We start from the raw sequence: 56788 nt of genomic DNA on the forward strand, positions 1-56788 counted from the left end.
GCTCAGTTCAATACGTTGGCGCGTCGCTATCCATTTGCAGCGCCCGGATTCGAGGCGGTCTGCGCGCATGCCCGGCAGGGCGATGCGCCGGGCCGGCCCGACGCTGCGCTCGAGCGGTGGGTGCGCGATGTCGGTATGCCGGGCCCCGATGAACGGCTGCGGATTCTACGCGGCGCGCAGGGCGTGGCCTGCGCGTTCCGCGAAGTCTTCGATGTGCTGCATCGGCTCGACGAGGACGATTGATGTGGCCGTTGTGGGGGCTGCCGCTCAGAAGAACGTCTGGACGATATCGATGACGTTGAACTTGTCGTCGAGCACGGGGATGTGACGCCATTTGTCGAACGTCAGGCACGGGTGCGAGATGTCGAACGCAATCATGTCGCCGACGGCAATGTCGTCGCCCGCCTCAATGCGCAGATAGGCGTGCTGATCCATCATGCCGGTGACTTCCCAGTGCGGCGGCGTCGGCGCGGGCGCGTTGCTCACGCCGGGACGGAATTGCCGTGCGGGTGCCGGCATGCCGGCGTCGAAGGCGGCGTCGCGCTTGCCCAGCGCGATGATCGCGCGTTCGGGTTCCGGAATTGATTGGACGTAGGCCCACAGTTGCAGTGCCGGCAGCAGTTGCGAGCGCATTTGCTTCGCGATCGGGTTGCGGGTCTGAATCTGCGCCTGCGCGGCCTTGTAGATGCCGACGTCGTGCGTCAGATAGCAGCCGGGGCGCAGCACCACGTCGACCGGCGCGCCCATGTCCTTGTGCGAGAATTCTTCAGCGACCACGTCATACCATGCGGAGCCCGCGCCTGACAGGATGGCCGGTTGACGTGCGATACGGCCGCCGGCGACGAGCGCGCGCGTGGTGGCCACGGCACGTTGCAGGAAGGCGCGGATGTCGGCTTCCGTGCCGAGCACGCCTTCATACACTTCGATGCCGGCCAGGCTGACCGCATCGCGCCACGCGTCGAGCGCCGCGAGCACTTCGTCTTCCTGACCCGCATCGCGCACGCCGGTGCGGCCACCCGTCACACCCAGTTCGATCAGCACCTGAACGGTCTGTCGGCGCGCGCGGAAGAAGCGCCCCAGATGCGCCACCGCGGCCGCCGAATCCACCAGGCAGAAGAATTCGAAATCGGAATCCTTCAGCAGATCCGCAACAATCGTCATGTTCCGTTTGCCGACGAGCTGATTCGCCATCAGCACGCGTCGCACCCCGTGGGCGTAAGCGGCTTGCGTTTGCTGCGCCGTGGCGAGGGTGATGCCCCACGCGCCCCCGTCGAGTTGACGGCGGAACAACTTTGGCGCCATCGTGGTCTTGCCGTGCGGCGCCAGCTTCGCGCCGTACTCGCGCACGAACTGCTGCATCCACGCGAGATTGTGCGCGATACGGTCTTCATAGAGGACTGCTGCCGGCAGGCTCAGGTCTTCCGCCAGCAGATTCCAGCCGAGGCCTGCGGTTTCCGTAGGCGCGAGCGGCGCGTCCATCGCCCCAAGGCCCTTGTTCAGGATATCGATCATGCCGCTCTGATAGTTTGTATCACTCATTGGAAAGTCTCCTTCGGGGTACGCGCTGGAATGCATATCAGGTCACTATGATAGCGTTGAATTTGCGGGCTTTCACGAATTTGTTATAAAGTAACAGAGTTGAGGTGAAATCTCTGGAAGGAGGCCGGTGTCGGCCGGAATATGTCGGATCTCTTTGATATCGTGACGCGCATGGCTGAGCGTAGTGACGGTTTGCGTCAAGCCGAACAGAAGGTCGCCGACGCAATTCTCGGCGACGTGGCGGGCGCGGCGGGCGCGTCGATCGGTGCGTTGGCTGAACGGGCGGGCGTCAGCGAGGCCAGCGTGACCCGCTTTGCCAAGGCGATGGGGTGCCGCGATGTGCGCGATCTGAAACTCAGGCTCGCGCAAGCTGCCGCGGTTGGGCAGCGCTTTCTTGGCGTGCCTGTCACGCAGGCGTCCGGGGCCGGCGCGTCGGGCGAGGCGGGATCGTCCACGGCTGACCGGATCGTCGACGATATCCAGTCCGTCCTGCAATTGAACCGCGCGCTGCTGAAGCCGGAGGCGGTGCGCCGCGCGGCGGGCCGGCTGCTGCAAGCGCGCATGATCCATGCCTTCGGCATGGGCGGCGGCTCATCGTTGATGGCGGACGAAGCGCGCTACCGGCTGGTTCGCCTGGGGCGCCCCGTCGCGACGTACCAGGACGCCGTCATGCAACGCATGGTGGCGGCCACGTTGAGCCGCGAGGATGTCGTGCTTGCGTTTTCCGTGACGGGACATACCCCTGAGTTGCTGAGCGCCTGCACGATCGCACGGGAATACGGCGCGTCCGTGGTGGCCGTGACCGCACCGGGTTCGCCATTGGCGGCGCTGGCGGACGACCTGTTGCCCGTGCGTGCGCTCGAAACGGATTTCATCTTCAAGCCCTCGTCGTCGCGCTATGCGATGTTGCTGGCCATGGATGTGTTGGCGACCGAACTCGCCATGCTGCAGCAACCGCACAGCCAGGCGCTGCTGCGGCGAATCAAATATGTGCTGGACACCCATCGGGGCGGCGGCGATCGCCAGCCCCTCGGAGACTGACATGACCCCTTGTGACACGCTTATTGCCAACGTCCGTCTGATCGACGGCTCCGGCAATCCGGCCCCGGAAGGGCGCTTCGACCTCGTCGTCGACGGCGGCCGCATCCGGGCCATCGGCGCGGCGGGCACGCTGACCGAATGGCAGCCGGCCGAACGTATCGATGGCGCAGGCCAGGTGCTGAGCCCCGGCTTCATCGACGTTCACACGCACGACGACACCAATGTCGTGCGCATGCCCGAGATGATTCCCAAACTGTCGCAGGGCGTGACGACCGTGATCGTCGGCAACTGTGGCATCAGCGCCGCACCGGTGACGCTCGCAGGCGACCCGCCCGATCCGATGAATCTGCTGGGCGAAGCCGACGCATTCCGTTATCCGACGTTCGCGTCGTATGTCGAGGCCCTGGAACGGGCACAGCCGGCCGTCAACGTGGCGGCGCTGATCGGCCACACGGCCCTGCGCAGCAATCACATGGACCGGCTCGACCGGGGGGCGACCCACGCCGAGATCGAAGCCATGCGCGCGCAACTGCGCGAGGCGCTCGACGGTGGCGCGCTCGGCTTGTCGACGGGGCTCGCGTACGCCAACGCCAATGCAGCGCCGACCAGCGAGGTGGTTGCGCTGGCCGAGCCGCTGGCCGAAGCGGGCGGCCTTTACGCCACGCATCTGCGCACGGAGTTCGCGGAAATCCTGGAGGCGCTCGACGAGGCCTTCCGCATCGGCCGCAATACGCGCGTGCCGGTGGTCGTCTCGCATCTGAAATGCGCCGGCGTCGACAACTGGGGCCGCAGCGGCGAAGTCCTCGACGCGATCGAGAAGGCCAGCCGCTTCCAGCCGATCGGCTGCGACTGCTACCCGTATGCGGCCAGTTCGTCGACCCTCGATCTGAAGCAGGTCACGGACGACTTCGACATTCTGGTCACCTGGTCGCAACCGCATCCGGAACAGGGCGGCAAACTGTTGGCGGAGATCGCGGCGGGCTGGGGTGTCGATCTGATGGAAGCGGCGAAACGCCTGCAGCCGGCCGGCGCGGTGTACCACGGCATGAACGAGGACGACGTGCGCCGCATCCTGCGCCATCCCGCCACGGTGGTGGGCTCCGACGGCCTGCCCAACGATCCGTTGCCGCACCCGCGTCTGTGGGGCGCGTTTCCGCGCGTGCTTGGCCGCTACAGCCGCGAGCAACAACTGTTTCCGTTGGCCGAAGCCGTTCACAAGATGACAGGGCTGTCGGCGGCGCGATTCGGGCTGACCGATCGTGGCCTTGTCAAGGAGGGCTATTGGGCGGATCTGGTGCTGTTTGATCCGGACACTGTCGCCGATGCCGCCACCTTCACCGATCCGATGCAGCCCGCGCATGGCATTCGCGCGGTCTGGGTCAACGGCGTGCTGTCGTACCGCGACAAAACGCCGATGCCGGCCCGCGCTGGCCGTTTCCTCAAGCGTGGGCGTATTGCCGCGCCGGCAACGGTCGCCTGAAGTGATCCCTGCGGTCCGCGCACGACATTCGCTGTGACGGCGCGCGCGGATCGCGATTTACGTACCCCGACTTTCTCAGGAGCAATGATGGACATCAAACGTTTTGGCGTGGAAGGTGGTCAAGGCACCGGCGGTCAGCGCATGCCGTTCGCGCGCGCGACGCAAGCGAACGGTTTCCTGTTCGTGTCCGGCCAGACCCCTATGGAGAACGGCGAAGTGATCGACGGCGGCATCGTCGCGCAATCGCACAAGGCCATCCAGAACATGATGGCGATCCTGAAGGAAGCCGGTTACGGCCCCGAGCACGTCATGCGTTGTGGCGTGTGGCTGGACGATCCGCGCGACTTTGCGTCGTTCAACAAGGTATTCAAGGAGTACTTTGGCGAGCACCCCCCGGCACGCGCCTGCGTGGTGTCGAGCATGGTCATCGACTGCAAGGTCGAGGTCGATTGCGTGGCCTACAAGAAGCCCGAATAACGCCAGCGTGAACAGGCCCTGGCGCGCAGGCGCCGCCAGTGTTACTGGCGCGCCGTGCGTGCGTTATCGGGCAACGGCAGATTGAAGTTTGTGCGAAACGGGTTGATGTCGAGGCCGCCGCGGCGCGTATAGCGCGCATAGACAGCGAGTTTCGACGGCGCGCACTGACGCATGATGTCCATGAAGATGCGCTCGACGCATTGCTCGTGGAAGCCCGTATGGCGGCGGAACGACACGATGTACTTCAGCAACCCTTCCTGGTCGATCGGCGCGCCGACATAGCGGATCTGCACGCTGCCCCAGTCGGGTTGGCCGGTGACCGGACAGTTCGACTTGAGCAGGTTCGACACCAGCGTCTCGTCGACCGGCGGCTCGCCGCTCGCTGCGCGCAGCAGTGAAGCGTCGGGCACGTAGATGTCGGTCTCGATGTCGAGGCGGTCGAGCAGCAGGCCGTCGAGTTCGTCGAGCTGGAGTTTGCCGAAGTTAGACGGTTCCGTGAGGCGCACCTGGACGGAAGCGCCGCACGCTTCGGACAGATCCTGCTGGAGCAGGGCGCGCACTGCATCGCTGCCGCCGAGCCGGGTTTGGGCGAACGAACCGAGATACAGCTTGAACGACTTCGATTCGACGATATTGGGCGAGTCGGCCGGCACGATCGCCGTGACGAGTGCGATCTGCGGCTTGCCTTTCTGGTTGAGCCAGGACAATTCGTAGCCGTTCCAGAGATCGGCGCCGAAGAAGGGCAGGGTCTCAGGCACGCCAATCTCATGGCGCGCCGCGATGCGCGCGATCGGAAACAGCAGGGACGGATCGTATTGCTCGGTGTAGGCGACTTCCTTGCCGAGCGGGGACTTTTCAGGCGTCATGATTTGCGATGCCGCTGATCACATGGCCGGTCGGCGAGACACGAGCGGCCGATTCACAGTGGCGTGTTTGGTCGTCAAAGAAAAAATCGGGCTCGAACTCGCGCAGGAATGCGCCCTTGTCGAGACCGCCGAGAAACATCGCTTCGTCGATGTCGATTTGCCAGTCCATCAGTGTACGGATGGCGCGTTCGTGCGCGGGGGCCGAGCGCGCCGTGACAAGCGCCGTGCGCAGCCGCACCGGCACCTCATTGCCTGCTAGCGACTGCAGGCGATGCAGGGCCTGCAGAAGCGGTTTGAAAGGACCTGGCGGCAGCGGATGCGCTGCGCGTTCGCGCTCGTGCAACTGAAACGCGTCGAGACCGTTGCGCTGGAAAACTTGTTCCGCCTCATCCGAAAACAGGACCGCGTCGCCGTCGAAAGCGATGCGGATTTCGTTCGGATGCAGTTCCGCGACCTTCGACGATTCCGGATACACGCGCGCGGCCGGGAATCCGGCGTTCAGCGCGGCGCGCACGTCATCGGAATTGACCGACAGAAACAGATGGGCGCGCAGCGCGTGCAGATAGCGGAACGGTTCCCGCCCGCGCGTGAACACGCCGCGCTCGATCGGAAGATTGACGCTTTGCGCAGAACGGAACACACGCAGTCCGCTGACCGGATCATTGCGCGAGAGCATGACCACTTCGACGCGGTGTTCGCCTTCCCGGTTGAACGCGAGCAGTTTCTTCACCAGGGGAAACGCCACGCCAGCTTTTGCGGGCGTGTCGATGCGATCGAGTTGCATGCGCATATAGTCGCGATCGTCGCTCGTCTCGAAAACGCGATTCTCTTCTTCGAAGTCGAAGAGGGCGCGCGAGGAGATCGCCACTACCAGTTTGTCGTCGAGCGTAAACGCCATGTCTGCGTTATCCAGCGTGAGTGTTCCGTATTCCCTGTTCAGGCCATGAAGAGCTTGTACGCGGGGTTTTCGCTTTCGTCCTGATAAGGATAGCCCAGCGAGGCCAGGAAATCGCGGAACGCCGGCATTTCATCGGGCGGCACTTGCATGCCGACGAGGATATTGCTGTAGTCGGCGCCTTGATTCCGGTAATGGAACAGGCTGATGTTCCAGTTCGGGCTCATCGAGGACAGGAACTTCATGAGCGCACCCGGGCGTTCGGGGAACGTGAAGCGGTAAAGCACTTCTTCCTTCGCCAACGGCGAACGGCCGCCGACCATGTACCGGATGTGCTGCTTTGACAATTCGTCGTTCGACAGATCCAGCGTGGCGAAACCGTGGCGCTCGAAGTTCGCGGCGATGCGCGCGGCTTCATCGCGGTTGTGGATCTGCACGCCCACGAAAATATGCGCGCTCGTCGCTTCGCTGATCCGGTAATTGAACTCGGTGACGTTGCGGCTGCCGACCAGTTCGCAGAAGCGCTTGAAGCTGCCGCGTTCCTCGGGGATCGTGACGGCGAAGACGCCTTCGCGCGCTTCACCGACTTCGGCGCGTTCGGCGACAAAGCGCAGGCGATCGAAGTTCATGTTTGCGCCCGAGGTAATGGCGACGAGCGTTTCGCCCTTGAGCTTGTTGCGCTCGGCATAGATCTTGGCGCCGGCGACCGACAGCGCGCCGGAAGGCTCCAGCACGCTGCGCGTGTCCTGGAACACATCCTTGATGGCCGCGCAGAGTTGATCCGTATCGACGAGCACGACGTCGTCGAGATACGCCTGGCACAGGCGGAACGTTTCCGCGCCAACGTATTTCACTGCGGTGCCGTCGGCAAACAGCCCGACATCGGCCAGTTGTACGCGCTCACCTTCGCGCACGGACTGGGCCATGGCGTTGGAATCGACTGACTGTACGCCGATCACCCGGATTTCCGGGCGGACAGCTTTGACGTAGGCGGCGACGCCGGCGGCGAGCCCGCCGCCGCCGATCGGTACAAAGATTGCGTGCAGCGCGCCCGGATGTTGGCGCAGGATTTCCATGGCGATCGTGCCCTGGCCGGCGATGACATCGGGATCGTCGAACGGGGGCACGAAGGTCAGCCCGCGTTCTTCCTGGATCTTCATCGCGTGCGCGTATGCGTCGCTATACGAGTCGCCCGCGAGCACGACCTCGACGGCGCGCCCGCCGTGGGTCTTGACGGCGTCGATCTTGACCTGTGGCGTGGTGACCGGCATGACGATGACCGCCTTGCAGCCGAGTTTCGAGGCAGAGTAGGCAACACCTTGGGCATGATTGCCGGCGGAGGCCGTCAGCACGCCGCGTTCGAGCGCTTCGGCCGAGAGATTCGCCATCTTGTTGTACGCGCCGCGAATCTTGAAGGAGAACACCGTCTGATTATCTTCGCGCTTCAGGAAAATTCGGTTGTGCAGGCGCATCGAAAGCGTGCGCGCCAGCTCCAACTCGCTTTCCTTGGCGACGTCGTAGACCTTGGCGGTGAGGATCTTCTTCAGATAATCCGGGGCTGCGTCTGACATGATGAGTTCTTCTGTCGGTGAGTGAATCGAAAATGAAAAGGACAATGATAGAGCATCGCGGCCGCTGGGGCGGTCGCGCTGGTCTTTGAGAAAAACGAGGGTGCGCGCGCCCTAACGGAGGTCGTCTGGGGTGTCGATGTCGCGCAGAATACCGGAGTCGTCGACATCGACGAACGTAATGTGCCCGTCGCGAATGAGCTCGCGCGCGCCGATATCGTCGTCGAGGGCGGCCAGGGCCGCCGTGTGTTCCGGCCCGAAACCCACGGGGTGGCCGCGCTGGCCTTCGAAGCGCGGGGCCACGATGGCGTCCGGCGAACCCATGGCGTCAATGACCGCGCGAATGGTTGACGTCTTGAGGTAGGGCATGTCGGCGAGCGCCACGAGCCAACCTTCGAGGTGTTCGAGCCCTGCAGGGGCCGCTTCGAGGCCCGCTTGCACGCCGACGGACAGGCTTGCGCCCATGCCGCGCTTGGTGGCGTGGCTCATGACGACTTCACAGCCGGCTTGCAGCAGGAGGTTTTCCAGTTCGGACGAATCGGGGCGCACCACGGCGATCACGCGCGGCAACGCGGCCAGCAGCGCATGGGCGCTGGCCAGGGCCACGGGGCGGTGATCCGGATCGCCGGGCAACGGCGCCAGCAACTTGTTGCGGCGACCGGCCGCATCGAAGCGGGTACCGAGCCCGCCAGCCAGTAGAATTGCCACGGGCGGCGTCGGATGTCGGGTCATAAGACGGCCATTATGCGCCTGTTCGCTCGGTTGCCGCAAATTTGCGGGGCCGGGGGTGAACACCGTCGCCTGGGTGGCGGTGGCGTTCTCTCGAGCCGCCGGGGCCGCCAACACGGATAATTTTCCTCCGGAAAATCACCCGTATTACCGGCGGCATGCCCCCAGGGGGATACGGGGATTCGCGGGAACCTCCGGCCGTTTTCACGGCCGGATCAGGTTTGCCGGATGCGTCGTACTTGTTCCGCGTGGTTGGGGCGGGTGCATGGGCGGGGCTTTTTTCGTTTCTCCTTCAAGGATTGCATGGAGCCGTTTATTCCGTGGCTGTTCGGGCTGCTCGCCCTGCCGACCGTTGGCCTGCCTGCCATTTTTCTCATCGCCCTGATTTCCGCCACGCTACTGCCGCTTGGCTCGGAACCGGCGGTTTTCGGATACATCGCCGTCAACCCCGGGATGTTCTGGGCCACGATTTTCGTCGCCACCGCCGGCAACACGATTGGCGGCATGATCGACTGGTGGATGGGCTTTGGCGCCAAGCTCGCAGTTGTTCGCGTGCGCAAGCGGCGTTGGGCGCACGGGCACGCGCGCAATGCCTCGGCCGAACGCCGGGTGAGCCATGGCAAGCCGGCGCTCGGCAAGCGCTACGTTGCCTGGATGCGCCGGCACGGTGCGCCCGTCCTGCTGCTTTCCTGGCTGCCCGGGATCGGTGATCCGCTATGCACGCTGGCCGGCTGGCTGCGCCTGCCTTGGCGTACCTGCTTGTTATACATGACGATCGGCAAGTTTTTGCGTTACGTCATCGTCACGACCCTCTTGCTGAACGTGCCGGCAAGCTTCTGGGAAGGGGTTTTTGCGCCGCTCAAGCATTTGTTGGCCTGAGCGGCGCGGACCGGCGTCAGGCTTTGCCCGGCTCACGACCGCTTTGCCTCCCGGGTCCTGAGCCGATAAAGTGGCTGACGCGAACGCCAAACCCCGATCCGGCCCCAAAAATAGCACCGATAACATGGCCACTCCACGTGTTGCGGTGCAATGCAGTACAATTCCGGGTACATCTCCTAATCAGCCGGAACAAAGATCTGGGCATGCGCTTTTTCTGCTTTACCCCCCTGTGCCGCGCGGTGCGTCCGATGGCCCAAGCGCCCGGCGTGCGCCGCGCTCTGCTGGCCGACGGACACAACCCGTCGCCGGTGTCTTCGCACGGCAGTTGGCGATCTCGTTGATCGCTGCCGGTGCACGCGCCATTCCCGCGTGGGGCCGGCATTCCAAGCGCACACCCAAAACCTGTAATATTCCGGCGCGTCTCGCGAGACGAACGCCGACGGCGGATGCACCGCCGCACTGACGAGCCCGACAAGATGAACGCACCCTTGCCCGCATTCGAGCCGCACGACGCCAAGCACGCCGTGGCCGCCCAGCCGCCCCGCCTGCGCGAGATTCCCTACAACTACACCTCGTTCTCGGATCGCGAAATCGTCATCCGGTTGCTGGGCGAAGACGCCTGGGGCATTCTCGACGAACTCCGCAGCGAGCGCCGTACCGGCCGCTCGGCCCGCATGCTGTATGAAGTGCTCGGCGACATCTGGGTCGTGCGCCGCAATCCGTACCTCCAGGACGACCTGCTTGACAACCCGAAGCGCCGCAAGCTGCTGATCGACGCCCTCCATCACCGCCTGACAGAAATCGAGAAACGCCGCCGCGCCGACGTCGCAGAACATGCCGACGAAACCGGCCGCGAACGCGCCGAGCGGGTCGAACAATTGACCATCGCCGCGCGCCGCGCCGTCGAAGCGTTTGCCGGCGAGTTCGACAAAATGGCTGAACTGCGCCGCCGTACCCAGCGTGTGCTCGGCAAGACCACGGCTCGCGACAACATCAAGTTCGACGGCCTGTCGCGCGTCTCGCACGTCACCGATGCCACCGACTGGCGCGTTGAATACCCATTTGTCGTCCTCACCCCCGACAGCGAAGAAGAAATGGCGGCGCTCATCAAGGGCTGCTTCGAACTCGGCCTGACCGTCATCCCGCGCGGAGGCGGTACCGGCTACACCGGCGGCGCCATCCCGCTCACGCCCTTTTCGGCCGTCATCAACACCGAAAAACTTGAATTTCTCGGCGACGTCGAATTCATCGAACTGCCGGGCGTGGCCAAACCCGTCGCCACCATTTTCTCGGGGGCAGGCGTTGTCACGCGTCGCGTGGCCGATGCCGCCGATCGCGCCGGCCTCGTCTTCGCCGTCGATCCGACCTCGATCGACGCCTCGTGCATCGGCGGCAACGTCGCCATGAACGCCGGCGGCAAGAAGGCCGTGCTGTGGGGCACCGCCCTCGACAACCTCGCCTGGTGGCGCATGGTCGACCCGCAGGGCGATTGGCTTGAAGTCACCCGCCTCGACCATAACCTCGGCAAGATCCACGACATTCCGGTCGCGCGCTTCGAACTCAAATGGTTCGACGGCAACCAGCCGCCCGGCGCCAAGCTGCTGCGCTCGGAACTGCTCGAAATCGAAGGCAAGCGCTTCCGCAAGGAAGGCCTCGGCAAGGACGTCACCGACAAGTTCCTCGCCGGACTGCCCGGCATCCAGAAGGAAGGCTGCGACGGGCTGATCACGAGCGCCCGCTGGATCCTGCACAAGATGCCCGCGCACACGCGTACCGTCTGCCTCGAATTCTTCGGCCAGGCGCGTGAAGCCATTCCCAGCATCGTCGAGATCAAGGATTACATGTTCGCGCAGACCGCGGCCGGCGGCGCGATCCTGGCCGGTCTCGAACATCTCGACGAACGCTACCTGCGCGCCGTGGGCTACGCTACCAAATCGAAGCGCAACGCCTTTCCGAAGATGGTCCTGATCGGCGATATCGTCGGCGACGACGATAATGCCGTTGCACAGGCGACCTCGGAAGTCATCCGACTGGCCAACGCCAAGAGCGGAGAAGGCTTCGTGGCCGTGTCGGCCGAAGCCCGCAAGAAGTTCTGGCTCGACCGCTCGCGCACCGCCGCCATCGCCAAGCATACCAACGCCTTCAAGATCAACGAAGACGTCGTGATCCCCCTGCCGCGCATGGGGGAGTACACCGACCACATCGAACGCATCAACATCGAGCTGTCGCTGAAGAACAAGCTGCAACTCGTCGATGCGCTCGAAACCTTCTTCGAAGCCGGCAACCTGCCGCTGGGCAAGACCGACGACGCCAACGAGATTCCGTCGGCAGAACTGCTTGAAGACCGCGTGCAGAGCGCCCTGACGCTCCTGCGCGACGTGCGCGCGCGCTGGGCGTTCCTGCGTGACAATTTCGAAATGCCGCTCGCCGAGGCGATTCCGCTGCTCAACCGCAACGGCATCCGCGAGATCAATGTCGCGCTGAACGACCGCCTCAACAAGCACCCGGAAACACGCCTGATCGACCTGCTGCAGGATCGCACGATCCGCATCTCGTGGAAGACCGAACTGCGCGGCGAACTGCGCCAGATCTTCAACGGCGGTGAATTCAAGCCGATCCTCGACGAAGCGCAAGCCATCCACAAGCGCGTGCTGCATGGCCGCGTGTTCGTCGCGCTGCACATGCACGCCGGCGACGGCAACGTTCACACGAACATCCCGGTCAACTCGGACAATTACGAGATGCTCCAGGACGCCCACAAGGCGGTCGCGCGCATCATGAACATCGCGCGCTCGCTCGACGGTGTCATCTCGGGCGAACACGGCATCGGCATCACCAAGCTCGAATTCCTGACGGAGGACGAGATCGGCGAGTTTCGCGCGTACAAGCAGCGGGTCGATCCGGAAGGGCGCTTCAACAAGGGCAAGCTTCTCGACATGCCCGAACTGCCGGCCGATCTGCGCAATGCCTATACGCCGAGCTTCGGCTTGATGGGCTACGAATCGCTCATCATGCAGCAGTCGGATATCGGCGCAATCGCCGACAGCGTCAAGGACTGCCTGCGCTGCGGCAAGTGCAAGCCGGTTTGCGCCACCCATGTGCCGCGCGCCAACCTCCTGTACAGCCCGCGCAACAAGATTCTCGCCACGTCGCTGCTGATCGAGGCGTTCCTGTACGAGGAACAGACCCGCCGTGGCGTGTCGATCAAGCACTGGGATGAATTCAACGATGTGGCCGACCACTGCACGGTCTGTCACAAGTGCGTCACCCCGTGCCCGGTCAAGATCGACTTCGGCGACGTGACGATGAACATGCGCAATCTGCTGCGCAAGATGGGCAAGAAGAAGTTCAATCCGGGCTCGGCGGCCGGCATGTTCTTCCTCAACGCGACCAATCCCGAGACCATCAATCTCACCCGCAAGGTGATGATCGACTGGGGCTACCGCGCCCAGCGTTTCGGCAACGATCTGTTCAAGAAATTCGCGAAGAAGCAGACGGCGCGCCCGCCCGCCACGGTCGGCAAGCCGCCGGTGCGCGAGCAGGTCGTGCACTTCGTCAACAAGAAGATGCCGGGCAATCTGCCCAAGAAGACCGCCCGCGCGCTGCTCGATATCGAGGATAACAAGATCGTCCCGATCATCCGCAATCCGAAGACGACGACTGTCGACTCGGAAGCGGTGTTCTACTTCCCGGGCTGCGGCTCGGAACGCCTGTTCTCGCAAGTCGGCCTTGCGACCCAGGCGATGCTGTGGAATGTCGGCGTGCAAACCGTGCTGCCGCCGGGGTATCTCTGCTGCGGCTATCCGCAACGCGGCTCGGGGCAGGGTGACAAGGCCGAGAAGATCGTGACGGACAACCGCGTGCTGTTCCATCGCGTGGCCAACACGCTCAACTACCTCGACATCAAGACAGTCGTGGTGTCGTGCGGGACTTGCTACGACCAGCTCGCCGGCTATGAATTCGAGAAAATCTTCCCCGGATGCCGCATCATCGACATCCACGAGTTCCTGCTCGAGAAGGGCGTGCATCTCGATGGCGTGAGTGGTACGCGCTACATGTATCACGACCCGTGCCATACGCCGATCAAGACGATGGATCCGGTCAAGCTCGTGAACCAGTTGATGGGCAGCGAGCACGACGGCTACAAGATCGAAAAAAACGACCGGTGCTGCGGTGAGTCGGGTACGCTGGCGGTCACGCGGCCGGACATCTCGACGCAGATCCGTTTCCGCAAGGAAGAGGAAATGCGCAAGGGTGCGGACAAGCTGCGCGCCGACGGCGGCACCGAGCAGGTCAAGATCCTGACCAGCTGCCCGTCGTGCCTGCAAGGCCTGTCGCGATACAACGAAGACGCCAACGTCGAGGCCGACTACATCGTGGTCGAAATCGCCAGGCACGTCCTCGGCAACGATTGGCTGGTGGACTACGTCAAGGACGCCAACAACGGCGGTATCGAGCGCGTACTGGTGTAAGACGCCTCGGACTCGTCCGCCGGTTGCACAATGAGGAGATCGCATGGATTGTCCGTTTTGCGCCGGCGACGGCGGCGAGGTGGTGTGGCGCGACGCCGTGCTGCGCGTGGTGTTGGCCGATGAACCCGGCTATCCGGGCTTCTGCCGGGTGGTGTGGGGGGCGCACGTGGCCGAGATGAGCGATCTGCCGGGCGCGGCGCGCGAACACGTGATGCGCACGGTGTTTGCCGTCGAGAAGGCACTGCGCGCCGTGCTCGCGCCGCACAAGGTCAATGTCGCGAGTCTCGGCAACATGGTGCCGCACGTCCACTGGCATGTCATTCCGCGCTTTCGCGACGACGCGCATTTTCCCGGTTCGGTCTGGAGCGCGCCGCAACGCCAGGCGGAGGGTGCAGCGATCGAGGCGCGCCGGGCGCAATTGCCCGCCCTTCGTGCGGCGATCGTGGCAGAATTGAAGCAACTGCCGGCCGCCTGAGGCCGGTCACCGCGGCACCCGGGTTCGTCCGGCCCCGGCCTGCCGCCCGGCGGCCGCGACTATGCCGGCCGCAGATTCGCCGTTTGCGCCACGCACCGCAGCGGCTATACTGCCGGGCCGGCGCGCTTTCCCGACGCGCCGTCTTCGAGCTTTCTGGAGCGCCCATGGCTGGCCTGGATAAAGACACGCCCATTCCCGTATCGCTGACGCTGCACCGCGCCTCGCGTGTGCTGGAGCTCGGCTACGATGACGGCCGCACGTTCCGCCTGCCGTTCGAGTTCCTGCGCGTGCTCTCGCCGTCGGCGGAAGTGCGCGGTCACGGGCCGGGTCAGGAAACGTTGCAAACCGGCAAGCGGGAGGTCGAACTGACGGGCCTGGAGCCGGTCGGCAACTACGCGGTGCGGCCGGTTTTCTCGGACGGCCACGACACCGGCATCTACTCGTGGGATTACCTCTATGACCTGTGCGTCCGGCAGGACGCACTGTGGATGGAATACCTGGGCAAGCTCGCCGAGGCGGGCCTCGACCGCGACGCGCCGATGGGTGCGCCGGCGGGCGCCGGCGGCCATGGCCACGGCGGCGGGTGCGGTCACCACCATTGAGGCCCTGGCGGCGCCGTGCGCCGCGTCACTAATTGGAGAATGCAATGGGCCAGACCCATTTCGGATATCAAACCGTCGACGAGCAGGAGAAGGCCGGCAAAGTCGCCGAAGTCTTCCATTCGGTCGCCGGCAAGTACGACCTCATGAACGACTTGATGTCGGGTGGCCTGCACCGCATCTGGAAAGCGTTTACGATCGGCCGCGCTGCCGTGCGCCCCGGCTTCAAGGTGCTCGATATCGCGGGCGGCACGGGCGACCTGTCGCGCGTGTTTGCCCGGCAGGCGGGCCCGACCGGCGAAGTCTGGCTCACGGATATCAACGAGTCGATGCTGCGCGTGGGGCGCGACCGCCTGCTCGACGGCGGCCAGATCACGCCGGCGCTGCTGTGCGACGCCGAGAAGCTGCCGTTCCCGTCGAACTATTTCGACGTCGTCACGGTTGCCTTCGGACTGCGCAACATGACGCACAAGGAGGCCGCGCTGGCCGAGATGCGGCGCGTCATCAAGCCGGGCGGAAAAGTCATGGTCCTCGAGTTCTCGAAAGTCTGGCAACCGCTCGAAAAGGTGTACGACACCTATTCGTTCAAGGTCCTGCCATGGCTGGGTTCGCGTTTTGCAGGCGATGCCGAAAGCTACCGTTATCTGGCCGAATCCATTCGTATGCACCCCGATCAGGAAACACTGAAAAGCATGATGGAGGGCGTGGGGCTGGAGCGTGTGGAGTATCACAACCTGACGGCCGGCGTGGTTGCGCTGCACATCGGCAGAAAATTCTGAACGGGCGTCTGCAACACGGCCTTTCGGCGCGGTGAACCAAACGCCGCGCGGAGTGTCTATCGACGACACCTGATAATTACGGAGAACCAGAGCGATGTTCCAGTTTTTGAAAAACAAGCTGTTGTTAGGCGTGGTGGCCGGCGTGATTGCGGTCGGCATGACGATCGCCGACGCAGATGCCAAGCGCGTGGGCGGCGGCCGGAGCATCGGCAAGCAGTCCAACACGGTTACGCAACGTCAAACGGCGCCGCAACAGCCGGCGCAAGCCGCCCCGCAGAGTTCGCCGCAGCAGGCTGCACCGGCCGCGGCCGGCGCAGGTGCGGCCGGCGCCGCAGCCGCCAAGCCGGCCGGCAACCGCTGGCTGGGGCCCCTGGCCGGCATCGCCGCCGGCCTCGGTATTGCAGCGCTGCTGTCGCACTTCGGCCTGGGTGGCGCCTTCGCGAGCATGATGGCTAACGTCATCGTGATTGCGCTGATTGCTTTCGCCGTGCTCTGGCTGATCCGGCGCTTGCGCGGCAACAAGGCGCAGCAACCGGCCTACGCGGGCGCGGGGGCCGGCGACGCGGGTCAGCAGACGCTGCGTCAGGGTTGGGACAATTCGCCTTCGCAGCCGGCGCAATCGATGCAATCGGCTGCAGGTTCGGCCGCCGCGCCGGTGGCCGCCGCCGGGGCTGCCGCTGTCGCTGCCGCGCAGCCGTGGGGGGTGCCGAGCGATTTCGACACGGAAGGCTTCCTGCGCCACGCGAAAGTCAACTTCGTGCGCCTGCAGGCGGCCTGGGATGCCGGCAATCTGCCTGACATCCGCGAGTTCACCACGCCGGAAATGTTTGCCGAGATCAAGCTCGATTTCAACGATCGCGGTGCGGGCACGAACCGCACCGACGTCGTGAAGCTCGACGCCGAATTGCTCGGCATCGAACCGCAGGGCGGGGATTATCTGGCGAGCGTGCGGTTCTCGGGCCTGCTGCGCGAAACGGAAAACGGCGCCGCCGAACCGTTCGCCGAGGTCTGGAACCTGATCAAGCCGCAGCAAGGCAACGCCGGCTGGCTGCTGGCCGGTATCCAGCAGGTCAACTAAGTCCGGCAACGTGCCGTACAATAAGAGCCCGCGCTAACGCGCGGGCTTTTTTGTTTGCGGTGCCGGATTGGCGCCGCCGATGCCGCCCCAAGCTTCACAGGCCGCCGCCGCGGCGCCCGCTTCGGATCGCCGATCGGTGCGCGCGCGTCGCCGCCTGTCCACCCTTGCCCATGACTGTAGCCGCCAAAGCCTTTGCCGCCGCCGTGAACCATCTGCTTGCCCGTGAACCTTGGGCGCTCGAGCGCCTGCGCCGCCATGCCGGCGCGAGCGCGAAGCTGGTCATGGCGCCGTTCGACGTACGCATGCGTGTCGAAGACACTGGCTATCTCGCCGCCGCCGCCGACGATCTCACCTGCGACGTCGGCATTGCCGTGCCGCCGTCGGCGCTGGCCGATTACGCGAGCGGCGGACAGGCGGCCGTGATGCGCCACGTCAAGATCGAGGGCGACGCCGAATTCGCCAACACATTGTCGTACCTGGCGCAACACCTGCGCTGGGAGGCGGCGGAAGACCTGAGCAGATGGGTTGGCGACGCCGCGGCGCACCGCATTACCGAGTCGGGCCGTGCGGCCGTGGCCGGCGTTCGCCGAACTGGCGGTGCGGCGGCGCGCACGCTGGCCGATTACCTGGTTGAAGAACATCCCTTGCTGGTTGCGCGTCCGCGCCTGACGGCATTTACTGGGGAAGTCGCCCGTTTGCGCGACGATCTGGCCCGACTCGAAAAGCGCCTGGAACGCCTCGAGCGCGGGCGGCCTGCTGCCGCTGCCGCAGGGATATCGCGCGCGGGCGCCGCCAGCCCCGATCGCACTGAACGCTGAGCCGTATGCGAATCTTTCGTCTTGCCAAGATTTTCCTGACCATCTACCGGTATGGTCTCGACGAGCTCGTGCTCTCGGGCATCCCTCACCCGAGCGCGCGCTTCGTGCTGCGCTTTTTGCCGATCGGCCGCAACCTCTCGGCACCGCGCGGCGAACGTCTGCGCCTGGCGTTGGAAAGCCTGGGCCCGATCTTCGTCAAGTTCGGCCAGGTCCTGTCCACCCGCCGTGACCTGATGCCCGCGGACATCGCGACCGAACTGGCGCGTCTGCAGGATCAGGTGCCGCCGTTCGATCCCGATGTGGCGCGCGCGCAGATTGAGCGCTCGCTGGGGCGTCCGCTCGACGAGGTGTTCACGGAATTCGAGCGCGACCCGGTCGCCAGCGCGTCCATCGCGCAGGTGCACTTCGCGCGCGTGCGGGCGGGCGCCCATGCGGGCAAGGATGTGGCCGTGAAGGTGTTGCGGCCGAACATGTTGAACGTGATTGACAGCGATCTGGCGCTGATGCGCGATCTGGCCGGCTGGGTCGAACGTCTTTGGCCCGATGGCAAGCGCCTGAAGCCGCGCGAGGTCGTGGCCGAGTTCGATAAATATCTGCACGACGAACTCGACCTGATGCGCGAAGCGGCCAATGCGGCGCAACTGCGCCGTAATTTCCTCGACTCGGGCCTGCTGATCGTGCCGGAGATGTATTGGGAATACAGCTCCAGCAACGTTCTGGTCATGGAGCGCATGCACGGGGTGCCGATCAGCCAGATCGACGTCCTGCGCGAAGCGGGCGTCGACCTGAAGAAGCTTGCGCGAGAGGGGGTGGAGATTTTCTTCACGCAGTTCCTGCGCCACGGTTTTTTCCACGCCGACATGCACCCGGGCAACATCCTTGTCAGCCTCGATCCCGCCACGTTCGGGCGCTACATCGCGCTCGACTGCGGGATCGTCGGCGCGCTGTCTGAATTCGACAAGAACTATCTGGCGCAGAACTTCCTTGCGTTCTTCCGCCGTGACTACCACCGGGTGGCGTCGCTGCACCTCGAGTCGGGCTGGGTGCCAACGGACACGCGCGTCGAGGAACTGGAAGGGGCCATCCGCGCCTGCTGCGAACCGTATTTCGACCGTCCGCTGAAGGAAATTTCGCTTGGCCTCGTGCTGATGCGGCTATTTCAGACGTCGCGCCGCTTCAACGTTGAAATCCAGCCGCAACTGGTGCTGCTGCAGAAGACACTGCTCAATATCGAAGGCCTCGGCCGTCAGCTCGATCCGGATCTGGATCTGTGGAAGACCGCCAAGCCGTTCCTCGAACGCTGGATGTCCGAGCAGATCGGCCCGCGCGGCTGGTTCGAGCGGCTCAAGGCCGAAGTGCCGCAGTGGAGCAAGACGCTCCCGCAACTGCCCCGCCTGGTGCATCAGGCCCTCGCGACGCAAGCCCGGCCGGCCGACGACGCGCTGTTGCTCGCCCTGCTGCAGGAACAGCGCCGCACCAACCGCCTCCTGACCGGTGCTTTCTGCCTCCTGGGCGGCGTGATCGTCGGCGTGATGGCGACATTCCTCTGGCTGTACTCGTAAGTGAGCGCGCACGTGAAGAAGCCGATGCCCCCCGATTTCAAGCACCGCGATCCGGCGAGCGCCGCGTTCTGGGATGAACGCTTCGACCGCGACTTCACCCCGTGGGATGCCCGTGGCGTGCCGGCAGCGCTGAAAACGTTCGTGAGCGCCGAAGGTACGCTGCGCGCCACGCTCATTCCCGGCTGCGGCGCGGCCCACGAGGCCGGCTGGCTTGACGCCCGAGGCTGGCCTGTCTGTGCGATCGACTTCTCGCCATCGGCCGTGGCGCAGGCGCGCGAGTTGCTCGGCACGCGGGCCGAAGTGGTCATGCAAGCCGATTTCTTCGCCTTTACACCCCCGTTCGTGCCGGAGATCGTCTACGAACGCGCGTTCCTGTGCGCGCTGCCGCGCACGCTGTGGCCCGCCTATGCGGCCCGCATGGCCGAATTGCTGCCGCCGGGGGGGCGGCTGGCCGGATTCTTCTTCGTGCGCGAAACGCCGGGGGGGCCGCCGTTCGGCATTTCGCCCGACGCCCTGCAGGCGCTGCTTGGCCCGGCGTTTGTGTGTGAAGCCGACGAGGCCGTCACCCCTTCGGTGCCCGTTTTCGAGGGCGGCGAACGCTGGATGGTCTGGCGCCGCCGTTAGGGCCTGTTCGGGTGTCCCTGGTCGCGTGAACATCGATAGGACAATCCCGAAAGATCGGCAATTTCGGCCATCGATTTGTGATTTTTTCCCCGCGCGAGATTGGCGCCGCTATAATCGCCCAAAAATTTCGCCAGGTGGCAAAAACGGGCGGCCCCGTACGCTGGATCGCATCCGCCCCGTCATGCACGACCTGATTTTCCTGTTGCCCTGAAGGCGTCGGCCGCGGGGCGCGGATCGTTCATAGCGCGGGCGGCCTCCTGCAGCCGTTTTGCCCGCACAGCGACCGGCCGTGTCCGTCAGCACCCGCGCCCCCCGGGCTTGGCTTGGGCCGCGTTATGTTGATCTGGTTTGTCATCCTCTATTGGGTTATTTCGGTGGCTATCGGCCTGTTGGCCGCGGTGAAGGTCCGCAATACCAAGGACTTTACGGTGGCTGGCCGCAGCTTGCCGTTCTCGATGGTAATCGCCGTCGTGTTCGCCACGTGGTTCGGCTCCGAAGCGGTGCTGGGCATCCCTGCGACGTTTATCGGCGACGGCCTGCGCGGGGTGGTGGCCGATCCGTTCGGATCGTCGATGTGCCTGGTGCTCGTCGGCCTGTTCTTCGCCCGTCCGCTGTATCGCATGAACCTCATGACGATCGGCGACTTCTACAAGCTCAAGTACAACCGCACGGTCGAGGTCGTCACGAGTATTGCTATCGTGATCTCTTACCTGGGCTGGGTCGGCGCGCAGATCAAGGCGCTCGGCCTCGTGTTCCACGCCGTCTCGAATGGCGCCGTGACGGAACCCCAGGGCATGATGATCGGCGGGATCTCCGTGCTGGCTTACACGCTGCTCGGCGGCATGATCTCGGTGGCGGTCACCGATTTCATCCAGATGATCATCATCGTGATCGGCCTGGTCTATATCGCCTTCGAAGTGAGCGGCATGGTGCCTGGCGGCGCGTCTGCCGTGGTGGCGCACGCGGCCGAGGCCGGCAAGTTCGTGTTCTGGCCGAATGCCAATCCGGCGGAAATCCTCGCATTCATTGCGGCCGGCATCACGATGATGTTCGGCTCGATCCCGCAGCAGGATGTCTTCCAGCGCGTCATGTCCTCGAAGTCGGAGAAGATCGCCATGAGCGGCTCGGTGCTCGGCGGCTGCCTGTATTTTGTGTTCACGTTTATCCCGATCTTCCTGGCGTACTCTGCGTTGTTGATCGCGCCGGGCATGGTGCAGAAGTACATCGGTACCGATCCGCAGCAGATCCTGCCGCAACTGGTGCTGACCAGCGTGCCGATCATCGCCCAGGTCATGTTCTTCGGCGCGCTGCTGTCGGCCATCAAGAGTTGCGCGTCCGCGACGTTGCTCGCGCCGTCGGTGACGTTTGCCGAAAACATCATCCGCCCGATGCTCAAGGGGCCGGTCGATGACAAGCACCTGCTGCGCCTGATGCGGATTGTCGTGCTGTGCTTCACTGCGCTGGTCATGGTCTATGCGCTCAATTCGACCGCGTCGATCTTCCACATGGTGGAAAGCGCGTACAAGGTCACGTTGGTGTGCTGTTTCGTGCCGCTGGGCGCGGGCCTTTACTGGAAGCGAGCCAACGCGTTGGGCGGCACGCTGGCCGTATTCGCCGGCCTGATCGTCTGGATCGGCATGGAACTGCTGATGCCCGATGCCATGGTCCCGCCGCAACTGGGCGGCCTGCTGGCCTCGATTGGCGGCATGGTCGTCGGTTCGCTGATGCCCGTCGGTTCGGCGCGCCGGTCGCCACCCGGCAATCCCCCCGTCAGCACGATCTGAGGATTCACGCCGGCCCGAATGCCGGCGTGAGCGCTGGCGGAAGGCCCGCCCCGGCGAGGAAATTCCGAAAAGCCATTGAAGCGGTTATAATTCAAGGCTTTGCGCGCTTTTCCCCGTCGGAAAGAATCATGCCTATCTATGCCTACCGTTGTGAAACCTGTGGTTTCGCGAAAGATGTGCTGCAAAAAATGAGCGATGCGCCGCTCTCCAAGTGCCCCGAGTGCGGCCAGGAGACGTTTCGCAAGCAAGTGACCGCGGCGGGATTCCAGCTCAAGGGATCGGGCTGGTACGTCACCGACTTCCGTGGTGGCTCGAACACGGGCGGCACGCCGGCGGCCGGCAGCACGAGCGCGCCGGCCGCGGCGGGCGCCTCGGCCACGGCGGCATCCGGCGGCGAATCGTCGTCGGGCGCATCGTCCTCGCCCGAATCGTCGAGCGCTTCCACGGCGTCGCCCGCCGGCGGCAGTTGCGGCGGCGGATGCGCGTGCCACTGAGCGAGTCCCGTTTTGAGGTCATGTCCCCGGCACAAGCTGGCGGGGCTGTGGCCCGAAAAGAACGTTTGACCTTTCCCCGCCGACATTCGCGAGTGTAGCCATGGCCGTTAAGAAACCCGCGTTGAAGACGATTTTCCTGACCGGCCTGCTGGTGCTGGTGCCGTTGGCCATCACCTTGTGGGTGCTGGGCCTGATCATCGGCACCATGGACCAGACGCTGTTGCTGCTGCCGGACGAATGGCAGCCGTCGCACCTGATCGGCATGCGCGTGCCCGGTTTCGGGGTGGTCGTCACGCTGGCGTTCGTGTTCATCGTCGGCCTGTTGGCGCATAATTTCATCGGTCAGAAGCTGGTGCACTGGTGGGAAGCGATTTTGACGCGCATCCCGGTGGTCGGCCCGTTGTACGGCAGTGTCAAGCAGGTTTCCGACACATTGCTGTCTTCGAGCGGCAATGCGTTCCGCAAGGCGCTGCTGGTGCGTTACCCGCACGGCGAGTCGTGGACCATTGCGTTCCTGACCGGCGTGCCTGGCGGCGATGTCGTGAACCATCTGCAGGGTGACTACGTCAGCGTGTATGTGCCGACGACGCCGAACCCGACGTCGGGCTTCTTTCTGATGATGAAGACCAACGACGTCATCGAGCTTGACATGAGCGTTGATGCGGCGCTTAAGTACATCGTATCGATGGGCGTGGTTGCGCCCGCCCATAACCCGCGTCAGCAGCGTCCCGGCCCGCCCCTGTGAGGCGAGCGGCCGCCGTTGTCGTTTAAATTTGTATATCGGAACAGCAAAATGTCCATGCGTACCTCCTACTGCGGTCTGGTGACCGAGCAGCAACTGAGCCAGACGGTCAAGCTCTGTGGCTGGGTGCAACGCCGCCGCGACCACGGCGGTGTGATCTTCATCGACTTGCGCGACCGCGAGGGCCTGGTGCAGGTGGTGTGCGATCCGGACCGCCCGGATATGTTCAAGGCGGCCGAGAACGTCCGCAATGAATTCTGCGTGCAGATCACCGGCCTCGTGCGCGCACGCCCGGCCGGCACCGAAAACACCAACCTGACCAGCGGCAAGATCGAAGTGCTGTGCCACGAATTGGTGGTGCTCAATGCCTCGGTCACGCCCCCGTTCCAGCTCGACGACGAGAACCTGTCGGAGACGACGCGCCTGACGCATCGCGTCCTGGATCTGCGCCGTCCGCAAATGCAGTACAACCTGCGCCTGCGTTACAAGGTTGCGATGGAAGTGCGCAAGTATCTCGACAGCGCGGGCTTCATCGACATCGAAACCCCGATGCTGACCAAGAGCACGCCGGAAGGCGCGCGCGACTACCTCGTGCCGTCGCGCGTCAACGCCGGCATGTTCTTCGCGCTGCCGCAGTCGCCGCAGTTGTTCAAGCAACTGCTGATGGTCTCCGGCTTCGACCGTTACTACCAGATCACGAAGTGCTTCCGCGACGAAGACTTGCGCGCGGATCGTCAGCCCGAATTCACGCAGATCGACTGTGAGACGTCGTTCCTGTCCGAACAGGAAATTCGCGACCTGTTCGAGAACATGATCCGTCACGTCTTCAAGGAAGCGATCGACGTGTCGCTTGAAGCGCAGTTCCCGGTCATGCAGCACATCGACGCGATGCGCCTGTACGGCTCGGACAAGCCTGACCTGCGCGTGAAGCTCGAGTTCACGGAGCTGACGGACGTCATGCGTGACGTCGACTTCAAGGTGTTCTCGACGCCGGCCACGACCGAAGGCGGCCGCGTGGCAGCCCTGCGCGTGCCGGGCGGCGGCGAACTGTCGCGTGGCGACATCGACGGCTATACCGAGTTTGTGAAGATCTACGGCGCGAAGGGGCTGGCGTGGATCAAGGTCAACGAAGTGGCGAAGGGCCGTGACGGCCTGCAAAGCCCGATCGTGAAGAACCTGCACGATGCGTCGATTGCTGCCGTGCTTGAGCGCACGGGCGCGAAAGACGGCGACATCATTTTCTTCGCGGCGGACAAGGCCAAGGTTGTCAATGATGCCCTGGGTGCGCTGCGCCTGAAGATCGGCCATTCGACGTTCGGCAAGAGCCACGGCCTGTTCGAAGCCGGCTGGCGTCCGCTGTGGGTCGTCGATTTCCCGATGTTCGAATACGACGAAGACGACGCACGCTGGGTCGCCTGCCACCATCCGTTCACGAGTCCGAAGGACGAGCACATCGACTACCTCGAGACCGATCCGGGCAAGTGCATGGCGAAGGCCTACGACATGGTGCTCAACGGCTGGGAAATCGGCGGCGGTTCGGTACGTATTTTCCAGGAAGCCGTGCAGAGCAAGGTGTTCCGCGCCTTGAACCTGGGCGAGGAAGAGGCGCGTGCGAAGTTCGGCTTCCTGCTCGACGCCCTGCAATACGGCGCACCGCCGCATGGCGGTATCGCGTTCGGTCTGGACCGCATCATCACGATGATGGCCGGCGCCGACTCGATCCGCGACGTAATCGCTTTCCCGAAGACGCAACGTGCGCAGGATCTGCTCACGCAGGCGCCGTCGCCGGTTGACGAACGTCAACTGCGCGAACTGCACATCCGTCTGCGCCAGCCGGAAGTGCCGAAGGCGTAATGCCGGAACGGCCGCGCACCTCGCGGTGCCCGGCCGGCAGACGAATCGAAACGCCCTCCCCCCCGCGAAAGTGGGGGAGGGCGTTTTCGTTTTGTTGTCCAAGTTTAAATCGGAAATATCACACACCCAAAATAGTGATGACTATGTGATGATTGTCTCCAAATTCGGGAGGGGGTATGCAGGTAAGTGCGAAAGCGATCATCAAGCGAGGTGGTTTGGTACTGTTCTTGAAGAATGCGGGCTTGGCGTTCGTGTAAATGCATACGCCGGAAGCCAGTCATTTGAAGTCATCCCGGATCGTCATGTCCAACTGGCATTCTTCCATTGCGATTGTGACGACCATCCGCTTACGTTAAGTCACGAACACGATGACTATGCGTGGCTGGATGTCGACGGCGAACGCCCGGTGAATCTCCCCGAATGCTACTGGTGCGCCTGTCGGCGACCGAGTGCTTGAGGTCTACTAGCGCGAATTGTTTGCGGCGCGGGAAGGCGGCTCCAACCCGTTGGAGCACCGAGATGCGGCATCGGACAATTGCCCGTTACAATGGCACATCGCCCTTACGGGCCCTACGGCCGTCGTCGTCTGCATGAAGCCATTCAAGATTCCGGAATCCGTGCTTGTCGTGATCTACACGCCGGCGCTCGATGTCCTGCTCATAGAACGCGCCGACTGTCCGGGATTCTGGCAATCGGTCACGGGCAGCAAGGACCGCCTCGATGAACCGCTGCTGGAAACCGCCGTGCGTGAGGTCGCCGAAGAGACGGGCATCGCCGTCGGCAGTGCCGCCGTGCCGTCGCATTCGCTCACCGACTGGCAGCACGCCATCCAGTACAGCATCTATCCGCAGTGGCGGCACCGCTATGCGCCGGACGTCATGCGTAATACCGAGCACTGGTTCGGACTGCGCGTGCCTACCGGCACGCCGGTCACTCTGTCGCCGCATGAGCACACCTCGCTTGTCTGGCTGCCGTGGGCGGAAGCGGCGGACCGCTGCTTCTCGCCTTCGAACGGCGACGCCATCCGTCAGTTGCCCGAACGGGTGCGTTAGTTGACGGCCAGCTGCCGCACGCGCCACCGCATTCGCGTTTCCCGGCGCGCCGCCCCGCGCGTCAATCCATGTCTCGCGGCACCGCCATGCCCGCGGCCCCCGCTGCCGGCGCGACGATGAAGAAATTTCTGCTGTTCACGCGCGACAACGACATCCGTCTGCTCTTTCTCGGACAGGAATACTTTCGCGCGCTGGTCGCAGCGTTCGATGCCGCCCGCAACGAGATCCTGCTCGAGACGTACATCTTCGCCGACGACGAGACCGGACAGAATATCTCCGCCGCACTGATTCGCGCGAAAGCACGCGGCGTCGCCGTGCGCGTGATCACCGACGGGGTGGGTACGGGCAAGTTGCCGTACTTCGACCATTGGCGCGAGAACGGTCTCACGCACCGCGTCTACAACCCGCATCTGTTCGGCAAGTTCGGTTTCTCCCGGACCCATCGCAAGCTCGTCGTCGTCGACCGTGAACGGGCGTTCGTCGGCGGCATCAATATCATCGACGATCTCAACGGCGGACCCGGCGTCAAGTTGCCCGAGCCGCGTTGGGACTTCGCCGTGCAGTGTCGCGGCCCCATCGTCGAGGAAGTGACCGCCGCGTTCGAGCATCAATGGATGCGCCTGACCCCCGGCTATCTGGGGCATCCGTTCCGCCTCTTGCGGCAAGGTTGGCGCGGCCGTCTGGGGGCGCACGTCGGGCAGGCCGCGTTCGTGGCACGCGATAACCTGACCAACCGCCGTGCTATCGAAAAGACCTACCTGCGTGCCCTCGGCCGCGCCCGCGAGGCTGTCTGGCTGGCGAACCCGTATTTCATCCCGGGCCGCAAGCTACGCAGTGCGTTGACGCAGGCCGCGCAGCGCGGGGTCGCCGTCCATCTGTTGATCGGCCGCAAGGAATTCCACCTGCTCGATACCGCCGTGCCCTGGCTTTACGCCAAATTGCTCGACGCAGGCGTGCGGATCGCGGAATACGACCAGCGCCAGTTGCACGGCAAGGTCGCGGTTGTCGATGACGTCTGGGCGACGGTCGGCTCCTCCAATCTCGATGCGCTGTCGTTATTCCTCAATCACGAAGCCAATGTCGTGATTCTCGACGATCCCCTCGTCACCGAGTTGCGCACGCATATCCGCGACGCCTTCGAAGGGGCGCGCCGCATCGATCCCGACCGTTTTGGAAAACGCTCTGCGGTCCGTCGTCTGCGCCAATGGCTCGCCTACCGCGCGTACCGGGTCGTCATGAAACTGCTGACGTTCGGCCGATACGACTGACCGTCCCCCAAAGCGCGTCGCCGCGGTCCCAATTAGAAACGACGATCTAATAAATTACTTGTTCGGCCTACGCCTGCCCACAATAATAGGACGGCCGTTCGATTTTTATGTCAGCATCCCGGAACGGATAACAAAAGTGATGCGGAATCTCATGCGTAAGGGTGAACAGACACGGGCCGCGATTCTCAACGCCGCCCTCGAATTGGCCGGACGAGATGGCCTGGAGGGGCTCACGATCGGACTGCTGGCCGAGCGAATGCAAATGAGCAAGAGTGGGGTTTTCGCCCATTTCGGCTCACGCGAAGACTTGCAAGTCGAGGTCCTGCGCGAGTACCACCGGCGATTCGAGGAAGAAGTGTTCGTGCCGAGCATGGGCGAGCCGCGCGGCCTGCCGCGTTTGCGTGCGATGGTGGGCCGCTGGATGGACAAGCGGATTCGCGAAGTCACGACCGGCTGCATTTACATCAGCGGCGCGGTCGAATACGACGACCGTGCCGAGAGTCCGGTCCGGGAAGAGTTGGTGAGGACGGTACAGGTCTGGCGAAAGGCGCTGTTGCGCGCGATTACGCAGGCCAGGGAAGAGGGACATCTGCGCGAGGACACCGATCCGGCGCTGATGCTGTTCGAGATGTACAGCCTGACGCTCGGCTTACATCACGACGCGCGGTTCCTGCGGGAGCCGGGGGCGGTCGAGATGACCCGGGTGGCACTGGAAAAACTGATTTCGTCTTATCAGAGCGGCTAGGGCAGGGCGCCCGCCGCGCTTAGCATCCAAGGAGTGGGACATGGGACAGTACACCGCGCCGCTGCGCGACATGCAATTCGTGCTGCACGAATTGCTGGACGTCGAAAACGAATTGAAGGCATTGCCGCGGCATGCGGACATCGATGCCGACACGATCAACCAGGTGCTCAAGGAAGCCGGCAAGTTCTGCAGCGAAGTCGTCTTCCCGCTCAACCAGGTCGGTGACCAGGAAGGGTGTCGGTATCACGACGGCGTGGTCAAGGCGCCCACGGGATTCAAGGAGGCGTACCAGCAGTACGTTGACGCCGGCTGGCCCGCCTTGGCGTGCGATCCCGACCACGGCGGCCAGGGTCTGCCGGTGCTCGTGAACAACGCGCTGTACGAAATGCTCAACTCCGCGAATCAGGCCTGGACGATGTATCCCGGCCTGTCGCACGGCGCCTACGAGTGCCTGCATGCGCACGGCACGCCAGCGCAGAAGGCGGTCTACCTGCCGAAGATCGTCTCGGGCGAATGGACCGGCACGATGTGCCTGACCGAACCGCACTGCGGCACTGATCTCGGCATTCTGCGCAGCAAAGCCGAACCGAATGACGACGGCTCCTACGCCATCACGGGCACCAAGATTTTCATCTCGGCCGGCGAACACGACCTCGCTGCCAACATCATCCACCTCGTGCTGGCCCGCTTGCCGGACGCGCCCCCGGGCACGAAGGGTATCTCGCTGTTCATCGTGCCGAAATTCATTCCCGATGAACACGGCGCGCCGGGCCAACGCAACGGCATCCGTTGCGGCTCGATCGAACACAAGATGGGCATTCACGGCAACGCGACCTGCGTGATGAATCTCGATGGCGCGCGCGGCTGGCTCGTCGGCGAACCGAACAAGGGCCTTAACGCCATGTTCGTGATGATGAACGCTGCCCGCCTGGGCGTCGGCATGCAGGGGCTGGGCCTGACGGAAGTGGCGTACCAGAACTCGCTTGCCTACGCCAAGGACCGCCTGCAAATGCGTTCGCTGACCGGCCCGAAGGCGCCGGACAAGCCGGCGGACCCGATCATCGTGCATCCGGATGTGCGCCGCATGCTGCTCACGCAGAAGGCCTACCTCGAGGCGGGCCGCGCGTTCTCGTACTGGACCGCGCTGCAGATCGACCGCGAACTCTCGCATACGGACGAATCGGTGCGCAAGGAAGCGGCCGACCTCGTCGCCTTGCTCACGCCGGTCATCAAGGCTTTCCTGACGGACAACGCCTTCACCAGCACCAATCTCGCGATGCAGGTGTATGGCGGTCATGGCTACATCGCCGAGTGGGGCATGGAGCAGTATGTGCGCGATGCGCGCATCAACATGATCTACGAAGGCACGAACACCATCCAGTCGCTCGACCTGCTGGGCCGCAAGGTCCTCGGCGACATGGGGGCGAAACTCAAGAAGTTCGGCAAGATGGTGCAGGACTTCGTCGAGCAGGAAGGTGTGAAGGAAGAGATGCAGGAGTTCGTCAATCCGCTGGCGGACATCGGCGACAAGGTGCAGAAGCTGACGATGGAAATCGGCATGAAGGCCATGGGCAACCAGGATGAAGCCGGCGCTGCCGCCGTCGATTACCTGCGTGTCGTGGGCCATCTCGTATTCGCCTACTTCTGGGCCCGCATGGCGCGCATTGCGCTCGACAAGCAAGGCTCGGGCGATCCGTTCTACACGTCCAAGCTGGCCACGGCGCGTTTCTACTTTGCCAAGCTGTTGCCGGAGACCGCGTATCACATCCGCGCCGCGCGTGCGGGGTCGAAGACCCTGATGGATCTCGAAGCGGACCTGTTCTAAGCGTCAACCTTAACCAGGTGTGGCGGTCCAGGAGACGGACCGCCCCCGCTGGCCACCACCGTCCAGTTATTGGAGGCAACCCGTGAGTCAACAACATCATCTGATCGTGCGCAAAGTCGCCGTGCTTGGCGCCGGCGTCATGGGTGCGCAGATCGCCGCGCATCTGGTCAACGCGAAGGTTCCTGTCGTGCTGTTCGACCTGCCCGCGAAGGAGGGTCCCAAGAACGGAATCGTTACGCGCGCCATCGAGTCCCTCAAGAAGCTGAGCCCGGCACCGTTCGCAAACAAGGCCGACGCGCAGTTCATTGAAGCGGCCAACTATGAAGACGATCTTGCCCGCCTGGCCGAGTGCGATCTCGTCATCGAAGCCATCGCCGAGCGCATGGACTGGAAGCATGATTTGTACAAGAAGGTCGCGCCGCATCTGGCCAAGCATGCGATTTTCGCGTCGAACACGTCTGGCCTGTCGATTTCCGAACTGGCGGAAGGTTTCGATGCCGAGTTGAAGGCGCGCTTTTGCGGCGTGCATTTCTTCAATCCGCCGCGCTACATGCATCTGGTCGAACTGATCCCGACGGCCGCCACGCAACCGGAAATCCTTGACCAGCTCGAAGGTTTCCTGACGACCACGCTCGGCAAGGGCGTTGTGCGCGCCAAGGACACGCCGAACTTCATCGCGAACCGCGTCGGCATCTTCTCGATCCTCGCCGTGTTTGCCGAAGCGCAGAAATACGGCATCCCGTTCGATGTCGTCGACGACCTGACCGGCAGCAAGCTCGGCCGCGCCAAATCGGCCACGTTCCGTACCGCCGACGTGGTGGGCCTGGATACGATGGCGCACGTCATCAAGACGATGCAGGACAACCTGAAGGACGATCCGTTCTACCCGACGTACGCCACGCCGCCGGTGTTGCAGGCGCTCGTGTCGAAGGGCGCGCTCGGGCAGAAGACCGGTGCGGGCTTTTACAAGAAGGAAGGCAAGGTCATCAAGGTGCTCGACCCGCAGCGCGGCGAGTACGTGGAATCGGGCAAGAAGGCCGACGAACTTGTCCTGCGCATCCTGAAGAAGGCGCCGGCCGAGCGCTTCAAGCTGCTGCGCGAATCGAGCCATCCGCAGGCACAGTTCCTGTGGGCCGTGTTCCGTGACGTGTTCCACTACATCGGCGTGTATCTTGCGCAGATTGCCGACAATGCGCGCGACGTCGATTTCGCGATCCGCTGGGGCTTCGGCTGGAACACGGGTCCGTTCGAAGATTGGCAAGCCGCCGGCTGGAAGCAGATCGCCGAGTGGGTCAAGGAAGACGTGGATGCAGGCAAGGCCCTGTCGAACGCTGCGCTGCCGTCGTGGGTGTTCGACGGCCCTGTGGCGGACGCGGGCGGCGTGCATACGCCGGCAGGTTCGTTCGCGCCGGCCAAAAACGCCTTTGTGCCGCGCAGCACGCTGCCGGTCTATCGCCGCCAGGTATTCCCGGCGTCGTTGGCCGGCGAGAACGCCGCCGATCCGCGCAGTGCGGGCAACACGATCGAAGAGAGCGACGCCGTGCGCGTCTGGGTCGACGAAGCCGTCGCCGACGATGTGGTAATCGTCTCGTTCAAATCGAAGATGAACACGATCGGGCCGGACATCATCGACGGCCTCACGCGCGCCATCGATCTGGCCGAAAAGTCGTACCGCGCCGTGGTGGTGTGGCAGCCGACGTCGCTGCAACTCGGTGCGCCGGGCGGCCCGTTCTCCGCAGGCGCCGATCTGGCCGCGGCCATGCCGGCGTTCATGATGGGTGGCGCCAAGGGCATCGAGCCGTTCATCAAGAAGTTCCAGGATGGCATGATGCGCGTCAAGTACGCGCAGGTGCCGGTCGTCGCGGCCGCGTCGGGCATCGCGCTCGGCGGGGGCTGCGAACTGCTGTTGCATAGCGCGAAGCGCGTGGCGGCGCTCGAGAGCTTCGTCGGTCTCGTCGAAGTCGGCGTCGGCCTCGTGCCGGGCGGGGGCGGCCTGAAGGAAGCGGTGCTGCGCGCCGCCGACGCGGCGCGGGCGGCGGGCAGCACCAACTACCTGCAATTCGTCACGAATTCGTTCACCAACGCCGCCATGGCGAAGGTGTCGAGCTCGGCGCTCGATGCACGTGAAATGGGCTACCTGAAACCGTCGGACACGATCGTCTACAACGTCCACGAACTGTTGTCCGTGGCGGTGCGCGAAGCGCGTGCGCTGGCCGATGCGGGGTATCGTCCGCCGCTCAAGCCGGCCGGCATCCCGGTCGCGGGCCGCTCGGGCATCTCCACCATCAAGGCGTCGCTCGTGAACATGCGCGACGGCAACTTTATCTCGGCGCACGACTTCCTGATCGCCTCGCGTATTGCCGAAGTCGTATGCGGCGGCGATGTGGAAGCGGGCAGCCTCGTGGACGAGGAATGGCTGCTGACGCTGGAGCGCCGCGCCTTCATCGAACTGCTGGGCACGCCCAAGACCCAGGAACGCATCATGGGCATGTTGCAGACCGGCAAGCCGGTGCGCAATTGAGCCCACGGAATCGGAGATTGACATGAGCAAACAACTGCAAGACGCCTACATCGTGGCCGCCACGCGCGCGCCGATCGCCAAGGCGCCCAAGGGCAGCTACAAGAACCTGCGTCCGGACGACCTGCTGGCCACCATCCTGCGCAGCGTCGTGGCCCAGGCGCCCGGTCTCGACCCGGCGCTGATCGAAGACGCCATCGTCGGCTGTGCGATCCCGGAAGCGCAGCAGGGCCTCAACGTCGCGCGCATCGGCGCATTGCTGGCGGGCCTGCCGAACTCGGTGGGCGGCGTGACCGTCAACCGCTTCTGTGCCTCGGGCCTGACCGCGCTGGCCATGGCCGCCGACCGCATACGCGTGGGCGAGTCGGACGTCATGATCGCCGCGGGTGTTGAATCGATGAGCATGGTGCCGATGATGGGCAATTCGCCATCGCTCTCGCCGTCGATCTTCGAGCGTGATGAAAACGTCGGCATCGCCTATGGCATGGGGCTGACGGCCGAAAAGGTCGCATCGCAATGGCAAGTGAGCCGCGAGGCGCAGGACGTTTTCGCCCTGGCGTCGCATCAGAAGGCGATCGCCGCGCAGCAGGCCGGCGAATTCAAGGACGAGATCACCCCGATCGAGATCGTCGAGAAGTTCCCGAATCTCGCGACGGGTGAGGTATCGGTCAAGTCGCGCATTCTGTCGCTCGATGAAGGTCCGCGTCCGGATACGTCGATCGAAGGCCTCGGCAAGTTGCGCCCGGTGTTCGCGAACAAGGGGTCGGTCACGGCCGGCAACAGCTCGCAGACGTCCGACGGGGCAGGCGCGTTGCTGGTCGTCAGCGAGAAAATCCTGAAGCAGTTCAATTTGACGCCGCTCGCACGTTTCGTGTCGTTCGCCGTACGCGGCGTGCCTCCCGAGATCATGGGCATCGGCCCGAAGGAAGCGATTCCGGCGGCACTGCGCGCGGCGGGCCTCAAGCGCGAGGACCTGGACTGGATCGAGCTCAACGAAGCGTTCGCCGCGCAGGCGTTGGCCGTCATCAGGGATCTGGATCTCGACGCGAGCAAGGTCAACCCGATGGGCGGCGCAATCGCGTTGGGCCACCCGTTGGGTGCGACCGGCGCCGTGCGCGCGGCGACCGTAGTGCACGCGCTGCGTCGTCGTCAGCTGAAGTACGGCATGGTGACGATGTGCGTCGGCACCGGCATGGGTGCTGCCGGCATCATCGAGCGGATGTAATTGCGGTTGGGCCGCGGGCGCGCTCCGAATTGACTTCCGGGGCGCGGCGAGCGGCCCATGCTGCACATACCATGGAGAGAGCGATGGATGTCATCGTCGAAGTGAGCGGCGGCGTGCAAACGCTGACACTCAACCGCCCGCAGAAGAAGAACGCCATTACGGCGCAGATGTACCAGATCATGGCCGACGCGCTGACCGACGCCGATGGCGACGACAGCGTTCGCGTGATTGTCATTCAGGGCCAGCCGGAAGCGTTTTCGGCGGGCAACGACCTGGAAGACTTCATGAAGCATCCGCCGTCGGACCCGGACGCGCCGGTATTCCAGTTCCTGCGTGCCATCAGCAGCGCCCGCAAGCCGATCGTGGCGGCGGTCGCGGGCAATGCCGTCGGCGTCGGCACAACGATGCTGCTGCACTGCGATGTCGTCTATGCGGCCGACACGGCGCGGTTTTCCCTGCCGTTTACGCAATTGGCGCTGTGCCCGGAAGCCGCGTCGAGCCTGCTGCTGCCGCGCGTGGCCGGATATCAGCGCGCCGCCGAAAAACTGCTGTTCGGGGAACCGTTCGACGCGAAGGAGGCGCAAGCCATGGGCTTCGTCAACCGGATCGTGCCGGCAGCGGAACTCGCCGTCTACGCCCGACAACGCGCCGAGCAATTGGCGGCGATGCCGGCAGGCGCATTGCGAGTGACCAAGCAGTTGCTGGGGGCCGAGACGGCGCGCGCGGTCGAGCAACGCATCCGCGATGAAGCGCTGGAATTCGGGCGGCGCCTCGTCTCCCCCGAGGCACGTGAGGCGTTTACCGCCTTCTTCGAGAAGCGCAAGCCGGATTTCGCCAGGTTTTCGTAATCCGGCTTGGCCCGGATCAAACCAGCTTCGGCAACGGCCGCGGGCGGCGGTCTTCGTCGGTGGCCACATAGGTCACCGTGGCTTCCGTGACCTTCACGATCTCGTGCGACAGGCGCATGCGCTGGGCGTAGGCTTCGACCTGGACCGTAATCGACGTATTGCCGGTCTTGACGACGGTGGCGTAAAAGCTCAGCAGATCGCCGACGAAGACCGGCTCCTTGAACATGAACTGATTGACGGCGACGGTCGCGACGCGGCCGTTGGCGCGCTGGGCGGCAGGGACGGAGCCGGCAATGTCGGCCTGCGCCATGATCCAGCCGCCGAAGACATCGCCGTGGGCGTTGGCGTCCCCAGGCATGGGCATGACGCGCAGGGCGAGGAGTTTTTCGTCGGGCAGGCGGGACGGGGCAGGTGAACTCATGGTGCTTGGCATCCTTGCGTGAGCCGGTGTTCGGGGGGAGGGCGCATCCTTTGTCAGGACCCGTCGGCGGCTCAGCACAATACGCCGGGTTCTGCGAAAATACGTCATCAACGATTCTAACGGAAAGCCTCCCGTCCGACCTGACAACCCGCCAGGCCCTGCGGGCCGCCCCCACACCGAACATGCGACGTTACCCTGCGGCCGAACCCGCCTCGGCCGGTGCTGCGCCGGCCAAACCGCGCAATGACTGGCAGGTCATCCGGTCACTGCTGCCCTATTTGCTGGAATTTCGCGGCCGCGTGACGCTCGCGCTGTCATGCCTGGTCATGGCGAAAGTCGCCAACCTCGGCGTGCCGGTGCTGATGAAGCACATCGTCGACAACCTCGGGCCGGTGGCTGCGCTGTCGGCCACGGCGCGCGCGCATGCCGATCCTGGCCTGATCGTGGTCGGCGGTCTCGGCCTGCTCGTGATTGCATACGGGCTGGTCCGACTGTCGACGTCGCTTTTCACCGAACTGCGCGAAATCCTGTTTTCCAAGGTGACGGAAAGCGCCGTTCGGCAGATTGCCCTGCGCGTGTTCCGTCATTTGCATGCCTTGTCGTTGCGGTTTCACCTCGAACGCCAGACGGGCGGCATGAGCCGCGATATCGAGCGCGGCACGCGCGGGATCCAGTCGATGATCTCGTATTCTCTGTACAACATCCTGCCGACGCTGATCGAGGTCTCGCTGGTGCTCGGCTTCTTCATCGTGCGTTACGACAAGTTCTACGCACTCGTCACGCTCGGCGCGCTGGTTTCGTACATCACGTTCACGGTAAAAGTCACCGAATGGCGGACCCACTTCCGCCGGACGATGAACGAACTCGATTCGAAAGCCAACGCGCGCGCGATCGATTCGCTCATCAACTACGAAACGGTCAAGTATTTCGGTAACGAGGCATTCGAGACGCAGCGCTACGACGAGAACCTCAGGCGCTATCGCGCGGCCGCGATTCGTTCGCAGAATTCCCTGTCTGTACTGAATTTCGGCCAGCAGGTGATTGTGGCCACCGGGTTGATCCTGATTCTGTGGCACGCCACGCAGGGCGTGATGAACGGTACGATGACCCTCGGCGATCTGGTGCTCGTCAACACGTTCATGCTGCAGTTGTATATCCCGCTGAACTTTCTCGGCGTGATCTACCGCGAATTGAAGCAGGCGATGACCGACATGGACCGCATGTTTACGCTGCTCGACGTCAATCGGGAAGTGGCCGATCCGCCGGGGGCGCAGCCGCTGGCGTGCAACGGCGGCACGGTGCGCTTCGAGCATGTCAACTTCGGTTACGAACCGGCGCGGCAGATTCTGCACGATGTCGAATTCACGATTGCCGCGGGCACCACGACGGCGGTGGTCGGTCACAGCGGTTCGGGCAAATCGACGCTCTCGCGACTGTTGTTCCGCTTCTATGATGTCGGCTTCGACGGGGCGGCGGCGGGGCGCATCACCATCGATGGCCAGGATATCCGCGAGGTCACGCAGGATTCGTTGCGCGCGGCGATCGGCATCGTGCCGCAGGATACCGTGCTGTTCAACGATACGATCTACTACAACATCGCGTACGGCAATCCGTCGGCCCCGCGCGAGGCGGTGATCGCGGCGGCGCGTGCCGCGCATATCCATGACTTCGTCGAAAGCCTGCCGGCCGGTTACGAGTCGATGGTCGGCGAGCGCGGCCTGAAACTGTCGGGCGGCGAGAAGCAGCGCGTCGCGATTGCGCGGACCATCCTGAAGAATCCGCATATTCTGATTTTCGATGAGGCGACGTCGGCGCTCGACTCGCGTTCGGAGCAGGCCATCCAGGCGGAGTTGCGGCACATTGCGCGCGATCGCACGACGCTCGTCATTGCGCACCGTCTCTCGACTATCGTCCACGCCGAGCAAATCATCGTGCTCGATAAGGGGATCATCGTCGAACGCGGCACACACGATGAACTGCTGCGCGCGCAAGGGCTGTACGCGCAGATGTGGGCGTTGCAGCAGCAACGCCGGGGCGGCGATGGTTCGGAAGAAGCTTCTCTCTACGCAGTCGCGCTATCCTAACGGTTTGCGAAAGCGTCGGCGGGGGCGGGGATGGAAATCAAGTGGCTCGAAGACTTCGTCTCGCTCGCCAGGACGCGCAGCTTCAGTCGCTCGGCGGAACTGCGGCATGTCACCCAACCGGCTTTCTCACGGCGCATCCAGGCGCTCGAGGCGTGGCTTGGCAGTGAACTGATCGATCGTTCGAGCTATCCCACGCGGCTTACGTCGGCCGGGGAAGTCTTCTACGAGCAGGCGCTGGCCTTGCTGTCGCAGGCGCAGGAAGCCCGGGCGCTGCTGCGCGAGCAGCGCTCCGCCGATCATTCGGTCATCGACTTCGCCGTGCCCCATACGCTGTCGATGACCTTCTTCCCGCGCTGGCTCAAAACGCTCGAGAAGCGTCTCGGGCGGCTGCGCACAAGGCTGCGCGCGCTCAACGTTCACGATGCGGCGATGTCCCTGACCGATGGCGGCTGCGATCTGCTGATGTGCTACTACCACCCAAGCCAGCCGCTTCAGCTCGATGCATCGCGCTACGAGATGTTGGTGCTGGGCGTCGAGCGCTTCAGCCCCTACAGTGCCGTGACGGCGAGCAAACGCCCGCGATTTCGCCTGCCCGGCACGCCGGACGCACCAGTGCCGTATCTGGCCTACACCGCGAACGCCTATCTGGGCCGCATGGCCGACCTGCTGGTCGGCGACCCGGGCGGCGCGCCCTATCTCGACAAGGTGTACGAAACGGACATGGCCGAAGCGCTGAAGTCGATGGTGCTGGCCGGTCACGGTGTGGCGTTCCTGCCCGAGAGCGCGGTCGTCGATGCGCTCGCCCGTCAGGAACTGGCCGATCTGGCGCCGGCCGCCAAGGGCGCATCGCCGTGGCGGCTCGATATGGAAATCCGCCTGTATCGTGACCGGCTGGCCTATGCCGAGGCGAGTCATCGCCGGGAACGCGCCAAACGCGATGCGCTGCAGGCGCTCTGGGAAGCCGTCAACGATCAGATGAAGGCCGGCGCGGCAAGCACAAATGGTTGACGCCACGAAGAAAATGCGAAACTATGCAGGAAATGCATAGTTGCATGTTTATTCGGCATTGGATTACTGCACCCGGTTCTTTGTAAAGTGCCAGCCAGTCGTGTTGCGCACACGCTGTGAGCGCGGCACAGGTTGAAGCCGGAGAATCCAAGATGTCACAAACGTCGCATGCTTTGCCCTCCTACCTCCAGGCCGATGATCTCGGCCCGTGGGGTAATTATCTGCAACAGGTCGATCGCGTCACGCCTTATCTGGGTACGCTGTCGCGCTGGGTCGAAACCCTCAAGCGTCCCAAGCGTATGTTGATCGTCGACTGCCCGATCGAGCTCGACAACGGCACCGTGGCCCATTTCGAGGGCTACCGCGTGCAGCACAACACCTCGCGCGGTCCCGGCAAGGGCGGCGTGCGCTTTCACCAGGATGTCACGCTGTCCGAAGTCATGGCCCTGTCGGCATGGATGTCGGTCAAGAACGCGGCCGTGAATGTGCCGTACGGCGGCGCCAAGGGCGGTATCCGCGTCGACCCGCGCAAGCTCTCGCGCGGCGAACTCGAGCGTCTGACCCGCCGCTACACCAGCGAAATCAACATCATCATCGGGCCGACGAAGGACATTCCGGCGCCGGACGTCAACACCAATGAACAGATCATGGCGTGGATGATGGACACCTACTCGATGAACGAGGGGTCCACCGCCACCGGCGTCGTCACCGGCAAGCCGATCTCGCTGGGCGGCTCGCTCGGCCGCCGAGAAGCGACTGGCCGCGGCGTGTTCGTCGTCAGCTGCGAAGCGGCGCGCCGTCTGGGCATGGATGTGCGCGGCGCGCGCGTCATCGTGCAGGGTTTCGGCAACGTCGGCGGGATCGCCGCACGCCTGTTCCATGAAGCCGGCGCGCACGTGATCGCCGTGCAGGATCACACCGGCACGATCTATCGTGGCGCGGGCCTCGATGTACCGTCCCTGCTCAAGCATGTGGCCGAGACCGGCGGCGTGGGCGGTTTCTCGGGCAGCGAAGTGTTGCCGGACGACGAGTTCTGGGGCCTGGATTGCGAATTCCTGATCCCCGCTGCGCTTGAAGGCCAGATCACGGCGAAGAACGCCGACCGGATTCGTGCGAGAGTCGTGGTGGAAGGCGCGAATGGCCCGACGACGACCGAAGCCGACGACATTCTGCGCGGCAAGGAAATCCTCGTGGTGCCGGATGTCGTGGCGAACGCCGGCGGCGTGACCGTGTCCTACTTCGAGTGGGTGCAGGATTTTTCCAGTTTCTTCTGGACGGAAGAGGAAATCAACCACCGCCTCGAGCGCATCATGCGCGAGGCGTTCGACGGGGTTTGGCATGTCGCCCAGGAGCACAAGGTGTCGCTGCGTACGGCGGCGTTCATCGTGGCATGTACGCGCATTCTGCAAGCGCGTGAAATGCGCGGCCTGTACCCCTAAGTAATACTACGCACTTGCACCCGCAAGTGCGGCGCCCGGGACAATAATGCGCTCAAAAGGCACACGTCCCGGGCATTCCATAATAAAAAAATGGAGAAATGCAGTGTTAAAATGCATTTCGTTTTGTACCAAGGAGACCAGGAAAATGAATCTTTCGAAAATTGCGTTGGCGATGTGCTGTGTCGGCCTGATGGCAGGTGCCGCCCAAGCCCAGGAAAGCGCCACGCTGAAGAAGATCAAGGACACCGGCGTGATCTCGCTGGGTCATCGTGAATCTTCCGTTCCCTTTTCGTACTACGATGACAAGCACCAGGTCATCGGTTATGCCAACGACGTTGCCATGGCGATCGTTGAAGCGGTCAAGGCCGAGTTGAAGAACCCCAATCTGACCGTCAAGCAAATTCCGATCACCTCGCAAAACCGTATCCCGCTGGTGCAGAACGGCACGATCGACATCGAGTGCGGTTCGACGACGAACAACGCCGAGCGTCAGAAGCAGGCCGCATTCTCGAACACCTTCTTCGTGATCGGCACGCGCTTGCTGACGAACAAGTCGTCGGGCATCAAGGACTTCGCCGACCTGAAGGGCAAGAACGTCGTCACCACGGCCGGCACGACCTCGGAGCGTATCCTGCGCGCCATGAATCAGGAAAAGCAGTTGGGCATGAACGTGATCAGCGCCAAGGATCACGGCGAAGCCTTCCTGACGCTGGAATCGGGCCGCGCGACTGCCTTCATGATGGACGACGCCTTGCTGGCCGGCGAACGCGCCAAGGCGAAGAAGCCGGCTGACTGGATCATCACGGGCACGGCACAGTCCAAGGAGGCCTACGGCTGCATGCTGCGCAAGGACGACCCGGGCTTCAAGAAGGTGGTTGACGCCGCCGTCGCAAAGTTCGAGACTTCGGGAGCGGCCGAGAAGTCGTACAAGAAGTGGTTCGAATCGCCGATTCCGCCGAAGAACCTGAACATGGACTTCGCCATGAGCGACGACATGAAGGCGCTGTTGAAGTCGCCGAACGACAAGGCTTACGAGTAATGATTCGTTGAACCGCCTGTTCGGTTCCCGATCATGAGCAGGTAATGCCGAAGCGGAAGGAACGCGATTCCTTCCGCTTCTTTTTAAGTAAGACAAGAAGAAGAGGGGGAGATCATGGCTCTCGGTCTCGATTTCAGTTTCTTTTTCCAGCCCGTTTCGACAGGCGAGCCGACGACCTATGCCGGCTGGCTCTTCTCGGGTTTCAAGCTGACGCTCGCGGTCGGCTTGGGCGGCTGGATCATCGCGTTGATCGTCGGGTCGATACTCGGCGTGCTGCGCACCGTGCCCAACAAATGGCTGTCCGGCTTCGCGACGGCATACGTCGAGTTGTTCCGTAACATTCCCTTGCTGATCCAGCTGTTCTTCTGGTACTACGTCGCCCCCGATTTCCTGCCGCAATCGGCGAAGGAATTCCTGTTTTCGCTCGATCCGTCGAACGTTTCGCTGATCACGGGGGTCGTCGGTCTGGGCTTGTTCACGGCGGCGCGGGTGTGCGAGCAAGTGCGCTCGGGCATCAATTCGCTGGCCAGGGGGCAAAAGAACGCCGGGTTGGCCGTGGGGCTGACGCTGCCGCAAACCTACCGCTACGTGCTTCTGCCGATGGCGTTTCGCGTGGTCGTGCCGCCGCTGACGTCGGAATTCGTCAACATCTTCAAGAATTCGGCGGTGATTTCGACGGTCAATCTGCTCGAACTGACGGGGCAGGGCAAGCAACTGGTCGATTACACGGCGCATAGCTACGAGTCGTTCATCGCCGTCACGCTGGCGTACATGTTGATCAACGTTGTCGTGTTGTTGCTGATGCGTTTCATTGAATCGAAGGCCCGCTTGCCGGGCTACATCGGGGGCAAATGATGGGTGAGCTTTTTGCCTGGGGTTCGATCCCCGCTCAATTGCCGCTGCTGTGGAAGGGCATGGTGGCCACGCTGCAGATTACGTTCATCGCGATCGTGGTCGGCATCGTCTGGGGTACGCTGCTGGCGATGATGCGGCTGTCCGGTGTGAAATTGCTGAAAGTTTTCGCCGACGCCTACGTCAACATCTTCCGCTCGATTCCGCTGCTGATGGTGTTGTTGTGGTTCTTCCTGATCGTGCCGCAAGTCTTGCGGCAACTGCTTGACGTGCCGCCGACGTGGGATATCCGCATGGTTTCGGCGCTGGTCGCGTTCTCGCTGTTCGAGGCGGCGTATTATTCCGAAATCATCCGCGCGGGTATCCAGAGCGTGTCGCGCGGCCAGATCTCGGCGGCGTTCGCGCTGGGCATGTCCTACTGGCAGGCGATGGGGCTCGTGATCCTGCCGCAGGCGTTCCGCAACATGGTGCCGCTGCTGCTGACCCAGGGCATCATCCTGTTCCAGGATACGTCGCTCGTGTACGCGATTGCGCTGGCCGACTTCTTTGGCATGGCCTATCAGATCGGTCAGCGTGACGGCTCATTGCCGGCGATGATTGTCTTTACCGCTGTAGTCTACTTTGTGATCTGCTACTCGGTATCGGTGTTGGTTAAACGTCTTCAAACGAGGTTGGTGAAATGATTTCCCTCAAGAACGTCTCTAAATGGTACGGACAGTTCCAGGTGCTGACGGACTGCACCACGGAAGTCAAAAAGGGTGAAGTCGTCGTGGTGTGCGGCCCGTCGGGCTCGGGCAAATCCACATTGATCAAGACGGTGAACGGCCTTGAGCCGATTCAGCAGGGTGAGATCATTGTCGATGGCATCTCGGTCGCCGATTCGAAGACCAACCTGGCCAAGCTGCGCTCGCGCATCGGCATGGTGTTCCAGAACTTCGAACTGTTCCCGCATTTGTCGATCACGGAAAACCTGACGCTGGCGCAGCTCAAGGTACTCGGCCGCGGCAAGGACGAAGCTGAAGACAAGGGGCTTAAGCTGCTCGATCGTGTGGGTCTGAAGGCGCATGCGCACAAGTATCCGGGGCAGTTGTCGGGCGGTCAGCAGCAGCGCGTGGCGATTGCCCGTGCCCTGTGCATGGACCCGATCGCGATGTTGTTCGACGAGCCGACCTCTGCGCTCGATCCGGAAATGATTAACGAAGTGCTCGACGTCATGGTCGAATTGGCCCGCGAGGGCATGACGATGATGGTCGTCACGCACGAAATGGGCTTCGCCAAGAAGGTCGCGCACCGCGTGATCTTCATGGATCAGGGCCTGATCGTCGAAGACGACAATAAGGACGACTTCTTCGCCAAGCCGAAATCGGACCGTGCGAAGGACTTCCTGGCCAAGATCCTTCACTGATCGGAGGCTGTGCGGCCGTCCCGGGCGGCAATGGCAAATAAAAAGGCGTGCCCGACCCCAGGGCACGCTTTTTTTACATCTGCGGCAACACCGGAAAACTTACTGGCATGCAGTGTTCTGCGCATTGCGAAGCCGCACGGCCTCGGGAATCGGCACCACCGTCCGGCGCGTCGGGGCACCGTTCTCGAACAGGATCAATTCGCCCGGCTCGAAGGTGGTCCATACCTCGTTGTCGGTGAGCGGCGCCGTGGCGATGACGGCCACGCGATCGGCGGGCGTCGTGAACTTGGCGAAATCGATGCTCATGTCCGCGTCGATCAAATGCGCCACCGTGAACGGCCACTGGCGCGCGATGTAGTGCAGCCGCGTCGAGCAGTGGGCGAACAGCGCTTGTCCGTTCGACAGCACGAAATTGAAGACGCCATGGCGCGTAATCGAGCGTGTGATGTCTTCGACGGCGTGGAAAAGCTCATCGAGCGGTGGCTGCGATCCCGGGAATCGTTTGCGCAGGCCCTGCATCAGGTAGCAGAATGCGCGTTCACTGTCGGTCGTGCCGACCGGCTGGTAGACGCCGGTCAGGAAGGGTTCGAAATCGTGCAGGTCGCCGTTGTGGGCGAAAATCCAGTGACGTCCCCACAGTTCGCGCTGGAACGGATGGCAGTTCTCGAGCTCGATGTGCCCCTGCGTCGCCTTGCGGATGTGCGCGATCACGTTTTTTGACTTGATCGGATAGCGCTTGACGAGTTCGGCGATCGGCGAGGTCGCCGCAGACTGATGGTCGATGAACAGCCGGCAGGCTTTGTCTTCGAAGAACGCGATGCCCCAGCCGTCCGCATGATGGTCGGTCGCGCCCCCTCGCGCCGCGAACCCCGTGAACGAAAACGTAATGTCGGTGGGCTCAGCGCAGTTCATTCCAAGCAGTTGGCACATGGGGCGAGGCAATTCTGAAGTGGCTGAGGGGTCGTGTCGGACGCCGCAACCGGTACAATAGGGGTTGAACAAGCATAGCACCGGCGGACCCCGCCGTATATTCCGGACACAAAGTCCGCCGGGCGTTGTTGCATCCTTGCTGCATTCAGTCCCATTGCCCCGGCCGCTGCCCCCGAAACGATCATGACCACCGAACTGACTCTTACCCGTCCCGACGATTGGCATCTGCACGTGCGCGACGGCGCCGTCATGCAGGCTGTGCTGCCCGATACCGCCCGCCAATTCGGCCGCGCGATCATCATGCCGAACCTCAAGCCGCCCGTTACCACGACGTCGCAGGCCGAAGCCTACCGCGCGCGGATTCTGGAGGCTCGCCCGGCCGGCAACACGTTCGAGCCGCTGATGACGCTGTACCTGACCGACAATACGCCAGCCGACGAAATTCGCCGCGCCAAGGCGTCGGGCTTCGTCCATGGCGTCAAGCTCTATCCGGCCGGCGCCACGACCAACTCGGATGCTGGCGTCACCGACCTGGCCAAGTGCCGCGCAGCGCTCGAAGCCATGCAGGACGTCGGCATGCCGCTGCTGGTCCACGGTGAAGTGACGGACCCTGCCATCGACATCTTCGACCGCGAAAAGGTCTTCATCGATCAGGTCATGATCCCGCTGCGCCGAGATTTCCCGGCGCTGAAGGTCGTGTTCGAACACATCACGACGAAGGATGCCGCGCAATACGTGGCGCAGTCCGAGGGCCCGGTGGGCGCAACGATCACCGCCCATCACCTGCTGTACAACCGCAACGCAATCTTCACCGGTGGGATTCGTCCGCATTACTACTGCCTGCCGGTGCTCAAGCGCGAGATTCACCGGGTGGCGCTCGTCGCGGCCGCCACGTCGGGCAACCCGCGCTTCTTCCTCGGCACCGACAGCGCACCGCATCCGCGTGGCCTCAAGGAGCATGCCTGCGGTTGTGCCGGCTGCTACACGGCGTTGCACGCGGTCGAACTTTATGCCGAAGCCTTCGATCAGGCAGGTGCGCTCGACAAGCTCGAAGGGTTTGCCAGCTTCCACGGTCCGGATTTCTACGGCCTGCCTCGCAACACCGGCAAGATCACGCTGGTGCGTGAAGACTGGCAACTGCCGGCGGAACTGCCGATGGGCGACACAACCCTGGTGCCGCTGCGCGGCGGCGAAACGATCAGCTGGAAACTCAAGGCGTGACAGCGGGCCTCGCGGTGGCGTCCCATGCGCCGCCGTTTCCTGCGATCGACTGGTCGCGCCCCTGGTTCGCCGACGTGGCCGCGGCCGGACAGGCAGCGTCGTCGGCGGACGATTGGCGCGCCGGCTTGTGCCGCGCCGCCGCCAGCCGTGGCATCACGACCGCGGCGGGGCTGCCGCTGCGCTTCGTGCCGCAGTCTGCGTTGCCGTGCGGCGAGTCGTATGAAGCTTTCATTGCGGCGACGGGCTGCGTGCCCACGCGCGACAATCTTCATGACTTCTTCAATGCGCTGATCTGGCTGACGTTTCCGCGCGCCAAGGCGGCGCTAAATGCGCGTCAGGCGGCGGCGATTGCAGCCGACGGGATCGGCGCGACGCGAGGTTCGCTGCGCGATGCGGCGACGCTGTTCGACGAGAATGCGGCGCTTTTCGTGACGGCAGACCCGGCGCTGGCCGACGCCCTGCGCGGATTCGACTGGTCAACGCTTTTCCTTGCGCGCAGGCAGGCGTGGGGCAGGGCGACCGAGGTGGCCGGATTCGGCCATGCGCTGCTCGAAAAGTTGGTGACGCCGTACAAATCGGTGACGGCTCACGCGTGGATCGTGCCGGTAGACCGCGCGTACTTCGAGTGGCCTCGCAGCGAGCGCTGTGCGTGGCTCGACGCGCAACTCACGCGTGCGCTGGCCCACGCGCCATTCACCAGCCATGATTTTGCGCCGTTGCCGGTGCTGGGCGTGCCCGGATGGTGTCAGGATAACGATGCACCGGAATTCTATGCGGATACCGCGGTTTTTCGTCCCGGACGCCGCCGGCGCGTCGCAGCATGCTAAACTTCGGGCCGCAGAGTCGGCCAGACAGTCGCCGCCTTCGAAAGGAGGGGGAGGAAAGTCCGGACTCCACAGGGCAGGGTGATGGCTAACGGCCATCCGTGGCAACACGCGGAACAGGGCCACAGAGAACAGACCGCCGATGGCCTCCGGCGCAAGCCGGATGGATCAGGTAAGGGTGAAACGGTGCGGTAAGAGCGCACCGCGGCGTGCGGTAACGCACACGGCACGGTAACCTCCACCCGGAGCAATTCCAAATAGGCAGGTGATTGGCGCGCGCCTCGTGCGTGCGCCGGCAACGGGGCCCCCGGGAGCCTGCGGGTAGGAAGCTTGAGCGGCGCAGAGATGCGTCGCCTAGAGGAATGACTGTCAGCCCCGGTTTCGGCCGGGGTCACAGAATCCGGCTTATCGGCCGGCTCTGCGATGTTTCCGAAAGGATCCCCTCGGGGATCCTTTTTTTATGCCGGCGATGAGGGCTCAGATTTCGACGATCTCGAAGTCGTGCGTGAGCTCGGCCGTCTTGGCGAGCATGATGGACGCGGAGCAGTACTTGTCGTGCGACAGGTTGATGGCGCGCTCGACCGTGCTCGGGCTCAAATTCCTGCCGGTGACCTTGAAGTGGAAGTGGACCTTGGTGAACACTTTCGGATCTTCGCTGGCGCGCTCGGCTTTCAGCGTGACGCTGCAGTCGGTAACTTCCTGCCGGCTCTTCTTGAGGATCATTACGACGTCATAGGCGGTACATCCGCCGGTGCCGACGAGGACCATCTCCATCGGCCGCGGCGCCTGGTTATTGCCGCCGCCTTCGGGCGCGCCGTCCATGGCGACCATATGACCGCTTCCCGTCTGCGCCACGAACGCCATGCCGTCCTGGCCCATCCAGCTCACCTTGCATTCCATTTTTCCCTACCCCGGATTCTTGATTCAAACAAAAATTGTAGCGGGTTCCGTAATCGTGCGTACGACGTTGTCCTGCACCCGCCGACATCGGGACCGCTTCGTTGCGATGTTGCGATGCAATATTGGCGCTTTTTTGACCCGCGTTTGACTGGGATTTCCCCCAATTTTTGAGGGATTCGTCTAACGCAAGGCCGTATTTTTGGTGCAACATCAAGGTAACTCACTGATATTTAACGGGTAAACATCATTCTGACGACGGGCTTACAAATTTCGTATTGTGGTATATGATTTCGCACTGTAAATTTTCTTGCAACGCACCAACCGCTTTGCTAAACTTTGGTCATTGGTTGTTGTGCTTCACAGCAATCTGCAGTTGTCTCCTCCACCCTCCTCCTTTGGTGGATTTAACCCGGACCCTCCAAGGTTCGGGTTTTTTTTGTGCGCGTGAAAAAGCGAGCCGGGGCGGGCCTGGGCGGCCGATGCGGGTCGCATCGAGTGTGCCGGGATACCGGAATCGGGCTGTTTTCCGCCCTGCGCCTCGGCGGTTCCCGGACGATCGTTTACCGGGGGGCGGTTTTATCTGTATAATCAACGGCTTTTCCGGAATTGCCCGCGGAAAAAGTTTCAGGGAGAGCCTGCAAGCACAGGAATGCGCCAACCGATGAGCGATCAGGGGGTTAGGACGCGGCCGGCATGACAAGCAGGAAGTTGTTGTCTATTGGGCAAGTATTTATTTTGGATCGATCATGAAGACCTTTTCCGCAAAGCCGCATGAGGTGACGCGCGATTGGTTTGTGATTGACGCGACGGACAAAGTCCTCGGCCGTGTCGCCAGCGAAGTGGCACGCCGTCTCCGCGGCAAGCATAAACCTGAATTCACGCCCCACGTTGATACCGGTGATTACATCATCATCGTCAACGCCGCCAAGCTCAAGGTGACGGGCGCGAAGCAGACCGACAAGAAGTACTACCGTCACACGGGTTACCCGGGCGGTATCTACGAAACCACGTTTGGCAAGATGCAAGAGCGTTTCCCGGGCCGCGCGCTCGAGAAAGCCGTGAAGGGCATGCTGCCGAAGGGTCCGTTGGGCTATGCGATGATCAAGAAGCTGAAGGTGTACGCCGACGGCAATCATCCGCATGAAGCGCAACAACCGAAGTCGCTCGAGATCTAAGGGCCAGCCATGTTCAAAAACGATTGGAATTACGGCACCGGCCGCCGCAAGAGCGCTGTGGCTCGTGTGTTCATCAAGGCTGGCAAGGGCGACATCGTCGTCAATGGCAAGCCGATTAGCGAGTACTTTGCTCGCGAAACGTCGCTGATGATTGTTCGTCAGCCGCTGGAACTGACCAACCACGCTGTTACGTTCGACATCAAGGTCAACGTGTCGGGTGGCGGTGAGACGGGCCAAGCCGGTGCAGTGCGCCACGGTATCACGCGCGCCCTGATCGACTATGACGCGACCCTCAAGCCGGCGCTGTCGACGGCAGGTCTGGTGACGCGTGACGCACGTGAAGTCGAGCGTAAGAAGGTTGGCTTCCACAAAGCCCGCCGTCGTAAACAGTTCTCGAAGCGTTAATCGCGCGAGTACTGGCTCGCTTCTGCGCAAGCAGAGCAGAAAAGGCCGCCTTGTGCGGCCTTTTCTTATGTTTCGTGCGATATGCGCCCGAGGGTTTTCATTCGCGGCACCGGGAGGTATCCCACGTTTGCCGCGGAAGCTTGATAGAATCGCGTTTCCGGTATAGAGGGGTTGGAAATGGTCAAGGTAGGCATCGTAGGCGGCACCGGTTACACCGGTGTGGAATTGCTCCGGCTTCTGGCGCAGCACCCGCAAGTGCGCCTGCACGCGATTACCTCGCGCAAGGAGGCCGGTTTGCCGGTCGCGGATCTGTATCCGAACCTGCGCGGCCGCGTCGATCTGTCGTTCACGACACCCGATGACGCCAGCCTGACGGATTGCGACGTCGTCTTCTTCGCCACTCCGCATGGCGTGGCCATGGCACAAACCCCCGAGTTGCTGGCCGCCGGCGTGCGCGTGATCGACCTTGCCGCGGACTTCCGCCTGAAAGACACCGAGGTGTTCCAGAAGTGGTACGGCATGCCGCATTCCTGCCCCGAAATTCTGGCCGAGGCCGTGTACGGCCTGCCGGAAGTCAACCGTGAAAAGATCAAGACGGCGCGCGTGGTCGGCTTGCCGGGCTGCTATCCGACTTCGGTCCAGCTGGGTTATGCACCGCTGTTCGCCGGCGGCCGCAAGCTGGTTGATCCGCTGCACCTGATCGCCGATGCGAAGTCGGGTGCTTCGGGCGCCGGCCGCAAGGCGGAGACCTCGCTGATCCTGGCCGAGAGCTACGACAATTTCAAGGCCTATGGCGTCGCGGGCCATCGTCATCAGCCGGAAATCAAGCAGGGGCTCGAAGCCATCGCGGGCTATGACATCGGCCTGACATTCGTGCCGCACCTGCTGCCGACGATTCGCGGCATTCATTCGACGCTCTATGCGACGATCCTGCCCGAAGCGCGCGATACCGACTTCCAGGCGCTGTTCGAGCAGTATTTTGCCAACGAGCCGTTCGTCGATGTCCTGCCGGCCGGCACCATGCCGGAGACACGCTGGGTGCGTGCGTCGAATTACGTGCGTGTGGCCGTGCATCGCCCGGGCGGCGGCGACACGCTGGTGATCCTCGTGGTCGAGGACAATCTGGTCAAGGGCGCGTCCGGTCAGGGCGTGCAGTGTATGAATCTGATGTTCGGCTTGCCGGAAGACACGGGGCTGACCCATATCCCGGTCATGCCGTAAGGATATTTCCGGCGCTATCCTCTTGATTTGCCGACGTTCGGCACGATTTTGGAATAGCGTCTAGAATGGTACCGAACAGAATCTTGGAGAGTTACGATGAACGCACCGCTTGAGGCTGCCGTCACCGAAATGCCGTCGCCGCTGGTGTTTACCGACAGCGCGGCCGAAAAGGTCAAGCAATTGATCGACGAAGAAGGCAATGCCGAGCTGAAACTGCGCGTTTTCGTGCAGGGCGGCGGTTGCTCGGGTTTTCAATACGGCTTCACATTTGACGAAGACGTGAATGAAGACGACACCGTGCTCGACAAGAACGGCGTGTCGCTCCTGATCGACTCGATGAGCTACCAGTACCTGGTCGGCGCCGAGATCGATTACAAGGAAGACATCAATGGCGCGCAGTTCGTCATCAAGAATCCGAACGCCACCACGACCTGTGGTTGCGGTTCGTCGTTCTCTGTCTGACAACGCGCGATTCGCGGCGCGCCGGACATCCGTTCGGCCGTAGCGAGGCCGTCGTGGAAAAGGACCCGTCAGGGTCCTTTTTTTATGCCTTGGGCGCAATCGACCGGGATGTGTCGCTCCCCGCCGGCGCCTCGGTATCGCCCCGCCAGCGTGCGTACATCCCGCCCAAGGCGCTGCGCTCGGGTCAGCGTGGATATATCGCTCCGAGCACGCGCAGGCCGTTGGCGCCCGTTACGGCGGGCAGGTTGCCCGGCTCACGCCGCACGCAACGTTGGGCCAGCCATGCGAACGCCAGGGCTTCAACCTGATTCGGCGGTACGTCGAGCGCGTCGGTCGTGGCGACCGAGACGCCGGGCAGGCGCTGCGCCAATGCGTCCATCAAGGCAAGGTTGCGGGTGCCGCCGCCACAAGCGTATAGCGCGCGGCAATCGGGCGCGTGACGCTTCACTTCTGCGGCAATGCATTGCGCGGTGAGCGCTACCAGCGTGGCCTGGACATCCACGGCGCTCACGTGGGCGAACCCGCTCAGGCGTCGAGCCAGCCATTGGTCGTGAAACAGGTCGCGGCCAGTGCTCTTCGGGGGCGGGGCGGCGAAATACGGCTCGGCCAGCAGCGCGGTGAGCAGGGCGTCGTCGGCGTGCCCGCCGGCACCCCACCGGCCGCCGTCGTCGAACGGCTGCTGCAGGTGGCGTGCGGCCCATCCGTCGAGCAGGGCATTGCCGGGTCCGCAATCGAAGCCGGTCACCGGCCGATTCGATGCCGCCGACGGCAGGATCGTGATATTGCTGATGCCGCCGAGATTGCAGATGACGCGCGTCTGCGCCGGAGAACTGAACACGGCGTGATGGTAGGCGGGCACGAGCGGCGCGCCCTGTCCGCCCGCCATGACGTCGCGCGAGCGCAGGTCGGCGACCACGTCGATGCCGGTCAGCTCCGCGATCAGCGCGGGATTGTTCAGTTGGCGGGTGTAGCCGACGCCGTCGAATTCGCCGGGCCGATGCCGGATCGTCTGCCCGTGGGCGCCGATGGCCAGCACGTCGGCGGCAGACAGGCCGCTTTGGGCCAGCAACTGGGCGACGCACGCTGCGTAGTGCCGGGCCAGCGCATTGGCGGCCAGCGCTTCCCGATGAATTTCATTGTCGCCGGGCGCCTGCAGCCCCATCAGGGTGTCCCGAAGTTCAGGGCCGAAGCTGACGTAGGCTTGCGCGAGGACTTGCCGGCTCTGGGCGTCCACCAGGACGCCGTCGACGCCGTCGAGGCTCGTGCCGGACATCAGGCCAATGAAACGGTCGCGGCGACCGGTGGCGGGCGAAAGGGTATCGGTCATGTGGGGGCGTCGAAGTCTTCAGGGGTGCGATGCCCGCCGACAAACCCGTCGCGGGCATCACGCCGCCAAAGTATGACGCATCGGCGCGGGCGCCGGCAATGCGGCGCCAGCGCCTGTGAACAGGCCTTCGGTAAATCAGTCGCGCTGGGCGACTTGCACGGTTCGCATCAGATCGATGCGCTTGAGCAGGTTGGCGGCGTACATGTCGAACAACTTCAGCCGCGCGCCCGACAGCGGCGCCACCGCGGCGACGTCCGTAGAAAACGGATCGCGCGGCTGATCCTTGTAGCGCAGTTCGTAGTGCAGGTGCGGCCCGGTGGCCCAGCCCGTCTGCCCCACGTAGCCGATCGCCTGGCCCTGCGTCACGCGCGTGCCGGCGCGTATGGCCGGCCCGAAAGCCGACAGATGGGCGTAGCGGGTCTGGTAATCGCCCGCGTGGTCGATCATGATCAGATTGCCGTAGCCGCTCTGCTTGCCGACAAAGCTGATGACACCGTCGCCGGCGGCGAAAACGCGCGTGCCGATCGGTGCGGCCAGATCGACCCCATTGTGCTGCTTCCACCGGTGCGCAAACGGGTGCTCACGGCCGCCGAAAGCCGACGAAATGCGCGAGAATTCGACGGGCGTGCGCAGGAAGGCCTGCTTCAGGTTGCGGCCGTCGAAGCCGTAGTACGCGCCGTCACTGTTGCCGCCCGGCTCGGCATACCAGATCGCCTGGTAGGTCTTGCCGCGATTGATGAACTCCACCGCCAGCACGCGGCCGGCACGCACGGTGCGGTCCTGCTGCACGATGTTTTCGTAGACGAGGCGGAAACGGTCGCCGCGGCTCACGTCGCGCTGGAAATTGATGACACCCGAGAAGATGTTGACCATCTGGGCGACCACGGCGTCAGGTACGCCCGCGTCGTCCATTGCGCTGAAAAAGTTGCCGCTGATCCCGCCCGAGCGCATCGCCCATTCGGTGTCGTTGGGCAAGGTGTCGACGCGCGCGCGAAGGACGCCCGCGTCATTGCGCTCGAGCACGAGCTGCTGCGCGTTGGCCGCGCCCGTCGACAGGACGGTCGAAAGCGATAGGAGCTTGCCGGCGCCGTCAGTCTCGGCCTGCACCACCTGGCCGGCCGGGATGCCGATCAGGCGGCGCGCGACGGCGTTGTCTCGGATGAAGCGCTGGGCAGCCGCATCGCGGATGGAAAGCCGCGCCAGCAGGTCATCGAGCGTTTCGCCACGCCGCAAGGCGACCTGTTGCACGAAGGTTTCGGAATGCGCGTCGAGTTGCTCGATTTGTTTGGCCAGGTCGGGGAAGGTCAGCGGCAGCGTCACGCTCGCGCCGGCACGGACAGAATCCGGCACCATGGGCGCTACGCCAAAGGCGGTGACCATTCCCAACGTCAGGGCCGAGCCGACCGTCGCCACGATTTGCACCTTGCGTTTGCGGTGCTTGGCTTGCGTGGGATCAATCAGAATCAGCAGTTCGCGCGCAAAAAAATCACGGAGTTTTGGCCACATCACGTAAAATTCTGCGCTTATTACGGAAAAAGCCCGGGCGATGCGACGCGCTTCTGGTTTGCCCACCGGCAATTCACCAGCAGTGTCGCTTCGGCCCGAGCCGAGAGTTTGGGCGTGATTATAGCAGTTGTGTGACGCCCTCCCGCTTGGGAATACTCCCGATGTAGTCTGGACCGAGAAGTTATGACGAGTGAACACACACTAACCCCGAGCAGGACCTATCCCGTCACCGACGCTGCGCGGGCCGCGCTGGCCGTGGCGAAACGCGGTTGCGACGAGCTGCTGGTGGAGGAAGAGTTCCTGCAGAAGCTGGCCCGGAGCGAGGCAACGGGCAAGCCGCTGCGCATCAAGCTGGGTCTCGATCCGACGGCGCCGGACATCCACATTGGTCACACGGTGGTGCTCAACAAGATGCGCCAGCTCCAGGATCTCGGTCATACCGTGATTTTCCTGATTGGCGACTTCACCTCGCTCATCGGCGATCCGTCGGGCCGCAACAGCACGCGCCCGCCGCTAACCAGCGAGCAGATCGAGGCGAACGCCAAAACCTATTTCGAGCAGGCAGCGCTCGTTCTCGACCGGGAGAAGACCGAAATTCGCTATAACAGCGAATGGTCGATGAAGCTCGGCGCCGACGGCATGATCAAGCTTGCATCGCGCTACACCATGGCGCGCATGCTGGAGCGAGAGGATTTCACCAAGCGCTTCCAGGGCGGCGTGCCGATCTCGATCCACGAATTCCTGTACCCGCTGATGCAGGGCTACGATTCCGTCGCGCTCGAATCCGATCTCGAACTGGGCGGCACCGACCAGAAATTCAACCTGCTGGTCGGCCGCGAGTTGCAGAAGCAGTATGGCCAGGCGCCGCAGTGCATTCTCACGATGCCGCTGCTCGAAGGCATCGACGGCGTCGAGAAGATGTCGAAGTCGAAGGGCAATTACATCGGCATCAGTGAAAAGCCGAGCGACATGTTCGGCAAGCTGATGAGCATTTCCGACGATCTGATGTGGCGCTACTACGAGCTGCTGTCGTTCCGTTCGATGGACGAGATCGCCGAACTGGCCCGTTCGGTCGAGTCCGGGCGCAACCCGAAGGAAGTCAAGGTGCTGCTCGCGCAGGAAATCGTGGCGCGTTTCCATTCGCAGGCCGACGCCGAGCGCGCGCTCGAGGATTTCGACAACCGTGCCCGGGGCGGCGTGCCGGACGACATTCCCGAAGTGTCGCTGACGGGCGCGCCGCTGGCGATCGGCCAGGTGCTCAAGCAAGCCGGTCTCGCCCCGTCGACGTCCGAAGCCATGCGCAACATCGAGCAGGGCGGCGTGCGCGTCGATGGCGGCAGCATTTCGGACAAGGGCCTCAAGCTCGAAGCCGGCACCTACGTGGTTCAGGTCGGCAAGCGCAAATTCGCGCGTGTCATCCTGGCGTAAGCCGGGGCTGCGATGATTGCCCTGATCCAGCGGGTGCTGGAGGCCAGCGTCACGGTTGACGGCCGGGTCACGGGGGCGATCGGCCCCGGGTTGCTTGCGTTCGTGTGCGCCGAGCGAGGCGACACCGAGGCGAGTGCCGACAAACTTCTCACCAAGCTGTTAGGCTATCGCGTGTTTTCCGACGCTCAGGGCAAGATGAACCTGAGCGTCGCGAATATCGACGGCGAAGGGCGTGCGGGCGAATTGCTGCTCGTGTCGCAGTTCACGCTGGCCGCCGACACCAATAGCGGCATGCGCCCGAGCTTTACGCCGGCTGCGGCACCGGCCGACGGTCGCCGCCTGTTCGACCACTTTGTCGCGCAGGCGCGCCATCGTCATCCGGGCGTGGCCACCGGCGAGTTTGGCGCCGAAATGAGGGTCGCCCTCATCAACGACGGTCCCGTCACGTTCTGGCTGCAGACCCGCCCCAACGCTGCGTGATACGGCTGCGGGTTTGGCTGCGGGTTCGACGGTGTCACCTACCCATGTTCGAAGTCTTGAAGGGAGAATCTGATGAAGCTTTGGAGTGATTCGTTCGCCGATAACGGCGCGATTCCGGAGGAATTCGCCTTCGGCAAGCCCGACGCTGCCGCCCATGTGGTCCTGTCGACCAACAAGAACCCGCATTTCATGTGGGAAGACGTTCCCGCCGGCACGCAATCGTTCGTCGTCACCTGCCATGATACCGATGTGCCCAGCCGTGGCGACGACGTCAACAAGGAAGGCCGCGAAGTGCCGGCCGACCTGCCACGCGTGGATTTTTTCCACTGGGTGCTGGTCGATGTGCCCGCCGCCGTCGCCGAAATTCCGGCGGCGAGCCACAGCAACGGTGTGACGCCGCGCGGCAAATACGGCCCGGACGCACTCGATGGCCTGCGTCACGGCATCAACGATTACACTGCCTGGTTTGCGTCGGACGAGTCGATGAAGGGCGACTACTACGGCTACGACGGTCCGTGCCCGCCGTGGAACGACACGATCGTTCATCGCTACGTGTTCACCCTCTACGCGCTCGACATTCCGCGTGTGCCGCTCGACGGCCGGTTCGACGGGCATCAGGTGCGCGCCGCGATACAGGGCCACGTGCTCGCCGAGGCGGCCTGGACCGGCACCTATACCCTCAATCCGAAGTTGGCCTGATGACGCGCACGTCCCTGACCCTGATTCGTCACGGCGAAACCGACTGGAACCGCGCCAAGCGCATCCAGGGGCATACCGATATCCCGTTGTCGGAGGAGGGCGTGCGGCAAGCCGGGCAGCTTGGCGCGCGGATCGCGCATGACGTCGCCACGCACGGCAGCGTCTTCGACCGCGTGCTGTCGAGCGACCTCATGCGTGCCGCGCAGACCGCCGAGCCCGTGGCGCGCGCGTGCGGTTTGACGGTTGAATGTACGGAGCGTCTGCGCGAGCGAAGCTACGGCGTGTTCGAAACGCTCGTCGTCGACGAGATCAAGGCGCAGCATGCCGAGGCGTATGCGCATTGGCAGAGCCGCGATCCCGACTTCGTGATTCCCGGCGGCGAGTCGCTGACAGGCTTTTATACGCGGGTGACGGCGTATGCGGATTTTCTCGTGCGTCATTACCAGGGCTTGCGCGTGGCCCTCGTCGCGCATGGCGGCGTGCTCGACTGTTTCTATCGCCTGGCCACGAACCTCGCGCTGTCCGAGCCGCGCACCTATCCGCTGCTCAATGCGAGCGTGAATCGTCTGGAGTTCGACGGAACGAGCTGGCACGTGCGGTCTTGGGGCGACGTCTCGCATCTCGCGGCAGGGGGGCGTGACGAAAGCAACGACCGTTCCGACGGCGCGGCGCATGGGCAATCGTTCGCGCCGTTGGCAACGCCCGCCGATCGCGTCGATCCTCGGGTCGTTTGAGCGATTGGACGGGCACGGCGCGCGCGCCGCTTGTCAGCGCAGCGCGGCCCGGCAGACATACATCATTTGCCGCTTGGCGACCACAGTTCCTGCGCGTCCGGCGCGGAACCGGGCGCGCTCAGGCCGAAGTGGCGATAGGCGAGCATCGTGGCCACGCGTCCGCGCGGTGTCCGTTGTAAAAAGCCCTGCTGAATCAAGTATGGCTCGATCACGTCTTCAATCGTATCGCGCTCTTCGCTGATCGCCGCGGCGAGGTTGTCCACGCCGACCGGGCCGCCGTCGAACTTGTGCAGCACGGCCTCGAGGAGCTTGCGATCCATCAGGTCGAAGCCGACCGGATCGACATCGAGCATGGACAGCGCGGCATCGGCTACGGCGGCCGTGATCCGGCCGTCGGCTTTCACTTCCGCGTAGTCGCGCACGCGCCGCAGCAGGCGGTTCGCGATACGCGGCGTGCCGCGCGCGCGGCGGGCGATCTCGAATGCACCGTCGTCTGCGATGACCGCGCCCAGCAGTTTCGCCGACCGGCGCACGATGCCGGCGAGTTCGTCGGCCGAATAGAATTCGAGTCGCGCGACAATGCCGAAACGGTCGCGCAGCGGGTTGGTCAGCATGCCCGCGCGCGTGGTCGCGCCGATCAGCGTGAACGGCTGCAAATCCAGCTTGACGCTGCGCGCCGCCGGTCCTTCGCCGATCATGATGTCGATCTGGTAATCCTCGAGCGCCGGATACAGGATTTCCTCGACAACCGGCGAGAGCCGGTGGATTTCATCGATGAACAGGACATCGTTGGCTTCAAGGTTGGTCAGGAGCGCGGCCAGGTCGCCCGGACGTTCCAGCACCGGGCCGGACGTCTGGCGCAAATGCACGCCCATTTCGCGCGCGATGATGTGCGCCAGCGTGGTTTTGCCGAGCCCGGGCGGGCCGAACAGCAGCACGTGGTCGAGAGGCTCGGCGCGCTTCGATGCGGCGGCGATGAAGATTTCGAGCTG

The 56788-nt window shown here is 63.6% G+C and carries 52 protein-coding genes and 1 other RNA gene (2 of these 53 only partly in view); 42 read left to right on the forward strand and 11 right to left on the reverse strand.

Annotated elements, in window-relative coordinates:
- Positions 1–243, forward strand: partial view of a hypothetical protein gene (locus PTE30175_RS08135; protein ID WP_150696561.1) — the 3' portion only. It extends 687 nt beyond the left edge of the window; the window shows 243 of its 930 coding nt (coding positions 688–930); the start codon falls outside the window, past its left edge; it ends in the stop codon at positions 241–243.
- A 24-nt stretch (positions 244–267) separates the two neighbouring features.
- Here the strand turns inward: PTE30175_RS08135 and PTE30175_RS08140 are convergent, their stop codons facing one another.
- Positions 268–1539: an amino acid deaminase gene (locus PTE30175_RS08140; protein ID WP_150696562.1), complete on the reverse strand. Its 1272-nt coding sequence runs from the start codon at positions 1537–1539 to the stop codon at positions 268–270.
- A gap of 141 nt (positions 1540–1680) precedes the next feature.
- On the opposite strand from PTE30175_RS08140, the gene PTE30175_RS08145 reads away from it, so the two are divergent.
- The 3 genes from PTE30175_RS08145 to PTE30175_RS08155 all read left to right on the forward strand — a co-directional run bounded on the left by PTE30175_RS08145 (position 1681) and on the right by PTE30175_RS08155 (position 4537).
- Positions 1681–2580 (forward strand): MurR/RpiR family transcriptional regulator, encoded by a 900-nt coding sequence (locus PTE30175_RS08145; RefSeq protein WP_150696563.1) that lies wholly within the window; start codon positions 1681–1683, stop codon positions 2578–2580.
- A 1-nt stretch (position 2581) separates the two neighbouring features.
- The gene (locus PTE30175_RS08150) at positions 2582–4060 is read left to right on the forward strand and encodes an N-acyl-D-amino-acid deacylase family protein (RefSeq protein ID WP_150696564.1); all 1479 of its coding nucleotides are present in this window, start codon (positions 2582–2584) and stop codon (positions 4058–4060) included.
- A gap of 87 nt (positions 4061–4147) precedes the next feature.
- Positions 4148–4537 carry a RidA family protein gene (locus tag PTE30175_RS08155; RefSeq protein ID WP_150696636.1) on the forward strand — a complete coding sequence of 130 codons (390 nt, stop codon included), beginning with the start codon at positions 4148–4150 and terminating at the stop codon, positions 4535–4537.
- 41 nt (positions 4538–4578) lie between these two features.
- Here PTE30175_RS08155 and queF read toward each other — a convergent pair whose 3' ends face one another.
- The 4 genes from queF to PTE30175_RS08175 form a co-directional block, all read right to left on the reverse strand.
- Complete coding sequence (gene queF, locus PTE30175_RS08160) at positions 4579–5403, reverse strand: NADPH-dependent 7-cyano-7-deazaguanine reductase QueF (RefSeq protein ID WP_150696565.1); 825 nt, start codon at positions 5401–5403, stop codon at positions 4579–4581.
- Positions 5393–6301, reverse strand: coding sequence for a 5'-nucleotidase (locus tag PTE30175_RS08165; protein WP_150696566.1), 909 nt, complete (start codon positions 6299–6301; stop codon positions 5393–5395). Before PTE30175_RS08165 ends, queF begins: the two co-directional genes overlap by 11 nt.
- Before the next feature lie 38 nt (positions 6302–6339).
- Positions 6340–7869 carry a threonine ammonia-lyase, biosynthetic gene (ilvA, locus tag PTE30175_RS08170; RefSeq protein ID WP_150696567.1) on the reverse strand — a complete coding sequence of 510 codons (1530 nt, stop codon included), beginning with the start codon at positions 7867–7869 and terminating at the stop codon, positions 6340–6342.
- Positions 7870–7980: 111 nt separating this feature from the next.
- Positions 7981–8598: a nucleotidyltransferase family protein gene (locus tag PTE30175_RS08175; protein WP_150696568.1), complete on the reverse strand. Its 618-nt coding sequence runs from the start codon at positions 8596–8598 to the stop codon at positions 7981–7983.
- Between the two features lie 300 nt (positions 8599–8898).
- Here PTE30175_RS08175 and PTE30175_RS08180 point away from each other — a divergent pair, with 300 nt between their 5' ends.
- From PTE30175_RS08180 to PTE30175_RS08275, 20 genes are all read left to right on the forward strand, one after another.
- The gene (locus tag PTE30175_RS08180) at positions 8899–9474 is read left to right on the forward strand and encodes a YqaA family protein (RefSeq protein ID WP_150696569.1); all 576 of its coding nucleotides are present in this window, start codon (positions 8899–8901) and stop codon (positions 9472–9474) included.
- A 476-nt stretch (positions 9475–9950) separates the two neighbouring features.
- A complete protein-coding gene (locus tag PTE30175_RS08185) occupies positions 9951–13946 on the forward strand; it encodes a DUF3683 domain-containing protein (RefSeq protein ID WP_150696570.1) in 3996 nt (1331 codons plus the stop codon).
- A gap of 43 nt (positions 13947–13989) precedes the next feature.
- Positions 13990–14421 carry an HIT family protein gene (locus tag PTE30175_RS08190; protein WP_150696571.1) on the forward strand — a complete coding sequence of 144 codons (432 nt, stop codon included), beginning with the start codon at positions 13990–13992 and terminating at the stop codon, positions 14419–14421.
- Positions 14422–14585: 164 nt separating this feature from the next.
- Entirely contained in the window at positions 14586–15023 is a 438-nt protein-coding gene (locus PTE30175_RS08195) for a gamma-butyrobetaine hydroxylase family protein (protein WP_150696572.1), read from the forward strand.
- Between the two features lie 44 nt (positions 15024–15067).
- Positions 15068–15799: a bifunctional demethylmenaquinone methyltransferase/2-methoxy-6-polyprenyl-1,4-benzoquinol methylase UbiE gene (gene ubiE / locus PTE30175_RS08200; protein WP_150696573.1), complete on the forward strand. Its 732-nt coding sequence runs from the start codon at positions 15068–15070 to the stop codon at positions 15797–15799.
- 94 nt (positions 15800–15893) lie between these two features.
- Positions 15894–16877, forward strand: coding sequence for a Tim44 domain-containing protein (locus PTE30175_RS08205; protein ID WP_150696574.1), 984 nt, complete (start codon positions 15894–15896; stop codon positions 16875–16877).
- A gap of 170 nt (positions 16878–17047) precedes the next feature.
- Positions 17048–17695, forward strand: a complete 648-nt coding sequence (locus tag PTE30175_RS08210) for a ubiquinone biosynthesis accessory factor UbiJ (RefSeq protein WP_150696575.1) — start codon at positions 17048–17050, stop codon at positions 17693–17695.
- 5 nt (positions 17696–17700) lie between these two features.
- The gene (gene ubiB / locus PTE30175_RS08215; RefSeq protein ID WP_150696576.1) at positions 17701–19257 is read left to right on the forward strand and encodes a ubiquinone biosynthesis regulatory protein kinase UbiB; all 1557 of its coding nucleotides are present in this window, start codon (positions 17701–17703) and stop codon (positions 19255–19257) included.
- A gap of 24 nt (positions 19258–19281) precedes the next feature.
- A complete protein-coding gene (locus PTE30175_RS08220; protein WP_150696577.1) occupies positions 19282–19881 on the forward strand; it encodes a methyltransferase domain-containing protein in 600 nt (199 codons plus the stop codon).
- Between the two features lie 335 nt (positions 19882–20216).
- On the forward strand, positions 20217–21665 hold the full coding sequence (locus PTE30175_RS08225; RefSeq protein ID WP_150696578.1) for a high affinity choline transporter 1: 1449 nt from the start codon (positions 20217–20219) through the stop codon (positions 21663–21665).
- A 128-nt stretch (positions 21666–21793) separates the two neighbouring features.
- Complete coding sequence (locus PTE30175_RS08230) at positions 21794–22159, forward strand: FmdB family zinc ribbon protein (protein ID WP_150696579.1); 366 nt, start codon at positions 21794–21796, stop codon at positions 22157–22159.
- A gap of 100 nt (positions 22160–22259) precedes the next feature.
- Positions 22260–22904 carry a DUF502 domain-containing protein gene (locus tag PTE30175_RS08235; protein ID WP_150696580.1) on the forward strand — a complete coding sequence of 215 codons (645 nt, stop codon included), beginning with the start codon at positions 22260–22262 and terminating at the stop codon, positions 22902–22904.
- A gap of 48 nt (positions 22905–22952) precedes the next feature.
- Complete coding sequence (gene aspS / locus PTE30175_RS08240; RefSeq protein WP_150696581.1) at positions 22953–24755, forward strand: aspartate--tRNA ligase; 1803 nt, start codon at positions 22953–22955, stop codon at positions 24753–24755.
- A 590-nt stretch (positions 24756–25345) separates the two neighbouring features.
- Positions 25346–25807 carry a dihydroneopterin triphosphate diphosphatase gene (gene nudB / locus PTE30175_RS08245; protein WP_150696582.1) on the forward strand — a complete coding sequence of 154 codons (462 nt, stop codon included), beginning with the start codon at positions 25346–25348 and terminating at the stop codon, positions 25805–25807.
- Between the two features lie 116 nt (positions 25808–25923).
- Complete coding sequence (gene clsB, locus PTE30175_RS08250; protein WP_150696583.1) at positions 25924–27075, forward strand: cardiolipin synthase ClsB; 1152 nt, start codon at positions 25924–25926, stop codon at positions 27073–27075.
- A 151-nt stretch (positions 27076–27226) separates the two neighbouring features.
- Positions 27227–27820 (forward strand): TetR/AcrR family transcriptional regulator, encoded by a 594-nt coding sequence (locus tag PTE30175_RS08255; RefSeq protein WP_150696584.1) that lies wholly within the window; start codon positions 27227–27229, stop codon positions 27818–27820.
- 40 nt (positions 27821–27860) lie between these two features.
- Positions 27861–29645: an acyl-CoA dehydrogenase C-terminal domain-containing protein gene (locus PTE30175_RS08260; RefSeq protein WP_150696585.1), complete on the forward strand. Its 1785-nt coding sequence runs from the start codon at positions 27861–27863 to the stop codon at positions 29643–29645.
- A gap of 82 nt (positions 29646–29727) precedes the next feature.
- Positions 29728–32166 carry a 3-hydroxyacyl-CoA dehydrogenase/enoyl-CoA hydratase family protein gene (locus PTE30175_RS08265; RefSeq protein WP_150696586.1) on the forward strand — a complete coding sequence of 813 codons (2439 nt, stop codon included), beginning with the start codon at positions 29728–29730 and terminating at the stop codon, positions 32164–32166.
- Positions 32167–32188: 22 nt separating this feature from the next.
- Positions 32189–33388 (forward strand): acetyl-CoA C-acyltransferase, encoded by a 1200-nt coding sequence (locus PTE30175_RS08270; protein ID WP_150696587.1) that lies wholly within the window; start codon positions 32189–32191, stop codon positions 33386–33388.
- 83 nt (positions 33389–33471) lie between these two features.
- Positions 33472–34236: an enoyl-CoA hydratase gene (locus PTE30175_RS08275; RefSeq protein WP_150696588.1), complete on the forward strand. Its 765-nt coding sequence runs from the start codon at positions 33472–33474 to the stop codon at positions 34234–34236.
- 16 nt (positions 34237–34252) lie between these two features.
- On the opposite strand, the gene PTE30175_RS08280 is transcribed toward PTE30175_RS08275, so the two are convergent.
- Entirely contained in the window at positions 34253–34657 is a 405-nt protein-coding gene (locus PTE30175_RS08280) for an acyl-CoA thioesterase (RefSeq protein WP_150696589.1), read from the reverse strand.
- Positions 34658–34839: 182 nt separating this feature from the next.
- Here PTE30175_RS08280 and PTE30175_RS08285 point away from each other — a divergent pair, with 182 nt between their 5' ends.
- The 7 genes from PTE30175_RS08285 (at position 34840) to PTE30175_RS08315 (ending at position 42484) form a co-directional block, all read left to right on the forward strand.
- Positions 34840–36741: an ABCB family ABC transporter ATP-binding protein/permease gene (locus tag PTE30175_RS08285; RefSeq protein ID WP_150696590.1), complete on the forward strand. Its 1902-nt coding sequence runs from the start codon at positions 34840–34842 to the stop codon at positions 36739–36741.
- Between the two features lie 30 nt (positions 36742–36771).
- The gene (locus PTE30175_RS08290) at positions 36772–37749 is read left to right on the forward strand and encodes a LysR family transcriptional regulator (protein WP_150696591.1); all 978 of its coding nucleotides are present in this window, start codon (positions 36772–36774) and stop codon (positions 37747–37749) included.
- 152 nt (positions 37750–37901) lie between these two features.
- On the forward strand, positions 37902–39188 hold the full coding sequence (locus tag PTE30175_RS08295) for a Glu/Leu/Phe/Val family dehydrogenase (protein WP_150696592.1): 1287 nt from the start codon (positions 37902–37904) through the stop codon (positions 39186–39188).
- A gap of 145 nt (positions 39189–39333) precedes the next feature.
- The gene (locus PTE30175_RS08300) at positions 39334–40227 is read left to right on the forward strand and encodes a glutamate/aspartate ABC transporter substrate-binding protein (RefSeq protein WP_150696593.1); all 894 of its coding nucleotides are present in this window, start codon (positions 39334–39336) and stop codon (positions 40225–40227) included.
- A 114-nt stretch (positions 40228–40341) separates the two neighbouring features.
- Entirely contained in the window at positions 40342–41082 is a 741-nt protein-coding gene (locus PTE30175_RS08305; RefSeq protein ID WP_150696594.1) for an amino acid ABC transporter permease, read from the forward strand.
- Positions 41082–41762: a glutamate/aspartate ABC transporter permease GltK gene (gene gltK, locus PTE30175_RS08310; protein WP_150696637.1), complete on the forward strand. Its 681-nt coding sequence runs from the start codon at positions 41082–41084 to the stop codon at positions 41760–41762. The genes PTE30175_RS08305 and gltK overlap by 1 nt, the downstream gene beginning before the upstream one ends.
- On the forward strand, positions 41759–42484 hold the full coding sequence (locus PTE30175_RS08315; protein WP_150696595.1) for an amino acid ABC transporter ATP-binding protein: 726 nt from the start codon (positions 41759–41761) through the stop codon (positions 42482–42484). Before gltK ends, PTE30175_RS08315 begins: the two co-directional genes overlap by 4 nt.
- A gap of 99 nt (positions 42485–42583) precedes the next feature.
- Here the strand turns inward: PTE30175_RS08315 and PTE30175_RS08320 are convergent, their stop codons facing one another.
- Positions 42584–43414, reverse strand: a complete 831-nt coding sequence (locus PTE30175_RS08320; protein WP_150696596.1) for a class II glutamine amidotransferase — start codon at positions 43412–43414, stop codon at positions 42584–42586.
- A gap of 183 nt (positions 43415–43597) precedes the next feature.
- On the opposite strand from PTE30175_RS08320, the gene pyrC reads away from it, so the two are divergent.
- The 3 genes from pyrC (at position 43598) to rnpB (ending at position 45883) form a co-directional block, all read left to right on the forward strand.
- Positions 43598–44635, forward strand: coding sequence for a dihydroorotase (gene pyrC / locus PTE30175_RS08325; protein ID WP_150696597.1), 1038 nt, complete (start codon positions 43598–43600; stop codon positions 44633–44635).
- Positions 44632–45462 carry a DUF3025 domain-containing protein gene (locus PTE30175_RS08330; RefSeq protein ID WP_224788648.1) on the forward strand — a complete coding sequence of 277 codons (831 nt, stop codon included), beginning with the start codon at positions 44632–44634 and terminating at the stop codon, positions 45460–45462. Before pyrC ends, PTE30175_RS08330 begins: the two co-directional genes overlap by 4 nt.
- Before the next feature lie 12 nt (positions 45463–45474).
- Positions 45475–45883: RNase P RNA component class A (rnpB, locus tag PTE30175_RS08335), an RNA gene on the forward strand.
- A gap of 53 nt (positions 45884–45936) precedes the next feature.
- Here rnpB and PTE30175_RS08340 read toward each other — a convergent pair.
- The gene (locus PTE30175_RS08340) at positions 45937–46359 is read right to left on the reverse strand and encodes an OsmC family protein (protein ID WP_150696599.1); all 423 of its coding nucleotides are present in this window, start codon (positions 46357–46359) and stop codon (positions 45937–45939) included.
- A gap of 746 nt (positions 46360–47105) precedes the next feature.
- Here PTE30175_RS08340 and rplM point away from each other — a divergent pair.
- The 4 genes from rplM (at position 47106) to erpA (ending at position 49622) form a co-directional block, all read left to right on the forward strand.
- Positions 47106–47534 carry a 50S ribosomal protein L13 gene (gene rplM / locus PTE30175_RS08345; protein WP_150696600.1) on the forward strand — a complete coding sequence of 143 codons (429 nt, stop codon included), beginning with the start codon at positions 47106–47108 and terminating at the stop codon, positions 47532–47534.
- 9 nt (positions 47535–47543) lie between these two features.
- On the forward strand, positions 47544–47939 hold the full coding sequence (rpsI, locus tag PTE30175_RS08350) for a 30S ribosomal protein S9 (protein WP_150696601.1): 396 nt from the start codon (positions 47544–47546) through the stop codon (positions 47937–47939).
- Positions 47940–48116: 177 nt separating this feature from the next.
- Positions 48117–49160, forward strand: coding sequence for an N-acetyl-gamma-glutamyl-phosphate reductase (gene argC, locus PTE30175_RS08355; RefSeq protein WP_150696602.1), 1044 nt, complete (start codon positions 48117–48119; stop codon positions 49158–49160).
- A gap of 96 nt (positions 49161–49256) precedes the next feature.
- The gene (gene erpA / locus PTE30175_RS08360) at positions 49257–49622 is read left to right on the forward strand and encodes an iron-sulfur cluster insertion protein ErpA (protein WP_150696603.1); all 366 of its coding nucleotides are present in this window, start codon (positions 49257–49259) and stop codon (positions 49620–49622) included.
- Between the two features lie 184 nt (positions 49623–49806).
- On the opposite strand, the gene PTE30175_RS08365 is transcribed toward erpA, so the two are convergent.
- Together PTE30175_RS08365 and PTE30175_RS08370 are read right to left on the reverse strand one after the other, a co-directional pair.
- On the reverse strand, positions 49807–50949 hold the full coding sequence (locus PTE30175_RS08365) for an anhydro-N-acetylmuramic acid kinase (protein WP_150696604.1): 1143 nt from the start codon (positions 50947–50949) through the stop codon (positions 49807–49809).
- A gap of 135 nt (positions 50950–51084) precedes the next feature.
- A complete protein-coding gene (locus tag PTE30175_RS08370) occupies positions 51085–52455 on the reverse strand; it encodes a M23 family metallopeptidase (protein ID WP_150696605.1) in 1371 nt (456 codons plus the stop codon).
- A 183-nt stretch (positions 52456–52638) separates the two neighbouring features.
- Between PTE30175_RS08370 and tyrS the strand changes: the two genes are divergently transcribed.
- From tyrS to PTE30175_RS08390, 4 genes are all read left to right on the forward strand, one after another.
- Positions 52639–53883, forward strand: coding sequence for a tyrosine--tRNA ligase (gene tyrS / locus PTE30175_RS08375; RefSeq protein WP_150696606.1), 1245 nt, complete (start codon positions 52639–52641; stop codon positions 53881–53883).
- Positions 53884–53895: 12 nt separating this feature from the next.
- Positions 53896–54363: a D-aminoacyl-tRNA deacylase gene (gene dtd / locus PTE30175_RS08380; RefSeq protein WP_150696607.1), complete on the forward strand. Its 468-nt coding sequence runs from the start codon at positions 53896–53898 to the stop codon at positions 54361–54363.
- 72 nt (positions 54364–54435) lie between these two features.
- A complete protein-coding gene (locus tag PTE30175_RS08385) occupies positions 54436–55062 on the forward strand; it encodes a YbhB/YbcL family Raf kinase inhibitor-like protein (protein ID WP_150696608.1) in 627 nt (208 codons plus the stop codon).
- Positions 55062–55796, forward strand: coding sequence for a histidine phosphatase family protein (locus PTE30175_RS08390; RefSeq protein ID WP_150696609.1), 735 nt, complete (start codon positions 55062–55064; stop codon positions 55794–55796). Before PTE30175_RS08385 ends, PTE30175_RS08390 begins: the two co-directional genes overlap by 1 nt.
- A gap of 62 nt (positions 55797–55858) precedes the next feature.
- On the opposite strand, the gene ruvB is transcribed toward PTE30175_RS08390, so the two are convergent.
- A protein-coding gene (gene ruvB / locus PTE30175_RS08395; RefSeq protein ID WP_150696610.1) for a Holliday junction branch migration DNA helicase RuvB crosses the window boundary here: on the reverse strand, positions 55859–56788 show its 3' portion. Its footprint extends 135 nt past the window's final position; only the last 930 of its 1065 coding nucleotides appear in the window; the start codon falls outside the window, past its right edge; it ends in the stop codon at positions 55859–55861.

Source organism: Pandoraea terrae (genome assembly GCF_902459695.1).
Classification (GTDB): Bacteria; Pseudomonadota; Gammaproteobacteria; order Burkholderiales; family Burkholderiaceae; genus Pandoraea; species Pandoraea terrae.

Excerpts from the sequence above, each read along its gene's own strand:
- PTE30175_RS08230 (WP_150696579.1), top strand. The coding sequence starts at position 21,794 with ATGCCTATCTATGCCTACCGTTGTGAAACCTGTGGTTTCGCGAAAGAT.
- PTE30175_RS08220 (WP_150696577.1), top strand. The coding sequence starts at position 19,282 with ATGCCCCCCGATTTCAAGCACCGCGATCCGGCGAGCGCCGCGTTCTGG.
- erpA (WP_150696603.1), top strand. The coding sequence starts at position 49,257 with ATGAACGCACCGCTTGAGGCTGCCGTCACCGAAATGCCGTCGCCGCTG.
- nudB (WP_150696582.1), top strand. The coding sequence starts at position 25,346 with ATGAAGCCATTCAAGATTCCGGAATCCGTGCTTGTCGTGATCTACACG.
- pyrC (WP_150696597.1), top strand. The coding sequence starts at position 43,598 with ATGACCACCGAACTGACTCTTACCCGTCCCGACGATTGGCATCTGCAC.
- PTE30175_RS08205 (WP_150696574.1), top strand. The coding sequence starts at position 15,894 with ATGTTCCAGTTTTTGAAAAACAAGCTGTTGTTAGGCGTGGTGGCCGGC.
- PTE30175_RS08145 (WP_150696563.1), top strand. The coding sequence starts at position 1,681 with ATGTCGGATCTCTTTGATATCGTGACGCGCATGGCTGAGCGTAGTGAC.
- PTE30175_RS08315 (WP_150696595.1), top strand. The coding sequence starts at position 41,759 with ATGATTTCCCTCAAGAACGTCTCTAAATGGTACGGACAGTTCCAGGTG.
- PTE30175_RS08195 (WP_150696572.1), top strand. The coding sequence starts at position 14,586 with ATGGCTGGCCTGGATAAAGACACGCCCATTCCCGTATCGCTGACGCTG.
- PTE30175_RS08275 (WP_150696588.1), top strand. The coding sequence starts at position 33,472 with ATGGATGTCATCGTCGAAGTGAGCGGCGGCGTGCAAACGCTGACACTC.
- PTE30175_RS08150 (WP_150696564.1), top strand. The coding sequence starts at position 2,582 with ATGACCCCTTGTGACACGCTTATTGCCAACGTCCGTCTGATCGACGGC.
- PTE30175_RS08255 (WP_150696584.1), top strand. The coding sequence starts at position 27,227 with ATGCGTAAGGGTGAACAGACACGGGCCGCGATTCTCAACGCCGCCCTC.
- rplM (WP_150696600.1), top strand. The coding sequence starts at position 47,106 with ATGAAGACCTTTTCCGCAAAGCCGCATGAGGTGACGCGCGATTGGTTT.
- PTE30175_RS08235 (WP_150696580.1), top strand. The coding sequence starts at position 22,260 with ATGGCCGTTAAGAAACCCGCGTTGAAGACGATTTTCCTGACCGGCCTG.
- queF (WP_150696565.1), bottom strand. The coding sequence starts at position 5,403 with ATGACGCCTGAAAAGTCCCCGCTCGGCAAGGAAGTCGCCTACACCGAG.
- PTE30175_RS08300 (WP_150696593.1), top strand. The coding sequence starts at position 39,334 with ATGAATCTTTCGAAAATTGCGTTGGCGATGTGCTGTGTCGGCCTGATG.
- PTE30175_RS08210 (WP_150696575.1), top strand. The coding sequence starts at position 17,048 with ATGACTGTAGCCGCCAAAGCCTTTGCCGCCGCCGTGAACCATCTGCTT.
- ilvA (WP_150696567.1), bottom strand. The coding sequence starts at position 7,869 with ATGTCAGACGCAGCCCCGGATTATCTGAAGAAGATCCTCACCGCCAAG.
- PTE30175_RS08270 (WP_150696587.1), top strand. The coding sequence starts at position 32,189 with ATGAGCAAACAACTGCAAGACGCCTACATCGTGGCCGCCACGCGCGCG.
- PTE30175_RS08175 (WP_150696568.1), bottom strand. The coding sequence starts at position 8,598 with ATGACCCGACATCCGACGCCGCCCGTGGCAATTCTACTGGCTGGCGGG.
- PTE30175_RS08260 (WP_150696585.1), top strand. The coding sequence starts at position 27,861 with ATGGGACAGTACACCGCGCCGCTGCGCGACATGCAATTCGTGCTGCAC.
- PTE30175_RS08140 (WP_150696562.1), bottom strand. The coding sequence starts at position 1,539 with ATGAGTGATACAAACTATCAGAGCGGCATGATCGATATCCTGAACAAG.
- PTE30175_RS08385 (WP_150696608.1), top strand. The coding sequence starts at position 54,436 with ATGAAGCTTTGGAGTGATTCGTTCGCCGATAACGGCGCGATTCCGGAG.
- PTE30175_RS08190 (WP_150696571.1), top strand. The coding sequence starts at position 13,990 with ATGGATTGTCCGTTTTGCGCCGGCGACGGCGGCGAGGTGGTGTGGCGC.
- aspS (WP_150696581.1), top strand. The coding sequence starts at position 22,953 with ATGTCCATGCGTACCTCCTACTGCGGTCTGGTGACCGAGCAGCAACTG.
- PTE30175_RS08180 (WP_150696569.1), top strand. The coding sequence starts at position 8,899 with ATGGAGCCGTTTATTCCGTGGCTGTTCGGGCTGCTCGCCCTGCCGACC.
- rpsI (WP_150696601.1), top strand. The coding sequence starts at position 47,544 with ATGTTCAAAAACGATTGGAATTACGGCACCGGCCGCCGCAAGAGCGCT.
- gltK (WP_150696637.1), top strand. The coding sequence starts at position 41,082 with ATGGGTGAGCTTTTTGCCTGGGGTTCGATCCCCGCTCAATTGCCGCTG.
- PTE30175_RS08390 (WP_150696609.1), top strand. The coding sequence starts at position 55,062 with ATGACGCGCACGTCCCTGACCCTGATTCGTCACGGCGAAACCGACTGG.
- ubiB (WP_150696576.1), top strand. The coding sequence starts at position 17,701 with ATGCGAATCTTTCGTCTTGCCAAGATTTTCCTGACCATCTACCGGTAT.
- tyrS (WP_150696606.1), top strand. The coding sequence starts at position 52,639 with ATGACGAGTGAACACACACTAACCCCGAGCAGGACCTATCCCGTCACC.
- PTE30175_RS08365 (WP_150696604.1), bottom strand. The coding sequence starts at position 50,949 with ATGACCGATACCCTTTCGCCCGCCACCGGTCGCCGCGACCGTTTCATT.
- PTE30175_RS08285 (WP_150696590.1), top strand. The coding sequence starts at position 34,840 with ATGCGACGTTACCCTGCGGCCGAACCCGCCTCGGCCGGTGCTGCGCCG.
- argC (WP_150696602.1), top strand. The coding sequence starts at position 48,117 with ATGGTCAAGGTAGGCATCGTAGGCGGCACCGGTTACACCGGTGTGGAA.
- PTE30175_RS08290 (WP_150696591.1), top strand. The coding sequence starts at position 36,772 with ATGGAAATCAAGTGGCTCGAAGACTTCGTCTCGCTCGCCAGGACGCGC.
- PTE30175_RS08155 (WP_150696636.1), top strand. The coding sequence starts at position 4,148 with ATGGACATCAAACGTTTTGGCGTGGAAGGTGGTCAAGGCACCGGCGGT.
- PTE30175_RS08185 (WP_150696570.1), top strand. The coding sequence starts at position 9,951 with ATGAACGCACCCTTGCCCGCATTCGAGCCGCACGACGCCAAGCACGCC.
- clsB (WP_150696583.1), top strand. The coding sequence starts at position 25,924 with ATGAAGAAATTTCTGCTGTTCACGCGCGACAACGACATCCGTCTGCTC.
- PTE30175_RS08370 (WP_150696605.1), bottom strand. The coding sequence starts at position 52,455 with ATGTGGCCAAAACTCCGTGATTTTTTTGCGCGCGAACTGCTGATTCTG.
- PTE30175_RS08225 (WP_150696578.1), top strand. The coding sequence starts at position 20,217 with ATGTTGATCTGGTTTGTCATCCTCTATTGGGTTATTTCGGTGGCTATC.
- ubiE (WP_150696573.1), top strand. The coding sequence starts at position 15,068 with ATGGGCCAGACCCATTTCGGATATCAAACCGTCGACGAGCAGGAGAAG.
- PTE30175_RS08320 (WP_150696596.1), bottom strand. The coding sequence starts at position 43,414 with ATGTGCCAACTGCTTGGAATGAACTGCGCTGAGCCCACCGACATTACG.
- PTE30175_RS08165 (WP_150696566.1), bottom strand. The coding sequence starts at position 6,301 with ATGGCGTTTACGCTCGACGACAAACTGGTAGTGGCGATCTCCTCGCGC.
- PTE30175_RS08305 (WP_150696594.1), top strand. The coding sequence starts at position 40,342 with ATGGCTCTCGGTCTCGATTTCAGTTTCTTTTTCCAGCCCGTTTCGACA.
- dtd (WP_150696607.1), top strand. The coding sequence starts at position 53,896 with ATGATTGCCCTGATCCAGCGGGTGCTGGAGGCCAGCGTCACGGTTGAC.
- PTE30175_RS08280 (WP_150696589.1), bottom strand. The coding sequence starts at position 34,657 with ATGAGTTCACCTGCCCCGTCCCGCCTGCCCGACGAAAAACTCCTCGCC.
- PTE30175_RS08295 (WP_150696592.1), top strand. The coding sequence starts at position 37,902 with ATGTCACAAACGTCGCATGCTTTGCCCTCCTACCTCCAGGCCGATGAT.
- PTE30175_RS08340 (WP_150696599.1), bottom strand. The coding sequence starts at position 46,359 with ATGGAATGCAAGGTGAGCTGGATGGGCCAGGACGGCATGGCGTTCGTG.